The sequence below is a fragment of the Pelagibacterium mangrovi genome (assembly GCF_036662815.1).
Classification (GTDB): domain Bacteria; phylum Pseudomonadota; class Alphaproteobacteria; order Rhizobiales; family Devosiaceae; genus Pelagibacterium; species Pelagibacterium mangrovi.
Genome location: NZ_JBAFXA010000008.1, coordinates 113,107 through 170,514 on the forward strand (window position 1 = coordinate 113,107; position 57,408 = coordinate 170,514).

At 62.5% G+C, this 57,408-nt stretch carries 53 protein-coding genes (2 of these 53 cut by a window edge); 27 read left to right on the plus strand and 26 right to left on the minus strand.

Annotation, left to right across the window (positions count from 1 at the left end; all coding sequences use genetic code 11):
• Positions 1 to 250, minus strand: partial view of an FAD-dependent monooxygenase gene (locus V4T21_RS14890; protein WP_332718211.1) — the start only. The gene continues 1,394 nt to the left of window position 1, outside the view; only the first 250 of its 1,644 coding nucleotides appear in the window; it begins with the start codon at positions 248 to 250; its stop codon lies beyond the left edge, outside the window.
• 284 nt (positions 251 to 534) lie between these two features.
• On the opposite strand from V4T21_RS14890, the gene V4T21_RS14895 reads away from it, so the two are divergent.
• The 11 genes from V4T21_RS14895 (at position 535) to V4T21_RS14945 (ending at position 14,081) form a co-directional block, all read left to right on the plus strand.
• A complete protein-coding gene (locus V4T21_RS14895; RefSeq protein WP_332718213.1) occupies positions 535 to 1,254 on the plus strand; it encodes an IclR family transcriptional regulator in 720 nt (239 codons plus the stop codon).
• A 185-nt stretch (positions 1,255 to 1,439) separates the two neighbouring features.
• Complete coding sequence (locus tag V4T21_RS14900; RefSeq protein WP_332718215.1) at positions 1,440 to 2,183, plus strand: class II aldolase/adducin family protein; 744 nt, start codon at positions 1,440 to 1,442, stop codon at positions 2,181 to 2,183.
• Between the two features lies 1 nt (position 2,184).
• The gene (locus V4T21_RS14905; protein WP_332718217.1) at positions 2,185 to 3,987 is read left to right on the plus strand and encodes a thiamine pyrophosphate-binding protein; all 1,803 of its coding nucleotides are present in this window, start codon (positions 2,185 to 2,187) and stop codon (positions 3,985 to 3,987) included.
• Positions 3,988 to 4,031: 44 nt separating this feature from the next.
• A complete protein-coding gene (locus tag V4T21_RS14910) occupies positions 4,032 to 5,090 on the plus strand; it encodes a Bug family tripartite tricarboxylate transporter substrate binding protein (RefSeq protein ID WP_332718219.1) in 1,059 nt (352 codons plus the stop codon).
• Positions 5,091 to 5,115: 25 nt separating this feature from the next.
• The gene (locus tag V4T21_RS14915; protein WP_332718221.1) at positions 5,116 to 6,171 is read left to right on the plus strand and encodes a Bug family tripartite tricarboxylate transporter substrate binding protein; all 1,056 of its coding nucleotides are present in this window, start codon (positions 5,116 to 5,118) and stop codon (positions 6,169 to 6,171) included.
• Positions 6,172 to 6,321: 150 nt separating this feature from the next.
• Positions 6,322 to 7,800: an aldehyde dehydrogenase family protein gene (locus V4T21_RS14920; protein WP_332718224.1), complete on the plus strand. Its 1,479-nt coding sequence runs from the start codon at positions 6,322 to 6,324 to the stop codon at positions 7,798 to 7,800.
• Between the two features lie 22 nt (positions 7,801 to 7,822).
• Positions 7,823 to 8,887 (plus strand): AbrB family transcriptional regulator, encoded by a 1,065-nt coding sequence (locus V4T21_RS14925; protein ID WP_332718478.1) that lies wholly within the window; start codon positions 7,823 to 7,825, stop codon positions 8,885 to 8,887.
• 225 nt (positions 8,888 to 9,112) lie between these two features.
• Positions 9,113 to 10,135: a Bug family tripartite tricarboxylate transporter substrate binding protein gene (locus tag V4T21_RS14930; protein WP_332718226.1), complete on the plus strand. Its 1,023-nt coding sequence runs from the start codon at positions 9,113 to 9,115 to the stop codon at positions 10,133 to 10,135.
• 12 nt (positions 10,136 to 10,147) lie between these two features.
• Complete coding sequence (locus tag V4T21_RS14935; RefSeq protein ID WP_332718228.1) at positions 10,148 to 10,873, plus strand: class II aldolase/adducin family protein; 726 nt, start codon at positions 10,148 to 10,150, stop codon at positions 10,871 to 10,873.
• 36 nt (positions 10,874 to 10,909) lie between these two features.
• Entirely contained in the window at positions 10,910 to 12,958 is a 2,049-nt protein-coding gene (locus tag V4T21_RS14940) for a tripartite tricarboxylate transporter permease (protein WP_332718230.1), read from the plus strand.
• Between the two features lie 109 nt (positions 12,959 to 13,067).
• Positions 13,068 to 14,081 (plus strand): amidohydrolase family protein, encoded by a 1,014-nt coding sequence (locus V4T21_RS14945; RefSeq protein ID WP_332718232.1) that lies wholly within the window; start codon positions 13,068 to 13,070, stop codon positions 14,079 to 14,081.
• An 85-nt stretch (positions 14,082 to 14,166) separates the two neighbouring features.
• Here V4T21_RS14945 and V4T21_RS14950 read toward each other — a convergent pair whose 3' ends face one another.
• A complete protein-coding gene (locus V4T21_RS14950) occupies positions 14,167 to 14,694 on the minus strand; it encodes a carboxymuconolactone decarboxylase family protein (protein ID WP_332718234.1) in 528 nt (175 codons plus the stop codon).
• Complete coding sequence (locus V4T21_RS14955; RefSeq protein WP_332718236.1) at positions 14,691 to 15,110, minus strand: OsmC family protein; 420 nt, start codon at positions 15,108 to 15,110, stop codon at positions 14,691 to 14,693. Before V4T21_RS14955 ends, V4T21_RS14950 begins: the two co-directional genes overlap by 4 nt.
• A gap of 333 nt (positions 15,111 to 15,443) precedes the next feature.
• On the opposite strand from V4T21_RS14955, the gene V4T21_RS14960 reads away from it, so the two are divergent.
• Genes V4T21_RS14960 through V4T21_RS14980 form a run of 5 tightly spaced genes read left to right on the plus strand, consistent with a single transcriptional unit; the run spans position 15,444 to position 20,265 of the window.
• The gene (locus V4T21_RS14960; protein WP_332718480.1) at positions 15,444 to 16,865 is read left to right on the plus strand and encodes an ABC transporter substrate-binding protein; all 1,422 of its coding nucleotides are present in this window, start codon (positions 15,444 to 15,446) and stop codon (positions 16,863 to 16,865) included.
• A gap of 46 nt (positions 16,866 to 16,911) precedes the next feature.
• The gene (locus tag V4T21_RS14965; protein ID WP_332718239.1) at positions 16,912 to 17,862 is read left to right on the plus strand and encodes an ABC transporter permease; all 951 of its coding nucleotides are present in this window, start codon (positions 16,912 to 16,914) and stop codon (positions 17,860 to 17,862) included.
• The gene (locus V4T21_RS14970; RefSeq protein WP_332718241.1) at positions 17,859 to 18,719 is read left to right on the plus strand and encodes an ABC transporter permease; all 861 of its coding nucleotides are present in this window, start codon (positions 17,859 to 17,861) and stop codon (positions 18,717 to 18,719) included. Before V4T21_RS14965 ends, V4T21_RS14970 begins: the two co-directional genes overlap by 4 nt.
• On the plus strand, positions 18,716 to 19,525 hold the full coding sequence (locus tag V4T21_RS14975) for an ATP-binding cassette domain-containing protein (RefSeq protein ID WP_332718243.1): 810 nt from the start codon (positions 18,716 to 18,718) through the stop codon (positions 19,523 to 19,525). Before V4T21_RS14970 ends, V4T21_RS14975 begins: the two co-directional genes overlap by 4 nt.
• Complete coding sequence (locus tag V4T21_RS14980) at positions 19,522 to 20,265, plus strand: ABC transporter ATP-binding protein (RefSeq protein WP_332718246.1); 744 nt, start codon at positions 19,522 to 19,524, stop codon at positions 20,263 to 20,265. The genes V4T21_RS14975 and V4T21_RS14980 overlap by 4 nt, the downstream gene beginning before the upstream one ends.
• A 40-nt stretch (positions 20,266 to 20,305) precedes the next feature.
• Here V4T21_RS14980 and V4T21_RS14985 read toward each other — a convergent pair whose 3' ends face one another.
• Both V4T21_RS14985 and V4T21_RS14990 read right to left on the minus strand, forming a co-directional pair.
• Positions 20,306 to 20,824 carry a hypothetical protein gene (locus V4T21_RS14985; protein WP_332718247.1) on the minus strand — a complete coding sequence of 173 codons (519 nt, stop codon included), beginning with the start codon at positions 20,822 to 20,824 and terminating at the stop codon, positions 20,306 to 20,308.
• Positions 20,825 to 21,122: 298 nt separating this feature from the next.
• The gene (locus V4T21_RS14990) at positions 21,123 to 21,551 is read right to left on the minus strand and encodes a c-type cytochrome (RefSeq protein WP_332718249.1); all 429 of its coding nucleotides are present in this window, start codon (positions 21,549 to 21,551) and stop codon (positions 21,123 to 21,125) included.
• A gap of 358 nt (positions 21,552 to 21,909) precedes the next feature.
• Here V4T21_RS14990 and V4T21_RS14995 point away from each other — a divergent pair, with 358 nt between their 5' ends.
• From V4T21_RS14995 to V4T21_RS15005, 3 genes are all read left to right on the plus strand, one after another.
• A complete protein-coding gene (locus V4T21_RS14995; RefSeq protein WP_332718251.1) occupies positions 21,910 to 23,814 on the plus strand; it encodes an outer membrane protein assembly factor BamB family protein in 1,905 nt (634 codons plus the stop codon).
• Between the two features lie 173 nt (positions 23,815 to 23,987).
• Positions 23,988 to 24,854 carry a quinoprotein dehydrogenase-associated putative ABC transporter substrate-binding protein gene (locus V4T21_RS15000; RefSeq protein WP_332718253.1) on the plus strand — a complete coding sequence of 289 codons (867 nt, stop codon included), beginning with the start codon at positions 23,988 to 23,990 and terminating at the stop codon, positions 24,852 to 24,854.
• On the plus strand, positions 24,851 to 26,149 hold the full coding sequence (locus V4T21_RS15005; RefSeq protein WP_332718255.1) for an ABC transporter substrate-binding protein: 1,299 nt from the start codon (positions 24,851 to 24,853) through the stop codon (positions 26,147 to 26,149). The genes V4T21_RS15000 and V4T21_RS15005 overlap by 4 nt, the downstream gene beginning before the upstream one ends.
• A 249-nt stretch (positions 26,150 to 26,398) precedes the next feature.
• Here V4T21_RS15005 and V4T21_RS15010 read toward each other — a convergent pair whose 3' ends face one another.
• From V4T21_RS15010 to V4T21_RS15040, 7 genes are all read right to left on the minus strand, one after another.
• Positions 26,399 to 27,274, minus strand: a complete 876-nt coding sequence (locus tag V4T21_RS15010) for an ABC transporter permease (protein ID WP_332718257.1) — start codon at positions 27,272 to 27,274, stop codon at positions 26,399 to 26,401.
• A 4-nt stretch (positions 27,275 to 27,278) separates the two neighbouring features.
• Complete coding sequence (locus tag V4T21_RS15015) at positions 27,279 to 28,082, minus strand: ABC transporter ATP-binding protein (RefSeq protein WP_332718259.1); 804 nt, start codon at positions 28,080 to 28,082, stop codon at positions 27,279 to 27,281.
• A 15-nt stretch (positions 28,083 to 28,097) separates the two neighbouring features.
• A complete protein-coding gene (locus tag V4T21_RS15020) occupies positions 28,098 to 29,198 on the minus strand; it encodes a hypothetical protein (protein ID WP_332718261.1) in 1,101 nt (366 codons plus the stop codon).
• Complete coding sequence (locus tag V4T21_RS15025; protein WP_332718263.1) at positions 29,191 to 30,228, minus strand: beta-propeller fold lactonase family protein; 1,038 nt, start codon at positions 30,226 to 30,228, stop codon at positions 29,191 to 29,193. The genes V4T21_RS15020 and V4T21_RS15025 overlap by 8 nt, the downstream gene beginning before the upstream one ends.
• Before the next feature lie 28 nt (positions 30,229 to 30,256).
• Complete coding sequence (locus V4T21_RS15030) at positions 30,257 to 31,591, minus strand: ABC transporter substrate-binding protein (protein ID WP_332718265.1); 1,335 nt, start codon at positions 31,589 to 31,591, stop codon at positions 30,257 to 30,259.
• A gap of 117 nt (positions 31,592 to 31,708) precedes the next feature.
• A complete protein-coding gene (locus tag V4T21_RS15035; protein ID WP_332718267.1) occupies positions 31,709 to 33,406 on the minus strand; it encodes an SLC13 family permease in 1,698 nt (565 codons plus the stop codon).
• 65 nt (positions 33,407 to 33,471) lie between these two features.
• A complete protein-coding gene (locus tag V4T21_RS15040; protein ID WP_332718269.1) occupies positions 33,472 to 33,909 on the minus strand; it encodes an RrF2 family transcriptional regulator in 438 nt (145 codons plus the stop codon).
• A 277-nt stretch (positions 33,910 to 34,186) separates the two neighbouring features.
• On the opposite strand from V4T21_RS15040, the gene V4T21_RS15045 reads away from it, so the two are divergent.
• The 7 genes from V4T21_RS15045 (at position 34,187) to V4T21_RS15075 (ending at position 40,145) form a co-directional block, all read left to right on the plus strand.
• A complete protein-coding gene (locus V4T21_RS15045) occupies positions 34,187 to 34,339 on the plus strand; it encodes a hypothetical protein (protein WP_332718271.1) in 153 nt (50 codons plus the stop codon).
• Positions 34,340 to 34,348: 9 nt separating this feature from the next.
• A complete protein-coding gene (locus tag V4T21_RS15050; protein ID WP_332718273.1) occupies positions 34,349 to 35,716 on the plus strand; it encodes an FAD/NAD(P)-binding protein in 1,368 nt (455 codons plus the stop codon).
• Between the two features lie 79 nt (positions 35,717 to 35,795).
• Positions 35,796 to 36,248: an RrF2 family transcriptional regulator gene (locus V4T21_RS15055; RefSeq protein ID WP_332718275.1), complete on the plus strand. Its 453-nt coding sequence runs from the start codon at positions 35,796 to 35,798 to the stop codon at positions 36,246 to 36,248.
• Positions 36,249 to 36,349: 101 nt separating this feature from the next.
• Positions 36,350 to 37,378, plus strand: coding sequence for a sulfate ABC transporter substrate-binding protein (locus V4T21_RS15060; RefSeq protein ID WP_332718277.1), 1,029 nt, complete (start codon positions 36,350 to 36,352; stop codon positions 37,376 to 37,378).
• A gap of 3 nt (positions 37,379 to 37,381) precedes the next feature.
• Positions 37,382 to 38,245, plus strand: coding sequence for a sulfate ABC transporter permease subunit CysT (gene cysT / locus V4T21_RS15065; RefSeq protein WP_332718279.1), 864 nt, complete (start codon positions 37,382 to 37,384; stop codon positions 38,243 to 38,245).
• Positions 38,229 to 39,092, plus strand: coding sequence for a sulfate ABC transporter permease subunit CysW (cysW, locus tag V4T21_RS15070; protein ID WP_332718282.1), 864 nt, complete (start codon positions 38,229 to 38,231; stop codon positions 39,090 to 39,092). The genes cysT (V4T21_RS15065) and cysW (V4T21_RS15070) overlap by 17 nt, the downstream gene beginning before the upstream one ends.
• A 15-nt stretch (positions 39,093 to 39,107) precedes the next feature.
• Entirely contained in the window at positions 39,108 to 40,145 is a 1,038-nt protein-coding gene (locus tag V4T21_RS15075; protein WP_332718284.1) for a sulfate/molybdate ABC transporter ATP-binding protein, read from the plus strand.
• A 3-nt stretch (positions 40,146 to 40,148) separates the two neighbouring features.
• Here the strand turns inward: V4T21_RS15075 and cysW (V4T21_RS15080) are convergent, their stop codons facing one another.
• From cysW (V4T21_RS15080) to V4T21_RS15145, 14 genes are all read right to left on the minus strand, one after another.
• Positions 40,149 to 40,961 carry a sulfate ABC transporter permease subunit CysW gene (gene cysW / locus V4T21_RS15080; protein ID WP_332718286.1) on the minus strand — a complete coding sequence of 271 codons (813 nt, stop codon included), beginning with the start codon at positions 40,959 to 40,961 and terminating at the stop codon, positions 40,149 to 40,151.
• Positions 40,958 to 41,803, minus strand: a complete 846-nt coding sequence (gene cysT, locus V4T21_RS15085; protein ID WP_332718288.1) for a sulfate ABC transporter permease subunit CysT — start codon at positions 41,801 to 41,803, stop codon at positions 40,958 to 40,960. The genes cysW (V4T21_RS15080) and cysT (V4T21_RS15085) overlap by 4 nt, the downstream gene beginning before the upstream one ends.
• A 72-nt stretch (positions 41,804 to 41,875) precedes the next feature.
• Positions 41,876 to 42,868: a sulfate ABC transporter substrate-binding protein gene (locus V4T21_RS15090; RefSeq protein WP_332718290.1), complete on the minus strand. Its 993-nt coding sequence runs from the start codon at positions 42,866 to 42,868 to the stop codon at positions 41,876 to 41,878.
• Positions 42,869 to 43,009: 141 nt separating this feature from the next.
• Positions 43,010 to 43,615 (minus strand): histidine phosphatase family protein, encoded by a 606-nt coding sequence (locus tag V4T21_RS15095; protein ID WP_332718292.1) that lies wholly within the window; start codon positions 43,613 to 43,615, stop codon positions 43,010 to 43,012.
• A complete protein-coding gene (locus V4T21_RS15100; RefSeq protein WP_332718294.1) occupies positions 43,612 to 44,673 on the minus strand; it encodes an ABC transporter ATP-binding protein in 1,062 nt (353 codons plus the stop codon). Before V4T21_RS15100 ends, V4T21_RS15095 begins: the two co-directional genes overlap by 4 nt.
• A gap of 8 nt (positions 44,674 to 44,681) precedes the next feature.
• Complete coding sequence (locus V4T21_RS15105) at positions 44,682 to 46,424, minus strand: ABC transporter permease (protein WP_332718296.1); 1,743 nt, start codon at positions 46,422 to 46,424, stop codon at positions 44,682 to 44,684.
• A gap of 62 nt (positions 46,425 to 46,486) precedes the next feature.
• The gene (locus tag V4T21_RS15110; protein WP_332718299.1) at positions 46,487 to 47,608 is read right to left on the minus strand and encodes an ABC transporter substrate-binding protein; all 1,122 of its coding nucleotides are present in this window, start codon (positions 47,606 to 47,608) and stop codon (positions 46,487 to 46,489) included.
• Between the two features lie 146 nt (positions 47,609 to 47,754).
• Positions 47,755 to 48,597, minus strand: coding sequence for a MurR/RpiR family transcriptional regulator (locus V4T21_RS15115; protein WP_332718301.1), 843 nt, complete (start codon positions 48,595 to 48,597; stop codon positions 47,755 to 47,757).
• A gap of 87 nt (positions 48,598 to 48,684) precedes the next feature.
• Entirely contained in the window at positions 48,685 to 50,073 is a 1,389-nt protein-coding gene (locus V4T21_RS15120) for an FGGY-family carbohydrate kinase (RefSeq protein ID WP_332718303.1), read from the minus strand.
• The gene (locus V4T21_RS15125) at positions 50,070 to 51,071 is read right to left on the minus strand and encodes an ABC transporter permease (RefSeq protein WP_332718305.1); all 1,002 of its coding nucleotides are present in this window, start codon (positions 51,069 to 51,071) and stop codon (positions 50,070 to 50,072) included. The genes V4T21_RS15120 and V4T21_RS15125 overlap by 4 nt, the downstream gene beginning before the upstream one ends.
• Positions 51,068 to 52,048: an ABC transporter permease gene (locus V4T21_RS15130; protein WP_332718307.1), complete on the minus strand. Its 981-nt coding sequence runs from the start codon at positions 52,046 to 52,048 to the stop codon at positions 51,068 to 51,070. The genes V4T21_RS15125 and V4T21_RS15130 overlap by 4 nt, the downstream gene beginning before the upstream one ends.
• Before the next feature lie 2 nt (positions 52,049 to 52,050).
• Positions 52,051 to 53,535, minus strand: a complete 1,485-nt coding sequence (locus V4T21_RS15135; protein ID WP_332718309.1) for a sugar ABC transporter ATP-binding protein — start codon at positions 53,533 to 53,535, stop codon at positions 52,051 to 52,053.
• A gap of 128 nt (positions 53,536 to 53,663) precedes the next feature.
• On the minus strand, positions 53,664 to 54,662 hold the full coding sequence (gene rhaS / locus V4T21_RS15140) for a rhamnose ABC transporter substrate-binding protein (protein WP_332718311.1): 999 nt from the start codon (positions 54,660 to 54,662) through the stop codon (positions 53,664 to 53,666).
• A gap of 53 nt (positions 54,663 to 54,715) precedes the next feature.
• Positions 54,716 to 55,528 (minus strand): DeoR/GlpR family DNA-binding transcription regulator, encoded by an 813-nt coding sequence (locus V4T21_RS15145; protein WP_332718312.1) that lies wholly within the window; start codon positions 55,526 to 55,528, stop codon positions 54,716 to 54,718.
• Positions 55,529 to 55,689: 161 nt separating this feature from the next.
• On the opposite strand from V4T21_RS15145, the gene V4T21_RS15150 reads away from it, so the two are divergent.
• A protein-coding gene (locus V4T21_RS15150; RefSeq protein WP_332718313.1) for a bifunctional rhamnulose-1-phosphate aldolase/short-chain dehydrogenase crosses the window boundary here: on the plus strand, positions 55,690 to 57,408 show its 5' portion. It continues 384 nt past the right edge of the window; only the first 1,719 of its 2,103 coding nucleotides appear in the window; its start codon is at positions 55,690 to 55,692; its stop codon lies off the right edge, out of view.

The following is a 57,408-nucleotide window of genomic DNA, read 5'->3' on the forward strand; positions in this document are numbered from 1 at the left end:
CGGTCATCTTCGTGATGACGAAGACGTCCATGGGCACATCGGGATCCAGGCCCGCCTCGCGGATATGTGCCGCGACGCCGAGGCGACGATAGATCTCCATGGTACGCGCGTTGCAGCGTTCCATCTTGGGCAGAAACTCAGGGGCCTCTTTTTTCTCGATCAGGATGCAATCGATGCCTTGCTTGCCAAGATCGATCGCGAGCGTGAGCCCGACAGGACCTGCGCCCACGATGAGTACCTGAGTGTTCATATTCTCCACCCGCCCTGTTGTTTGGTTGCGAACGAAAACTAGTGGGCAGGAGTTTGGGCGTCAACAAAAAATCTAGAAAATCTCATTTTATGCGAAACGTGTGAAAAACTTTTGATGTGCATTTCGTTATTCAGGCGTTTGTCGCAATGCGCAAAAGTTGAGGGTTTCGGGATCGCAAGATATGATTGGCATGGATTCAAAACGGGATTCACCCGATCGGGGGCGGCATATGTGCGCCCCAAGCCTCACGGAAGGGAAAAGTCATCGTGCTCAGCCATGAGAGAATGCTAAGTGTGTTGGATCTTTTCGATCTTGAACATCCGGAATGGAGTTTCGACGCGATGTATGCCCGACTGGGCTTCTCGCGCTCGACGCTTTATCGCTATCTCAAAACTCTGGCCGATGCGGGATTCCTGACGACATTTCCCGGGCGGGGCTACACGCTGGGGCCGCGATTCATCGAACTCGATTATCAAATCGTCACCACCGATCCGCTCATTCACGTGGCCCGGCCGGTGATGAATGAGTTGGTCACGGGGTATTCGTGCATTTCGCTGTTGTGTCGCCGCTATCGTCAAAAAGTGCTTTGCGTGCACCAGGAGACCAGTACCAGCCAGTTTCGCTCGACCTACGAGCGCGGAAAGGCCCGGCCGCTTCTGCGTGGCGCCGCTTCGCTCGCCATATTGGCCCATTTTTCCACCTATCAGCTTACCAAGCTCTATGAGGAGCAGGTCGAGGAATTCAAGGCTGCCGGGCTTGGGGATTCGCTGCCTGCGGTGCGGGAAACCCTCAAGCGTATCCGCCAGCGCGGCTGGTTGCACACCGAAGGGCAGGTGACCAAGGGCGTAATGGGCGTTGCCGCACCTATCTTCGATGCCAAGCAGGAAATCATCGGAAGCCTTAGCCTAACCTTGCCCGAGGCTGGAATGGCCGAGGAGCGACTGGAATCGATCGGCGAGCGCGTACTGTTCTGCGCCCGGATCATTTCCAAATCTCTCGAATAGCCCGCAGAGCGGTAGCAGGGCCGCGGTTTCTATAAACCGCGTCTGCGCCCAACTTCGGATTAATTCGCATAATGTAGGATTATAATCGTTATTGGTTGACAGCTTCTGTCCCATCGCACTAGCTTGCTCGGGTCGCGGCGTTATCGCGATGCTGTGAGGTGGCTAAGGCGAGGAGGATTCTATTCGTGTCTGCGCATGACGATCTTTTGGATGATATGGTGGCGGCCAACCGCATTTTGGCTTCGCAGGGGGTATGCGACGCTTTTGGCCATATCAGCGTGCGCAATCCGGATAATCCCGATACCTATTTTCTTTCCTGCGCCAAGGCTCCCCAGCTCGTCGAACGCGAAGACATCATGGAATTCGCCTTTGACGGTACCCCCGTCGGAGGGGACACGCGCAAGCCGTTCCTCGAGCGCTTCATTCACGGCAGCCTCTATGAGGCTCGTCCCGACGTTCAGTCGGTGGTCCACAGCCACTCGCGCAGCGTCATCCCCTTTACGGTTACGCCCGCCAAGTTGCGTCCGGTTGTCCATAGCTGTGCGACGATCGGGCATGACGTGCCGGTGTGGGACGCGCAGAACCAGTTCGGCGATACCAATTTGCTGATCTCCAGCATCGACATGGGGCGCGATTTCGCCGGCGTCATGGGCGGTGGACGTAGCGCCCTGATGCGGGGGCACGGCTCGACGGTGGTCGGCGCTTCGATCCGCGAGGCGGTCTATACCGCAGTCTATCTCGAAGTGAACGCCAATCTGCAGATCCAGGCCTCGGCCTTGGGGCCCATCACCTTCCTCACCGACGGGGAGATCGACATGGTCCAATCCCGGCTCGCCGATGCAAAGCCGGGCGAAGGTTACAACCGGGCGTGGGAATATTGGTGCCGTCAGGCCGGCATCGAGCCGCGCCAGATTGGACCCGAGGGTTGAGATGGACGCCGGAACACCCGAAAAGACGCCGCTCGATACCGTGGAAAAACCGCTAGGCGTAGCCGATAACGCGCCGCGTTTCGGCTCGGACGTCATTGCCCAGACACTGCACGATCTCGATATTCCCTTTATCGCGCTCAACCCGGGCGCCAGCTTTCGCGGGTTGCACGACAGTCTGGTCAATTATCTGGGCAATGCCGATCCGAAAATACTGCTGTGCCTGCATGAGGAACACGCGGTGGCGATCGCCCATGGTTATGCCAAGGTCACGGGCAAGGCCATGGCGGCAGCCGTCCATTCCAACGTGGGGTTGATGCACGCGACCATGGCGATCTTCAACGCTTGGTGCGACCGCATGCCTGTGGTGGTTCTGGGTGCCACGGGACCTGTGGACGCCGATAAACGCCGCCCGTGGATCGACTGGATTCATACCGCCGCAGATCAAGGCGCTCTGGTGCGCAATTACGTAAAATGGGACGACCAGCCTGCCTCGCCCGCCGCCGCGCGGGAAGCATTGTTGCGAGGGGCTTGGTTGGCCGAAAGCGCGCCCAAGGGGCCGGTCTATATCAATTTCGACTCCGAAATGCAGGAAGCCGAACTGACGGGCGAAATTTCGCGCCCCGACACGTCGCGGTATGTCCAGCCGCCCCGCTCCGGAGTGGATCGCGCAACCATCGACGAGATCGCCGGGTTGGTCCAGGGCGCCAAGGCGCCGGTGGTGCTTGCCGGGCGCGTCTCGCGTGACGAGCGGGCCTGGCACGCCCGCATCGCTCTTGCCGAGGCGATGGGCGCCAAGGTGATTACCGATCTCAAGGTCGCGACTGCCTTTCCCACTACACATCCCGCCTATGCCGGCGACTTGCGCGGGAAAGGCGGGGCCGCGACGCTTGAAGCGCTCAAAGCCGCCGATGTGATCATCGCGCTCGACTGGGTCGACCTGCACGGGGCACTGACGGCCGCTTTCGGACGCGAGGGACCGAAAGGCAAGGTCATCCGTGTCGGGCTCGACCGCCACATTCACAACGGATGGTCGATGGACCATCAGGCCCATCCCCTCGCCGATCTGGTGCTCGATTGCGATCCGGACGTGTTCACGATTGCACTGGCCGATCGGCTCGGGGCTTCGGAAATTATCGCGGATGGCGATTGCCCGCCGGCGCCGGCCATCCCAAGGCAGAAGGGAGCGCTTAGCGTCGAACAGATCGCGCTCGCCCTGCGCCATGTTCTGAAAGGCGAAAAGAGCTGTCTCACCCATGTGACGCTTTCCTGGGATGGCGGCTACTGGCCGTTCGCCCACCCGCTCGATTACCTAGGTTCGGATGGAGGCGGCGGCATTGGGGCGGGGCCCGGCCATGCGGTCGGTGCGGCGCTCGGCCTGCGCCAGATCGGGTCCGAACGGATCGCTGTGGCGGTCTGCGGCGATGGCGATTTCCTAATGGGGGTGACCGCGCTGTGGACGGCGGTGCATTACGGCATTCCGCTGCTGGTCGTCGTCGCCAACAACCGCTCCTTTTTCAATGACGAAGTGCATCAGGAAAAGGTGGCGCGCATGCGCGGCCGCGAGGTCGCGAACAAATGGATCGGCATGCGCATGAGCGATCCCGAAATCGCCATCGCCGACATGGCCGCCGCCCAAGGCTGCGCCGGCTTCGGGCCGGTCACCGCGCTCGATGACCTTTCCAATACCCTTGTGGCGGCGGTCGCGGAGGTGAAGGCGGGACGCGTGGCGGTGGTCGAGGTGATCACCGACGCAAGCTATCCTGATGCGCTGATCGCCGCCCTGACCCCCGAAAAGAAGGGCTGAACGATTTTCACAAGGGCGGCGGAGGAGCCGCAGGGAGCAATGCCATGAACAAGATGCATTCCGTGCTTGCCGCGACGCGGCGCGGTTTTCTGGCCACCGGCCTCGTGCTGGCACTGGGAGGAGGGTTTGCGGCCCCCGCATCGGCCCAGGACGATGCCGCAAATTTTTTCACCGACAAGATCGTAACGATCTATGTCGGGTTTTCTCCCGGCGGAGGCTATGACGTCTATGCCCGCCTGGTCTCGGAATTCCTCGGCCGCCATATTCCCGGCAATCCCGATGTGATCGTCGAAAACATGCCGGGCGCGGGCGGGCGCATCGCGGTGCAGTATCTTTATGCCGTCGCTCCGCAGGACGGAACTTCGCTCAGCGTTCCAGTGCAATCGATGGCGCTGGACAGCCTGCTCAACGTCCTGCCCGGCGAGGTCGACGCGCGCGATTTCATCGCCATCGGCCGCATGACCACCGAATATGAGTTGGGCATGGTGTGGAATGACGTCGAGGCCGATACGCTCGAAGAGATCATGGAGACGCCGGTTACCTTCGCTTCGACCGGTGCGGGTTCGGCGTCGAGTTTCGTGCCGCTGATGCTCAACGACATGGTCGGAACTCAGTTCAACGTCATCCAGGGCTATCAAGGCGCCAATGCCGCGATGATGGCCCTTGAAACCGGAGAGGTAGAGGGGGCGATGCAAGGGATCGCCGGCATGACCGCCTCGCGGCCGGACTGGATTCCGGGCGGCGTCGTCGATGTGGTGTGGCAGCTTGGCCTGCGGCGTCACGAATTGGTGCCTGACGCGCCGGCGGTCGGCGAACTCGGCAATACCGAACTCGATCGGGCGGCCCTTCGTCTGGTTTCCGGGGCTGCCGAAATCGGCCGGGCGCTGATCACGACCCCGAACGTACCCGAAGAGCGTGTCGAGGTGCTCAGGACGGCGTTCGACGCCATGATGGCCGATCCCGATTTCAGAACCGCCGCCGAGGAGCGCAATTACCTGCTCGAGCCGATGAGTGGCGCCGAGCTCCAGACGGAGATCGCGACGCAAATGGATGTGCCCCAGGACGTCATCGACAAGGTGATGCCCTATGTGGTGGCGCAGTAACGACGACTTTCAGGGAGTGAGAACAATGATGACCAAAACGAACCGCGCTTCGCGCAGGGCCGTGCTGTTGGGCTTTACCGCCGGGCTGTGTTCCATGGTGTTACCCGTATCCGGGGCGATGGCCCAGGATGCCGTGGCCGATTTCTATAGCGGCAAGACCATCACCATCTATGTCGGTTTTGGGCCCGGCGGCGGCTATGATCTCTATGGACGGCTCGCTGCCGAATACCTCGGCCAATATATTCCGGGCAATCCCGACGTGATCGTGGAGAACATGCCGGGAGCCGGCGGACGTCTGGCGGCCCAGTATCTTTACGCCGTCGCCCCGCAGGACGGCACGGCGCTGAGCGTGGTGGTGCAGTCGGTGGCCATGGACAGCGCCACCGGCGCCATTCCAGGCAATATCAACGCCGCCGAATTCAACGCCGTCGGGCGGATGACGGCCAATTACGAACTGGGCATCACCTGGCACGATACGGGGGTGGAAACCTTCGAGGATACGTTGACGACCCCGGTCGCCTTTGCCTCGACCGGCGCCGGATCGGCTTCCGCCTTCGTGCCGCTCATGCTCAACGATCTGGAAGGCACCCAGTACAACATTATCCAGGGCTATGAGGGCGTGGCCTCGGCTCGGCTTGCGCTCGAGAGCGGTGAAGTCGATGCCATGATGGCGGGCCTTGCGGGCCTTCAGTCGTCCAACCCCGAATGGCTCGCCGATGGCATCGTCAACGTCATCTGGCAGCTTTCCACTGAACCACACCCCGATTTCCCGGAGGTGCCTGCCATCGGCCAACTCGGAGAGACCGAGGACGAACAGGCGATGTTCCGCCTTGTGGCCGGCGCGGCCGATATCGGACGTTCGCTGATCACCACGCCAGGCGTCCCGGAAGACCGGATCGAAGCTCTGCGGGCAGCCTTTGATGCCATGGCGGCCGATCCTGCTTTCATAGAAGCGGCGGCGCAACGCAATCTCGATCTCGATGTGCTTTCGGGTGCCCAGTTGCAGGATGTGATCGACAGCCAGATGAATGTCTCGGATGCAGCCGTCGAGATGACGCGGTCCTACGTGCTGGCGCAGTAATCACTTTGGGCAGCGCGCTCCCTTCGTGTGCGCTGCCGCCTATGCCGACCGGATCGATAAAGCGATCCGGCTCCCCGATTTGTTGCGTTTTCCAATTGGCGAAAGTGGCGTCCACTGGCGCTGGGTACGCTCTAGCATACGGTTTCCAATATGACTCTCGACCAGACCCGTCTTGCCGAACTGATTCCCAACCGCGCGCTGTTTTACGGTGGCAATTGGCATGCACCGATCGGGGGAGGGAGCTTCACGTCCACGGACCCTGCGACTGGAGAGGTCCTGGGCGAGGTGCCCGAGGGCGGGGCCGAGGATGCCGATGCCGCGATTGAGGCGGCACGTAAGGGCTTCGCCGTCTGGCGCAAGGTCGCGCCGCTGGAGAGGGCCAAGATTTTGCGCGAGGTGGCAAGGATCATCCGCGACAATATCGACGTGCTCTCCGCTATTGATGCCGCCGACGGTGGAAATCCGATCACCAAGGTGCGTGCCGACGTAATGCAGGGTGCAGAGCGGTTCGATTTTTTTGCCGGCCTGATCACCGAAATGAAGGGCGAAACCATTCCGAGCCGCGATGGGACGCTGACCCTGACCCGGCGTGAGCCGCTGGGCGTGGTGGCGCGGATAGTGGCCTATAACCACCCCTTCATGTTCACCGCCAGCCGGATGGCTGCCCCTCTTGCGGCAGGCAATGCGTGTATCGTCAAGCCGCCCGAACAGGCTTCGCTTTCGGGGCTGAAACTGGCCGAACTCGTCGGGCATCTGTTTCCCGCCGGCGTTTTTTCCCTGCTCACCGGCGGGCGCGAGCTGGGTGAAGCGCTGGCAAGTCACGACAAGGTTGCCATGATCGGGTTGGTGGGGAGCGTTCCCACGGGCAAGGCGGTCATGCGTTCGGCGGCGGGCAATCTCAAGCATGTCCTGCTCGAGTTGGGCGGCAAGAATGCCCTGGTCGCGTTTCCCGATGCCGATCCGGACGCGGTGGCCGAGGCGATGGTGGATGGGATGAACTTTACCTGGTGCGGCCAGAGTTGCGGCTCGACCAGCCGGGCGTTCCTGCATGCCGATATTCACGATGCCGTGCTGGAAAAACTGATCGGCAAGATCGGAAAATATCGCCCGGGCCTCCCCGGCGATCCGGCCACCAGCATGGGCTCGCTCATCAACCGTCGGCAATATGACCGGGTGATGGAATTCATCGAGTCTGCCAAGCGCGAGGGCGCGCGGCTTCTGGTCGGTGGCAAGCACCCCAACGCCCCGGAACTGGCCGAGGGATGCTTCATCGAGCCCACGGTTTTTACCGGCGTGACGCCGCAAATGCGCATCGCGCGCGAAGAGATATTCGGACCCGTCCTGTCGGTCTTTTCCTGGGAGGACGAGACGCAGGTCTTGGCAGAGGTCAATGGCCTCGATTTCGGGCTGACCTGCTCCATCTGGACCAATGATCTGGCCAAGGCCCACCGGATGGCGGCGGAAGTCGAGGCTGGTTATGTCTGGATCAACGAGGTCTCGAAGCACTTCCCCGGCGCGCCGTTCGGCGGCTACAAGCTTTCAGGTCTTGGGCGCGAGGAATCGCTGGGCGAACTGCTCGAATTCACGCAGGAAAAAACCGTACACGTCAATTTCTCCGGCCATCGCTGAACGAAGGGGACTGCCGGTGGCGATGATCGACAGCTATCGCGGGCTCGATTACCCCCGCATGGCGCTGGCTATTGGCGTGGGGATCGTGGGCGGGCTGGTCTTTAGCTGGCTGGGGACACCCATGCCCTGGATGCTCGGCCCGCTGTTCGCCTGCCTCCTTGTCTGCCTGTTCGGAATGCCTCTCGCCTCTCCCGTGGCCTTCAGGCCGCCGATGGCGGCCATGATCGGGGTGATGATGGGGGCGGGCTATTCGCCGGCCCTGATCAGTCAGATCGGGAGCTGGTGGGCCACAATTTTGGGGCTGGTTGCCTTCATGGCCGTGGCCGGAACGGTGTGCGTCTCCTATTTCCGCTTCGTCGCGCGCTACGATTTTCCCACTGCCTATTTCGCCGGAATGCCCGGCGGGTTGGTGGAAATGGTGCTGATGGGCGAAAACAGCGGTGCGGACATGCGGCGCGTGGCGCTGGTGCATGCTTCGCGCATCGTCTTTACAGTTTTTTCCATTCCCTTCATCGTCCAATGGGTTGAAGGCACTTCCATAGCGCGCAATACGGCGCAGAACGTTTCCATGTTCGAGATGGACGCCGCTGCCTATTTCTGGCTGGTTCTGACCCTTGTCGGCGGGTTGTTGATCGGCCGTTACGTGAAACTTCCCTCGCGCTATCTCATGGGGCCGCTGCTCGTCAGTGTCGCGGTTCATATCACGGGGCTTTCAACCTTCAAGCCGCCCTGGGAACTGGTCGTTCTCGCGCAACTCGTGCTGGGCACGGTGATCGGGTGCCGTTTCGCGGGCAGCCGAACACTGGAACTGTTGCACATTCTTCTCGTGTCGCTGGGTTCATCGGTGTTGATGATCGGGTTGAGCGTGATGTTTGCATGGGGGGTATCGCACCTCACCCAGTACACGCTCACCGAATTGCTGCTGGCCTATTCGCCCGGCGGGTTGGCCGAGATGGGACTGCTGGCGCTTGCCCTCCAACTGGAGGTGGCACTGGTCTCCACGCACCATATCCTGCGCATCCTGCTGGTGGTGGCCGGAGCTTCTTTTCTTATGCCATTATTCGGGATTGGTAAGCCGAAGTCATAGCGCTCCGGCGTGTTCCGTAGCCATCTATTCGCCACGCGGTCCCTAATTTTTAGCGCCTATGCGAACCTTCTCTCGTGAAGTCACTGTTTCCTTTCCTGTTTTTCAATTTCTCATATTAAGGGATTTTTCTATATTTTCTCTTGACGCGACCTTCGGGTTGAGCCCTACTGTGCGCCGAACTTCGCACTGGCATGCGCGGAGCAATCGAGGAGGAGGAATGTGAGCATGTTCCACACGAACGGCAGAGCCCTGGGGCTTGCGTTTGCCGCACTTCTGGTAAGCGGCCCGGCTCTCGCGCAGGATAGCGTTGAGGAATTCTATCGCGGCAAGACGATCGACATGATCATCGGCTACTCGCCCGGCGGTGGGTATGACCAATATGCCCGCTTGGTGGCGCGCCATTTGGGTGAGTACATTCCGGGCAATCCCGAGATCGTGCCGCGCAACATGCCCGGCGCTTCGAGCCGGCTGGCGGCAGGATATATCTATAACGTCGCACCCCAGGACGGCACCGTGATCGGTACTGCGGACCAGTCGCTGGCGGTGGCCCAGGCGATGGGCGAACCGCTTGAACTTGATGCCAGCCAGTTCGGCTATGTCGGCAGTCCGGCCATGGAAAACAACGTGCTGATCACGTGGCACGAGTCCAACGTAGCGACTGTCGATGACGCCAAACAAACCCCTATCGCCATCGGCGCAACCGGCGGGTCGACCTCATCGCAATATCCCTCGATCATGAATTCGCTTTTGGGAACCCAATTCGAGATCATTACCGGCTATCCGGGCGGTAACGACATCAACTTCGCCATGGAATCGGGGGAAGTGGACGGCAGGGGTAGCGTCAATTGGGCGTCGCTCAAGCCGCTGGGTTGGTACGAAGAGGGACAGATCAACGTGCTGGTCCAGATCGGGCTGCAGCGGGAACCCGACCTGCCCGACGTCCCGCTGCTCTACGAGCTGGCCGAAAACCAAGAGGACGAACAGCTTCTGCGTATGCTTTCGGCTCCCACGGCGATGGGGCGACCGATCTTCAGCACGCCCAACGTGCCTCAGGAACGACTGCAGGCGCTGCGCGATGCTTTCGACCAGATGGTTGTCGATCCCGCCTTCATCGAGGCAGCGGCGAATGAAGGCCTGTCGGTTATCCCAGTCTCGGGTGCCGAGCTTCAGCAAACCGCAGAGGAAATCATCTCCACCCCGCCCGACGTTGCCGCAAGACTCGCCGAGTTCATTGGCGTGGCACAATAGGGGCGGGAAGATATGAGCCAGAACAGCAATTCGGCGCTAGCCGAACAGATCGCCGCCGCCACCCGCATGCTCGTCATGGAGGGAATCCTCGACTACAGCGGTCACATCGCCGCGCGGATACCGGGGACCGATCATTTCATGATCCAATCGGCCTCCGATTCGCGTGCCGAACTCGAGCCGGGCCGTATTCTTACCGTCGATATGGAAGGCAACGTTATCGAGGGTGATCTCAAGCCGCCCCTCGAACTCGCCCTGCACCTCGAAATCCTCAAGGCGCGGCCAGATATCGGAGCGGTGCTCCATTGTCACATGGAGCTGGCCATCGCCTTTACGCTCATGAAAGGCGTCGAGCTCAAGCCGATGCGGGCGAAGGCGGTGCGCTGGGCCAGCGGCATCCCGACCCATCCCGACCCAAGCCTCATTCGGACCACCGAGCAGGGACAGGCGCTGGCGCGTACGCTCGATCGGCACCATGCGGCGCTTATCAGATCGCATGGGATGGTGTTGGTCGCCGAATCCGTTCCCGGCCTTTTCGTGGACGCAGTGCATTTTTTGGAAAACGCGAAACAGCAGATGATGGTGTTGCAGGCGGGGCAGGAGGCTTTGCCGCTCACCGAGGAGGAAATTGCGATGATTTCGGGTCCACGCGACTTCCATGTCGCCAAGCTCTGGAACTTCTACGTCCGGCAGGCCAAGGCCCGCAGCCTGGTTCCCGAGCCCTGGAGCGCCGGCCTCTAAGCCGGGCCCCTGTGGATGCAATAGGATAGTTCAATTATGGATATCAGCGTACTGGGTGCAGCATCGGACGCCCTCGTGGCGTTGGCGGACCCGTTCCGCCTGATGATGCTGGGCTGCGGCGTGTTGCTGGGATTGTTTCTCGGCATCGTGCCCGGTATTGGCGGTCTGGCGGGCATGGCTCTGCTGCTGCCGTTTACCTTCACCATGGATTCCTACGCCGCCTTCGCCATGCTGCTCGGCATGTCGGCGGTCACGGGAACCAGCGATACCATTCCTGCCGTGCTGTTCGGCGTGCCGGGCTCTGCCGGAGCCCAGGCCACCGTTATGGACGGCAGCCCGATGGCCAAGAAAGGCGAGGCCGGGCGGGCATTGAGCGCTGCCTACACAGCATCGCTGATCGGCGGCCTTGTCGGTGCGCTGATCCTTGCGCTGACGATCCCGGTGCTGCGGCCCGTTATGCTTCACGTGGGTTCGCCCGAGCTGCTGGGCTTTTCCGTCTTCGGTATCGCCATGGTGGCGGTGCTTTCAGGAACCGCGCCGCTCCGTGGCCTCGTTGCAGCGGGTCTTGGTATCCTGCTTTCGATGATCGGCGCCGATCCGCAAACCGGAACGCTGCGCTATACGATGGGCAGTTTCTATCTCTGGGATGGGTTGCCCATCGTGCCGCTCGTCCTTGGCCTGTTCGCGCTGCCCGAACTTGCCGACCTCGCCATCAAGAAGATGGCCATCACCGACAAATCCAAGCATGACGTGCGCACCGGCATGAAGACCGGTTTCATGGATGCCATAAAGAACTGGTGGCTCGTCGTTCGCGGCGGCGCGCTTGGCGCCGGTGTCGGCGCGGTTCCGGGCCTGGGCTCCTCGGTGGTCGACTGGATTGCCTATGGTTGGGCGTCCCAGACGGTGAAGGGCGCGGACAAAACCTTTGGCAAGGGTGACGTGCGCGGTGTGATTGCGCCGGAATCGGCCAATAACGCCATCACCGCCGGCGCACTGGTGCCCACGATTGCCTTTGGCGTTCCGGGTTCGGCGTCCATGGCCATCCTGCTCTCGGTGTTCCTCATCCACGGTCTCGTTCCGGGACCTGAAATGCTGACCACCAATTTGTCCATCAGCTATTCGATGGTCTGGTCAATCGCCATCGCTAATATTCTGGGCGCCGGCATCTGCTTCCTGTTCTCGGGCCAATTGGCCAAGATCGCGACGCTGCGTTACACGTTGATCCTGCCCGCCGTACTGGTGTTCGTCTATGTCGGCGCCTTCCAGTCGTCGCGCAATTGGGGTGACCTATATGCGCTGCTGGGCTTTGCGGTGCTCGGCTGGATCATGAAGCAACTGAAATGGCCGCGCCCGCCGCTGATGCTCGGGTTCGTCCTCGGCGCGTTGATCGAACGCTACATGTTCATCTCGACCACCCGCTATGGCTTCGATTGGCTGACGCGTCCGCTGGTCGTGATCCTGCTCGCTGGCTCCGCATTGCTCCTGGTCGGACCGTTCTACAAGCAGTTCAAGCGCTTTGGCGGGGCCAAAGGCATTGCCAGCTATCTCGGGCGCCCGCAGTTTCGGGTTGGCGATCTGTTCTATGTCGCGTTGATCGCGATCGTGGGTTACGCGCTTGTCCAGGCCATGTCCTGGCCGTGGGGCGCCAAGGTCGGTCCGATCGCAGTGGGTGTCGCAACGATCGGGTTTTGTACCATAAGCCTTGTCAACATCGTGTTCTCCCGCTCGATCATGGAAGCCCGCGAAGCGGCCGGAGAGGTGCCCGAGGGCATGTTCATGGATACCTCGGTCGATCACAGCGAGATCGGCATCCGCACTGTGCTGCTACGGTCGGCGATCTTCTTCGGCTATCTGGTATTGTTCATCGCTCTGATGGCAACGATTGGCCTTATTCCCACCATCCCGATCTTCGTCGCTCTCTACATGTGGTTCGAAGGCAGGGAAAAGTGGACCCAGATTCTGGGGCAGGCCGTGGTGCTCACTCTGTTCGTTTACTTCGTCTTCGACCAGTTGCTGCGCATTCCGTGGCCGCAGACCCTGATCGGTCAGTGGTTCCCGGCGCTGACCGTCATCCCCACGGTCTAGACGGGAGCGGGTTTTCCCGCTCCCCAAACTACAATCCCTCAATTGGCGCCGGCCCGTGGTTTGGCCGGACGGATCGGCGCTGCCAAATTTCCAAGAAAGCGAGCTTCAGATGCAGTATATCGATGCCTTCAACCACTTCTTCCCCAAGCCGCTCTGGGAGAAGATTCAGACGTTCGAGGGGGCCGGCAAGAACATCGGCAAGCGCATGCAGAACATCCCCTGCATCTTCGATCTCGATGAGCGCTTTTCGGTGATGGACCGGTTCGAGAACTACCGCCAGATCGTGAGCCTGGGGATGCCTCCCATCGAGGCGATGGGCGGACCCGATGCAACCCCCGAGCTGGCGCGGCTGGGCAATGAGGGCTTCGCCGAACTCTGCGCCAAATATCCCGAACGGTTCCCCGGCTACCTCGCCGCGCTGCCCATGAACAATCCGCAAGAGGCGGTCAAAGAGCTCGAGCGCGTGTTCTCGGCCAATGACGGTGCGGTGGGCGTACAGATCCACACCAATGTCAACGGCGCGCCGCTCGACGACGAGCAGTTCTTCGGTATTTTCGAAACTGCCCAGAAGTTCGACCGCCCGGTCTTCCTGCATCCCTCGCGCGGCGAGGAGATGCCCGACTACCTCACCGAAGACAAATCGCGCTATGAAATCTGGTGGACCTTCGGTTGGCCCTACGAGACCAGCGCGGCCATGGCGCGCATCGTGCTTTCTGGCATGATGGACAAATTGCCCAATCTCAAAATCCTCGCCCACCATCTGGGGGCCATGGTGCCCTATTTCGAAGGCCGCGTCGGGCCGGGGCAGGACCAGCTCGGCAAACGTACATCGACCGAGGATCTGAGCCACGTCCTCGGAAATTTGAAGAAACGCCCCTTCGATTACTTCAAGGATTTCTATGCCGACACCGCCGTGTTCGGTTCGCGCGCCGCGACAGTGTGCGGACTGGAATTCTACGGCGCCGACAAGGTGCTGTTTGCTTCCGACAGCCCCTTCGATCCCGAAAAGGGTCCCGGCTATATCCGCGACACCATTGCGGTGCTTAACTCCCTCGATCTGCCGCAGGACGACATGGAAAAGATCTGCTTTAGGAACGCCCAGAAGCTGTTCAGGATCGAATAGGAGGCAATGAGTCTGACGGGAAGCCGGCAGCGATGCCGGCTTCTTTTTAATCGGGCGGACGAGAGTGATCGTCGCCCTTTGCGTTTTACCCGATGAATGCGGAGAGTTCGGCGTCGGGCTCGGTTCCGACAGCGTCCATGAAGGCGTTGGTCGCCATCATGATACCCGCCAGGGCGGTGAGATCGACCAGGGTTCTCGGTGGTAGCGCCTGCAAGAGCTCTCTCCATACCGAGCTTGGGATGGCCTTAGCATCGGCGGCGAAGGCCTTGCCAAAGGCTTCGATGGTGCCGAGGTCGATTGCGATTGTCGGGGTTGCATCGGTGGAAAGACCTGCCAATCCCCGGCGCATGAAGGCCATGCCGACCGTGTTGTCCATCTGCGCGCTTATCGCGAAACAGAGCGTCAGGATGGCGCGGTCGCCGATCGCGGGGGCGAGCTCGTCGCGTAGCGCGAACCATTCGCCATAGACCCTGAGCGCCACGGGGGAGTGCAAAAGCGTGCGCTTCATGTTGGTCATGCGGCCGCGCAGGCGCATTTCCTCATCATGGGCCGCTTTCTGCTCGGGCGTGGCGTCGCTAAGATCGAGTTGGTCGATATAGGGTTTGCCGCTCATTGCCGTTCGACGTCCACGATATCGGCGCCGCGCTCGATGGTGTTGCCCACTGTGCACACGGCGTGGGATTCGGTGATGAGCCGTTGACGCTCCTCGTCGGTGAAATCGCCCTTGATGTCGAAATCGCAGGCGAATTGCGCGACCCTCGATGGCGCGCCTTCGCCCTTGGTGTGCGTCACATCGACCGAAACACTTTCCAGTCGGTCCTGCCAGCCGAATTTGCGCGCGGCGATGCGGGCGCTCAGGACGAGGCATCCGGCAAGGGCGGCGTCCATCAATTCGAGCGGGGTCATGCCCTCGTCCTTGGCCATGGCGGCCAGCGCCATGCGCGCGCCCGAATGGGCCTGAACTTCTCCCCGACCTTCTTTATCGAGATGGGCGGAAACGGTGGTGGGGCGGGTGGTGATGGTAACCATGATCTCTCGCTTCGCTCTTTTTTGCCGGGCCAAGTGCTATTCATTTAAGCAATTGCTGGGGGCAATCACAGCCCATGGGTAAAAATCGCGTGTCGATCCGGGAACAGGCCGGGCAGGAATGCCATTGCCGAATTGGTTGGAAATACGCAAAGATTGTCGTTCTCGTGCCGATGAAGCGATTGGCGCGGCGGGCTAGATATGAAGACCATTGGCGCCGGGCTTTTGGCCCGCGCTGGCAGACAAGGAGCTGGATGCATGTCTCATTTCGTTTCACATTGGCGCGTCGCGGCACTCTCGGGAGCCGCCGTGCTCGCGCTGGCGGTGGCCGCGCCCATGGCGTTCGCCCAGGATGCCAATGCCGTCATCCGCATCGGCTCGCTCTATGAGCCGCAAAACCTCGACAACACCGCCGGCGCCGGGCAGGGGGTCACCGAGGCGTTCAACGGCAATGTCTATGAGGGGCTGTTCAGGCTGGCTGATAGCGGAGAGGTCGAGGACGTTCTGGTCGAGGATTATCAGATCAGCGAAGACGGCCTCACCTATACCTTCACCCTGCGCGAGGGTGTCACCTTCCATTCGGGCGATCCGCTGACCGCAGCCGACGTCAAATATTCGATCGAGCGCGTGACAGCGCCGGAATCGCAAAGCTCGCGCCGCAACTCGCTTGCGACGATCGAAAGCATCGAAGCGCCCGACGATCTGACGGTCGTCATCACGCTCAGCGAGCGCTCGATCTCGCTGCCCTACAATCTGAGCTATGTCTGGATCGTCAACGACGCGGCGACCGAATTGACCTCGTCCGCCGACGGCACCGGGCCCTACCAGCTAGAGGATTGGCGGCGCGGCACCTCGCTGACGCTGACGCCCTATGCCGACTATTGGGGTGAAGCCCCGAGCAATGGCGGCGTGGTCTTTACCTATTTCACCGAGGCGACCGCCCAGAACAACGCGCTTCTGACCGGTGCCATCGACATCATTCCCTCGGTGCAGAGCCCCGATTCCCTGGCACTGTTCGACGGCAATCCCGAGTTTACCGTCACCGAAGGGGCTTCCACCACCAAGGAATTGCTGGCCTATAACGACCGTGTCGAGCCGTTCGACAACGTCCAGGTACGCAAGGCGCTGGCGCGGGCCATCGACAAGGAACGCCTGCTGGCCTCGATCTGGGGCGAATACGGCACGCTGATCGGCTCGTTCGTGCCGCCCACCGACCCTTGGTATGTCGATCTGACCGATGTCGATCCCTACGATCCCGAAAGCGCCCGCCAGCTTCTCGCAGAGGCCGGTTATGGCGAGGGGTTCAGCTTCACGCTCGATACGCCCAATTACGATCCGCATCCGCTGGTGGCCCAGTTCGTCCAGAACGCGCTGGCGGAAATCGGGGTGACCGTCGATATCAACATCATCACCGCCAATGAGTGGTACACCAAGATCTATCAGGCCCAGGATTTCGAGGCGACGCTGCAAGAGCACGTCAATCACCGCGATATCGTCTTTTACGGCAATCCCGATTTCTACTGGGGCTATGATAATCCCGAGGTGATCGAGCTGATCGCGTCGGCCGAGGCGAGCGAAACTGTCGATCAGCAGGTCGAAAGACTGACCGAAGCCAACCGGTTGATCGCCGAGGACGCGGCCAGCAACTGGCTTTATCTCTATCCGCAGATCGTGGTATCGAGCGCCAGTGTCAGCGGGTATCCGGTCAACGGGCTGAATTCGCAGTTCTTTGCCTACGACATCGAAAAGAGCCAATAGTCTCTAGCTGACCGGCGGAAAGGAGCGCGACATTCTCGTCTATCTTTTGCGCCGGTCGCTGATCCTTTTGATTTCGCTGGTGATCGCTGCCGCAGTGCTGTTCATCTTGCTGCGGCTCTTGCCGGGCGATCCGGCGAGCGCCTTGATTTCGGTCGGGGCCGATCCCGAGCAGATCGCCGCTGCCCGCCGTCAGGTGGGCTCGGACCTGCCGTTGTTCGAGCAATTCGTCCACTTTGTTTCTAGCCTCGCGCGGTTCGATCTGGGGACATCCTTTGTCAGCCGCACCTCGGTCGCCGCCGAGATCGCAGCCCGTCTGGCCGTCACCGTGCCCTTGACGCTGATGGCCTTCGCGCTTGCCGTGGTGATCGCCGTGCCGCTTGGGATCGTGGCGGCGGTGAGGGCCGACAAATGGTATGGCGCCGCGATTTCGGTGGTGTCCCAGCTCGGCATTGCCATTCCGGTGTTCTGGGTGGGCATCCTGCTGGTGGCGGTTTTTGCCGTCAATTTCCGGATATTTCCCTCTGGCGGTTTTCCCTCGACCGGATGGTCCGATCCGGCAGCGACTCTGCGCGCGCTGGCGCTGCCTACGTTTACGATCGCCATCGTCATGTCGGCCTCGCTGCTGCGCTATGTCCGCTCCGCCACTCAGGACGTTCTCGACAGCGACTATCTGCGCACGGCCCGCGCGCTGGGGTCTGGCTTTGCCGAGGCGCTGGTGAGACACGGGCTGCGCAACGGCGCGGTGCCGGTGGTTTCGATCCTGGGGATCGAATTGGCGACGACGTTTCTCGGCGCCGTGGTGGTGGAGCGGGTATTCACCCTGCCAGGGCTCGGTTCGATGCTTTTGCTTGGTGTTGAACAGCGTGATTACCCCAATGTTCAGGGCGTGTTGCTGATTTCGACGCTCATCGTGCTTCTCGTCGGGTTCGTTGCCGATATCGTCCAGCGACTGATCGACCCAAGGCTGCGTCGCTCGAAAAGAGGAGCGGGCCAATGAGCGTCCTGGGAATGGAGGGCCGAACCGGCGCGCGCAGTCGGTCGCGCCTGCCCCTGACGCTGATCGTCGGGCTGGTTCTGGTCGGCATCCATGTGGCCCTGGCGCTTTTGACGCTGTTCTGGACGCCCTATGGGCCCAATGACATGGCGGGCATGCGGCTCGAGGGGCCATCGCTGGCCCATTGGGCGGGCACCGATCGGCTGGGGCGGGATTTGTTCACCCACATCATGATCGGGTCGCGCATCGCCATTCAGGTGGGGGCGGGGGCCGTGGCGATCGGCGCGGCCATCGGGGTGACGCTGGGCATCCTCGCTGCCTTCGCGACCCGGACGCTCGACGACGCGCTGGCGGCGGCGCTCGATATCCTGATCGCGTTTCCCACTTTGCTGCTCGCCATGCTGGTGGTGGCGGCGAGCGACGGGGCCAGCCTTGGAGCGGCGATCGTAGCGCTGGGGATCGCCATTTCGGCCATCGTCGCCCGGCTCACCCGCATTCTCGCCAAGCGGGTATTGGAGATGGATTACATCACGGCGGCCCGAACGTCGGGCACGTCCTGGCTGGCGATCGTCTTCATCCATCTCCTGCCCAACATCTGGCCTACGCTGCTGGTCAATTTCGCGCTGCAGTTCGGGCTGGCGGTGATCGCCGAAGCTTCGCTCTCCTATCTCGGCCTCGGCGCGCCGCCGCCGAATGCGTCCTGGGGGCGGCTGCTCCAGGAGGCGCAGGGCACTGTTTACACCGCGCCCTTCGGGGCGGTCGCGCCCGGCATCGCGCTGGTCATCCTCGTCATCGGCATGAACCTTCTCGCCGACGGACTGCGCGATTTCGCCGATCCGACGCGGAGGCGCAATCCATGAACCCCGTTCTCCAGATCGATGGCCTCACCATCTCGGCGGGCGATCAAAAGCTCGTTTCCGATCTCGACCTCGCGATAGAGGCCGGCGAACGCTGGGGGGTGATCGGGGAATCGGGTTCGGGCAAATCGCTCACCGCGCTGGCCAGCATCGGGCTTCTGCCCGCAGGGCTGTCCCAGAGCGGTTCGGTGATGCTCGACGGCCAGCCGCTTCACGAGCTTTCCGAGCGCGACCGGACCCGGTTGCGAGGACAGGCGGCTTCGGTGGTCTTTCAGGAACCCCTGACCGCTCTCGACCCGCTCATGCGCCTGGGCAGGCAGACCGCCGAACCGGTGGTTCGCCGGCTGCGGCGCGAGGGAAAGACAGCGGACCGGAAGGCAGTGGACGCTGAAGTGATGAGCCTTTTCGAACGCGTGGCGCTCCCCGAGCCTGCGCGTATCGCCCGGTCCTACCCGTTCGAAATCTCCGGCGGCCAGCGCCAGCGCGTGGCGATCGCCATGGCGCTGGCCTGCCGGCCCAAGCTTTTGATCGCCGACGAGCCCACGACAGCGCTCGACGTGACGACGCAAGCCGAGGTGCTGGCCCTTCTCAAGGAATTGGTGACCGACATGTCCATGGCGCTGCTGTTCATCAGCCACGACCTCGCCGTGGTCAATTCCATTGCCGAACGGATCGTCGTCATGCGCCAGGGCGTCATCGTCGAGCGCGGCGAGGCTGGCGCTGTTCTGGCCGCGCCGCAGCACGATTACACCCAATCGCTCGTCGCGGCCGCCGCGGCCTTCGAAGACGCACTGGCGGGGCAATCATGAACCTGCTCGCCCTCGATAACGTCAATTTCGGCTACGAGAAAACCCAGCAAGTGCTGCATGACGTATCCTTTTCCGTCCGCAAGGGCATCAATGTCGGTCTGGTGGGCGAATCGGGGTCAGGGAAATCGACCATCCTCCGGCTGTTGTTGGGGCTCGGTGCCGCCGACTCGGGCTCAATCACCTTTTCGGGCGAACCGCTCGACCCGCGCGACCGAAATTTCATGCGCCGCTATCGCAAATCGGTGCAGCCAGTGTTTCAGGACCCCTATTCGTCCCTCGATCCGCGACAGCGCATCGACAGGATCATCGCCGAACCCTTGCGGTCGCTGAGGATCGAAGGCGATCGCGGCGCGGCAATCGCCGCCGCGCTGGAGGCCGTGGGCCTGCCGCCCGACGCCGCGCAACGCTATCCGCATGCGTTTTCCGGCGGACAGCGCCAGCGAATCGCCATCGCACGGGCAATCGTTTCGGGGCCGCAGGTGCTTTTGGCCGACGAGGCAGTGAGCGCGCTCGATCTTTCGACCCGCGTGCGCATCGTCGATCTGCTCAAGACCCTCTCGGCTTCGCTGACCGTGCTGCTGGTTTCGCACGACCTCGGCGTGGTCGCTGCCCTTTGCGAGGAGATCGTCATCCTCGAAAAGGGCAGGGTGATCGAAGCGGGCCGGACGCGCGACGTGCTCGCCAATCCCCGCCATCCCTATACGCAAAAATTGCTCTCCAGCGTGCCGAGGTTGCGCTGAGCAAGGCCGGCGCCGCTCGCGGCGTCGACCCGACGCATGGCTATTGCGGAGCGGCAGCGCCCTCGGCCGGAGCTTCGCTATCAGATTGGGCATCCGATTCGGTGTCATCGACAAAGATCGTCAGCGCCCCATCGCCCTGGACCCAGAGCGCGGCAACGTCCTCGGCGGTATATCCCTGGGCCTCGAGGGCCGCAGAAATATGGGTGTTGGCTTCGATAGCGGCCCGAATGTCGGACATGTCGCCGGTTTCATCGGTAACGCCGGTCGTATATTCATCGGCGTTCTGGGCGGCCGTTTCATCGTCGAGCGATGACAGCGGCACGATTTCGATTTCCGTATCGGCCGTAACCGCCTCGAGGTCGGCGTCGGCCATGCCTTGCAGCGCCGCGTTCAGATCATCATAGGTGAATGCGCCGGTTTCGGTGTCGCCGGCATCGGCGTTTGCGTCTTCGGCGCTGGTTTCATTTTCCGGCGTCGCGCCGGCATCCTGCGCCTGCGCCGCAAACGGCAGGGAAAGGGCAAGGATTGAGCTGAGTGCAAGACCAGAGAGCCTATTCATCGGATGTCCTCCGTTGGGGTTCGGGTTCGTCCCACGTGGAGGTCAAACGCGCGCCTTGTCGGCTGGTTGCAGTCGGAGGCGACGCCAACCCATGCCCGGCACAACCGCCCAAAGGACGGCCATCGGCTCTGCTGCAAGAAAGACAAATGAGTAAAAAATGCGTCGCGGGGATATTGCGCTGAACGCAAAAACAACAAGGAGCGCCCTACAGGCGCTCCTCAAATTATCATTCAAATGACGGGGAAGGTCGGCGCAAGGCGACCATCCCCCCGTTCGCAACAGGACCCTTTGAGGGCCTTTATTCGGCGTCCTCGGCGGGATCGGCCGGCGGAACGCTGCGGCGCATTTCGACCGAGCGCGGCAGGATGATGCCGTAATCGTTCTCCCAGGAATTCCGGATATAGGTCGAAACCGCTGCGATCTGCTGGTCGGAAAGCGACGAGTCGAAGGCGGGCATGCCGTGGTCCATGGCCCCGAACAGGATCTGGTAGATCACTGCCGACCGGCTCTGGACGACGCTGCTGCCAACCAGGGCCGGACCGCCGCCGCCTTGACCTTCCGCGCCGTGACATGCGGCACAATAGTTTCCGTAAACCGTCGCACCTTCTTCCATGAGCAGGTTGAGCGACGCTTCATCATTGGCCAACTCCTGCGCCACGGCGGAACCCGCCGACAGCAGGCCCGCCGCAACGAGCGTGGCCAATCCGATTCCAAACTGCTTTTTCAATTCACTCCTCCTTGGGGTAGTCCAGGCAAGCTCTCGAAAGCTCGTCGCACTAAGTTGATGAAGACTGTCAACAAATCGATTCGCTATCGATGGTTAGCGCGCCGTTTACTTTCAGAAACTCGTTCCTACCGTCCTAATCTTAATCGGATGCTTCCGCAACTGTCATTTTGATGCTTCTCGTACTTGAATGTGGGGCGCGGTTCTGCAAGATTGGGTCCGGAGGCAATTTCCCCCTCACGTCCTCACGCAATCTCCCGACAGAGACTATCGGATGCGTGAGAAGGGTTGCCGCTGCGATACCGTTGGGAGGACTATAATGGTTATCCGTAAGTTAGGATGGCTGAGGACATATCTGTCCTTGGCATCGATTGTCGTCTTGGGGGCCGCATCTGCGGTTGCCAACGAGGACGTAATGGCGCTGTCGGCCGATCCGGCCAACAACGTGATGCCCAATATCAACTATTCGGGCCAGAACTACAGCGAACTCGATCAGATCAATCTCGACAACGTCGACGATCTCGCCGTCGAGTGGACCTTCCAGCTCGGTGTTTCGGACGAAGCGCAGGCGCCCCCGTTGGTGGTCGGCGATACGATGTATGTCATCACGCCCAAGCCCAACCGCGTCTATGCGCTCGACCTTAACGAGCAGGGCGCCATCAAGTGGGAATTCCGCGCCGACGCCGATAACCTCGATCAGGTTATCCCGGTTGCCTGCTGTGGTGCCCAGACCCGCGGCATGAACTATGCCGAAGGCAAGATCTTCTTCCAGTCGCTGGGCGGCCACGTCTATGCGCTGGATGCCGAAAGCGGCGATCTGATCTGGGATGTCCAGGTCACCGATATCGACAACGCCGAAACCATGGTCGGCAACGGGCTGATCGTCGACAACCTCTACATCACCGGCATGGCCGGCGGTGAATATGGCGTTCGCGGCTATGTTGCCGCTCACGACATCGAAACCGGCGAAGAAGCCTGGCGTTTCTATTCGATGGGCCCCAACGAAGAAGTCGGCATCACCGATCGCTTCCAGCCCTTCTATGATTTCGACAAGATCGAGAACCCGGCCGAAGCGTCCTGGTTCGAAGACAGCTGGCAGCAGGGCGGCGGTTCGACCTGGGGTTACTTTACCTATGACCCCGACCTGAACCTCTTCTACTACGCCACCGGCAACTGCGGCCCGTGGAACGCCGACTATCGTCGTCCGTGGGGCGAGGTCGATTTCGACGAGAACGGCGTGCTTCAGTCCTATCGCTCCAACTATTGCGCTTCGATGATGGCTCGCGACGCCACGACGGGCGAACTTGTCTGGGCCTACAATCTGACCCCCCAGGATCAGTGGGACCTTGACGAGCCCAACGTGCCGGTGCTTGCCGATATCGAAATCAATGGCGAAGAACGCAAGACGATCATTCGCGCTGCCCGTAACGGCTATTTCTATGTCTGGGATCGCGAGACTGGCGAGGTCATCAACGACCCCTGGCCGTTCGTTTACCAGAACATCTTCTCGGGCTACGATGCAGAACAGGGCAGCGTTGGGTACAACATCGAAGCGATGCTGTTCACCGATGCGGAAGATCGTATGCGCTACACCGAAGCGGGTGCGCTGACCGACGAACAGATCGCGATGAACGAAGAGGAAGCCGAGCTTTACGGCGAGGCCGACGGACCCACGGGTACTGAAGCGGTGATCTGCCCGACCATCGCCGCCCGTAACTGGGAAAACGATGCCTATTCGCCCCAGACTGGCCTGCTCTACACTTCGGTTCAGTTCGGTTGCCGCCAGATGCGCGTCACCGAAGGCGAGTACAGCTATCCGGCGACCGAGACCTATACGCTGTATCAGTGGGCGGGTGAAAAGTTCTGGCTCGACCGCGAAGGCAATGAGACCGACGTCAAGAACCAGCTCCAGGCCAACGACCCGGTGACCGGCGAGACGGTCTGGTCGGTTGACTACATCCAGCCGACCCAGGACCCGATCCTGGCCACGGCGGGCGGCCTGCTGCTGCTCGGTGGTGACGACAAGGGCGTCTTCCGGGCCATCAACGCCGAAAACGGTGAAACCGTCTGGGAATTCCGCACGGGCCTCCAGTCCTCGGCCTCCCCGGTGAGCTTCACCGGTCCTGATGGCGACCAGCGCATCGCGTTCGTGGCTTCGGCCCGTGCCGGTGGCGTGCTCGAAGTTGCCGCCGACGCCGATCCCGATGCTGTCAACCGCTATCAGCGCGAAGGCAGCACGCTCTACGTCTTCAAACTCAACGATTAAGTCGTGACGGGCATGAGCCCGGTTGTTTGAAGCCCAAGACCTCGCCCGGCGCGCCACCGCTCGCCGGGCGATTTTGTAGGATTTGGCCCAAACAGGGATAAAATGACGGCCGCATCCGGCCGCGCCGGCTTTGAGCCCTTCCTCTTGCCACTGAAAGAAGTCCGAGAAGCGTCATGAACACTTTAACCCAGCGCCCCGCGCGCAGCCCCGTCGGCCAGGCGGTCGCCGCCCTGGGCCTCGCTGCATTCCTCTTCGCCGGACAGGGGGCTGCGGCGCCCGCCGCGGCAGCTTGGGAAATGCGCGTCTGCGCCGACCCCGATTACCTGCCGCAGTCCAATCGGGACGGCGAAGGCTATGAAAACAAGATCGTCGAAATCCTTGCCGACGAATTGGGCGCCGAGCTCACCTATCAATGGTGGACTCTGGCCCCCAGCATGGTCACCGAGCAACTCCGCGAGGGCAATTGCGACATGATGATCGGCGTTCCCGACGGCGGCGACGGCGTCATCGCGACCATTGCCTATTACCGCAGCCCCTATGCTTTCGTTTATCGCGAGGACGAGGATTACGATATCGCCACGTTCGACGATGAAATCCTGACCCAGCTTCAGCTCGGCACCACCTCGGAAGGGACCAGTTCTCACCTTGCCCTGGCCCGGCGCGGCATGCTTGACAGGATTACCGTCAGTTCCGAATTCGCCGGCACCAACACCGGCGCCCGCTTCGCCGGACTCATCGACGCGGTTGCCGCGGGCGATATCGATGTCGCGGTGCCCTGGGGCCCCGTTGCAGGATATTACGCGGCGCGGCAGGACCCGCCGCTCAAGGTGGTGCCGGTCCCCGAATTCGATATCCCGTTCACCCCTATGTATCATTCCATCGTTATCGCCCTGCGTCTGGGTGACGAGGAATACCGGGACCTTCTCGATGGCGCCATCGCCCGGCGCTGGGACGACATCTACGCCGTGCTGGCCGAGTATAACGTTCCCACGCTCCCTCTGCCTCGTCCTTCGCTTTCCATCCGGGAGCCGCAACAATGACCACGATCAACCGGCGCAATTTCCTGGCCGGCGCCACCGCGCTCGCCACGGCGGGCCTTGCCGCGCCAGCCCTTGCCCAGACCAATGTTCCCCCCGCCATCCGCGTCGGCACGGTCTTTCCGGCCAAAACCGGCACGTCCTTCATCCAGGCGTCGATCAACGACTTCATCGGCAATGCCGCCCGTTTCGGCGCGCTGCTCGCCGACACCCAGCTCGGAACGGCGGTGAGCGCAGAGGGCTCGCGCCTCGATATATTGCTCTCCACCTCGCCCACGGTCGACGCGGCGATAAGGGCCGGCGAGCGCCTGGTTGAAACGGGCGATATCTGCGCGCTGGTCGGTGGCGTGGGCGAAGGGCAGGCCGAAGTCCTCGCCGAAATCGCGGCCCGGGCGCAGGTTCCGTTCTTCAATATCGGGGAAACCTCGGACGCGTTCCGGCGGGATGCGGCCAGCCCGTATCTCTTCCATGTCGAAGCCAGCGACGCCATGTATCTCGACGCCATGGGGCTACTGGCCGCCGAGCAGGGTTACGCCAATTGGGCCGTCATTTCCGACACCGACTCTCGCGGCGCGGCCCTGGCTGCTCGCGTGGAACGTGCCGCCGAAAAGGCGGGGTGCACGATTGCCGGAACGATCATGGTGCCGCCGGGCCTGCCGGTCTATTTCGCCGAGATCGACGAACTTGCAGCGATCGAAGCGGACGTGATCTTCGTTCTCGTCGATTATCAGGACCAGTTCCCGCTCATGGTGCAGATGGAAGAGGCCGGCATGACCACGCCGGTCCTGGCCTTCCCCCACACCATCACCCAGACGCGCGATTTCATCGCTGCCTCCCGCAGCCGCCTGCCCGTTCTCAACCCGCGTCACCGGGTGGCGCTTTGGGACACCACCAACACCGAGCCCGGTGCCGAGGAGTTCAACCTGCAGGTGCGGGCGCGTTACGCCGAACCGGCCGATCCCACGGCCTGGGCTGCCTACCACGCCATCAAGATCGTCGCCGATACGGTGCTGGCCACCGGCTCGACCGAGGCCGATGCGATGATCGCGCATCTGGAAAGCCCACAAACCACCTTCGATGTGGCCAAGGGGCCCGGCGTATCCTTCCGGCCCTGGGACCATCAGCTCCGCCAGCCGCTGGCCGTGCTCGAAGTCGACGATGAAATCGTCTGGCGCCATCTCCAGCTCGCGAGCCGCATCGACGTCGCGCGCTATACGGGCAGCCTGCCTGCGGGCGAGCCGGGTGAGGATGTTGCGCAATGGCTCGATACGCTGGGCGACGGGCCGGACGAGGCTTGAGGTAGCGGCGAGGAGATCTCGAGCGCTGTAGCCCCTCACCCCAGCCCTCTCCCCTGAGGGGAGAGGGAGAAATTGGGGCCGCGTCTTGAGCCAGGTTCCTCGTCGTTGTCGGGTGTGGAAAGGCATTGTGGGTCCTCGGGTCGAGCCCGAGGACGGCGAGGGGCTGCTGCTGGATTCCGGGAATAGATCCCGCAATGACAGGGGATGGGAGCGGCGCCCCGCGGTTTCCTTTGTTTAGGCCCGCCGTCTCTACCGACGCCTGCGGAGCATGCGTTTGACCGACCATGCGGCCCAGACGGTCATTATCGGCGCCAGGCCGAAGGTGACGGTCAGGTCGGCCCAGAGCGGCAATTGCTCGAAATCGAGGAGGACGAAGCGAAGGAGGTCGAGCTGGTAGCTCACTGGGTTGATATAGACCAGAACCTGAATCCACACCGGCAATTGCACCAGCCAGCCGCCGCCGATGGCGAAGATGCCGAGTTGGCGCAACTCGTCACGCAGATGGGCGGGAATATCGAGAAAACCCACGCCGCCGATCACCCCGCGCAGCGGGAAGATCGAGCCAGAGAGGAAATAGAGCGGCTGGATGATGCCGTTCGAGATCGACCCGAAGCCCTCGAACGTCTTGAGGCGTGAGGCGATGACGATGCCGCCGGCGGTGATCGACATGCCCATGAAGAACATGATGACGAGGGCCGAAGCGAGCCCCTGCGGGGTGACGCGCATGTCGAGGAAGGGGATGAACAGCAGCGGGATCGCGCCCTGGATAACCGCGATGGTCGCGCCGCCCAGGACCTTGCCTAGAGTCACCGAAAGCATCGGGGCAGGAGAAACGATAACGCTGCGCAGCAGCCCCACCTCCCTGTCCCAAACCAGCGATACCGCGCATTGGAGTGAGCTGAACAGGATATTGAGCGTTACGACGCCGGGCAGGATATATTGGGCATAGGAATAGCCCTCGATCTCGCGCAGGGCCGCGCCCAGCCCGAAGCCGAGAATGACCAGCCAGAGAATGGTTCGCGAAATGCCGCCGAAAATCTGCGAGCGATCGCGCAAATAGCGCAGCATCTCGCGCCGCCACATGATGGCGATGACATCGAAATCCAGACCCAGTATTTTCGCCATGGAGTTACCGCGTGTGCTCGCCGCCGCGCTTGGCGAAATCGACCAGAAGGTCGCGTCCCGTGGCGCTCTCGTCGAACAATTGTTTGCCCGTGAGGGCGATGAAAACGTCTTCCAGCGTCGCATCGGGGCCGCCCCCATGCGCGTTGATCAGGTCCCGGGGCGCATCCACGGCCACCATCCGGCCCTGATCGATGATCCCGACCCTGTCGCACATTTCCGCTTCCGCCAGATTGTGCGTGGTCATCAGCACGGTCATGCCCCGCTCGCGCAGACTGGCGATCCGCTCCCAAAGGTGCCGGCGGCCTTGCGGGTCGAGCCCGATAGTGGGTTCGTCCAGCAGCAGGATGCGCGGGGCATGCATCAGCGCTCGCGCCAGTTCGAGCCGCCGCTTCATGCCGCCGGAAAAACTGCGCACCGGCTTGCGCCCGGCATTGGTGAGCGAAGCCCATTCGATGGCCCGCTCGACCGCCGAGGCGCGTTCCCCGCGCGGCAGGGAATAAAGAACTGCGTGAATTTGGAGGTTTTCCGCCGCCGTCAGCCGGTCGTCGAGCGCCGGGTCCTGAAACACCACGCCCAGCATCCGCCGCACTTGCGCGGTTTCGGAAACCGCGTCATGGCCCATGATGGATATGCTGCCCGCGCTCGGATGGGTCACGGTCATGAGCATGTTGAGCAGCGTCGTCTTGCCGGCGCCATTGGGGCCGAGAAGGGCGAAGAACTCGCCCTCCTCAATGGTCAGGGAAAGCTGATCGACGGCATTGTGGTCGCCATAGCGGTACTGAGCACCCTTGATTTCAATGGCCGCCACTTATGCTTGCTCCGATCAGCCGCCGAACGCGCCCTGGATGTTGGTCAGCGCGGTCTGCAGCTCGCCGCAGGCTTCGGCGCCCGAGAGGGTGACGTCGTCATCGTCGTCATCATCGTCCGCCGGGGCACCGGCCTCGTCATCGTCGTCGTCATCGCCGGCGCCGATCAATATGCCGAACATGTCGGAAGCGGTCTCTTCGTCCTCGGGGACAAAGAGGCTCGCAACGCCCGCCAACTCGCCGTCATAGAGGTCGTAGAGCGCGTAGAACGTTTCGCGCGCCACGGCTTCATCCTCGTCATAGACGGTGCACGCCTCGCCGGCGAGGGTCACCAGATGCCCGGAAAGCCGCGCCGCGTCACGTCCCGGATAGAGATTGGCATCAACGACCGTTTCGATGATCCCGCCCAGACGCTGAGCCGGGGCTTCGGCTTCTTCCGGATTCCAGCCGGCGACCGATTCCGGCGGCTCGGCCTGGGGATAGAGCGCGTCGAGCGCTTCGATCATCTCCGCGACGTCTCCAGCCTGCTGCTCGGAAGCATCGGCCTCGATCTCACCCCAGAGCGCCTTGACGCGCTGCAGGGAAACCCAGCCATTGGGATATTCCCAGGGCTCGTTGCCTTCGGCCGCTTCTTCATAACCCTCGGCCACGCCTTCCTCGGCAAGCAGAAGCTGGATCATGATGCCGCCCGTAAAGGCAGGTGTGCCGCGCAGATCCTGGGGGATCACGACGTCATAGGCCTGGGCCAGAAGCGCGCGCGCTTCTTCTACCGCAGCGGACGTATCCTCGCCCTCTTCGGCGGCTTCGGCCACCGCCTGGAGTGCAGCGCGCAGGTTTTGCGCCAGCTCCGCATCGGCGGCGGCCAGCGTGCCTTCGAACCGCTCCAGGGCGCCACCGGTGACGCCTTCGATGGTTTCGACCAGTTCGTCGTCATAGGGGGCGTCGAAAGTGGACGCGAGATCGAGCCGCAGCCCGATCGATTCGAGCCCATAGGCCTGGCTCAGCGCGATGGTGTTGTCGAAGAACGGATCGCCCAAATACTGGGCGAAGCCGGCGGACGGCAACATGGCGACGGACAGTGCGATGGCACTGATGGAAAGGTAAAAGCGCTTAGTCATTGGACGGCACCAGCCCGATTTCGACCGAGTGAGCACCGCGGCCCACCGGGATGTTGTTGATGACGGAGAGGCTTTCGGTATCGATCACCGAGACGCTGTCGGAGAGCCCGTTGGCGGTGAAGACCCGGCTGCCATCGGGGGTGATGGCGATGCCCCAGGGACGGCGGCCCATCTGCTCGCTGATGGTTTCGACCACTTCATTGGTCGCCGTGTCGATCACATAGACCGAGCTCGTGCCGCCGCCGGCGACATAGAGCCGGCTGCCATCGGGCGCGACGGCGATTTCGACGGGGCGGGAATCGAGCCCCAGATCGATGGTGGCGACCACCGTATGGTTTTCGGTTTCGATCACCGAAATCGTCCCGCCGATTTCGGCGGTGACATAGGCGAAGGCCCCGTCGTTGGAGAATTCGACGACGCGCGGACGGTTGCCCACCATCACGTGCTTTACGGCTTCCATGGCCTGGGTATCGATCACCGTCACCGTGTGGGTCGCTTCCGCAGTCACATAGACCCAGCGCCCGTCGGGGCTGACGGCGACGCCTTCGGCTTCGATGCCCACGCGGAATTCGCCCAGCTTCTCGCCGGTTTCCGCGTCATAGCCCGCGCCCAGCGCCAGCGCTTCGAGCGAAGCCCATACCTGGGTCCCGTCCGGGCTCACCGCGAGACGTTCGGGATTGCCGCCGGCGTTGATCTCGTTGACGATCTCGTTGGTGCCGACATCGACAATGGCGATAGCGTCTTCCGGCGTCTGGCGTTCGGGATAGAAATCGCTCACCGAAATGTAGATTTTCGACCCGTCGGGGCTCACCGCCATGCCGCGCGGACGGACTTCGCCGGCCCGGTCGGAAATTACTATGGTTTCGACGACCTCTTCGCTTGCCGAATCGATAACCGACACGTCGGCGCTGAATTCGTTGGCGACATAGACCCTGTATGTCTCTTCCTGGGCCATGCCCACGGCCGGCAGGGCAACGCCGGCAATGCCGGCCAGCGCCACTGCGCGCAACATACGCGTTATCGAATGCATAAGGGACCTCCTCATTGTTGTAACGTCCTTAGAACTGGCAGCGGCTTTGCGCTTCCAGATCGCCCAATTGATCCAGCCGCTCGACCGGATCGGTGCCGGGCATGTAGATGGCGGGCAATTCGCCCACCAATTGTCCCACCAGCCGGGGTTCGGTGGCATCGGGGTCGATATCGACGAGATAGAGCGGCTGGCGCATCTGATGGTCCCAGGGCCGGAACGACGTGCCGATCCCCTTCCAGACGTCGAACACCGAATTGGGGGCGGTCAAATGCGCGAAAACGCTTTCCGCCTCGGTCGAGCTGGTGAACATCGCGGCCTCGAAGAACGCCTTGACCGCTTGATAGGTGGCCCAGGCGGCCTGTTCCATCGGCTCGTTCCAGCGCTGCATGTAGCGCGCGTTGAGTTCGCGTGCGCCATAGGCGTCCAGCGTCGGCTCCCACGCCGTGGCGCGCATGCCCGAGCCCAGATTGGGCGCCGCTTCGCTTGACTGGATGAAGAATTCGCGCGTTTGCGCGGCCGGATCGGGAAAGCCGGTGGCCATCAGGTCCAGCCCGGCGTCTTCGAGCGCGGCGAGGGCGCTCAACTGATCCTGCGGCGGCACCAGCAGGACGACGAGATCGGCGCCCGAGTTCTGGATGGCGGCGACGGTATCGGCGTCGAGCGCGCCGCCCGATGTCATCGTCGCCGTGCCTGTTTCGCGCGCTCCGAAATGGCGCTCGCCCAGCCCCCAGAGCAGCCTTTCGTGCTGGGCCTGGGCCTGGTCGGTGTCGCCGACGACAGTGAACCAGTTGCGGAAGCCTGCGCGCACATACCAGCCGGCCAGCGCGTCCAGATACATTGCCGCGCTGGGCGACATATGGAAGGTCGAGGCGTTGCACATCTCGTTGCGCAAGGCATCGTCGGAAGAAAGCAGGTTGATGAAGGGAACGCCGCGTTCGCCGGCCCATTCGCTGAGCAGCCGGGCTTCCTCATCGTTAAAGCCGCCCGCCAGCGCGAAGACCTGATCGGTGTCCAGCAGCTCTTCGGCCGCCGCCACGACGTCCTGGCCCTGCGCTTCGTGCTGGACGACGGCGAAATCGAACCCGAACATGCTGGCGTTGAAGGCAAATTCCTCCTCGGCCATGATCGCGCCCTGTTCGGCCGAGCGGGCCACGGGCGCCATCAATGCATCCACATCGGCGACCGGTGGCCGGATGACACCGATATGGACCGGGCCTTCAAGCTCCTGGGCCGTCACGGCCTGGGGCGCCACGACCAGCATCAAACCCAGCGCCAGCGCGCCCCATGATCGGGCGTGACGGTTCGGGGCGGGGGTATCGGAAGCCGGTCCTGCCATCGCGCAGGATTGAGACAGCGCATGCATGATCGTTCTCGATGTCGACCGCAGGCGAGGTGGCCCGCTGCGACGTCCTCCATTTTTAGGTCCTCACTGTCTTGGTACGAAACAAGGTGGTCAATTGCAACCGCAATCGGCCCATTTTCAATTGAAGAACAAGGGAATGAGGATCACCGACAGAAGCGCCGAAATGACGACCAGCGGCCAGCCAAGCCGGGCGTAGTCGATGAACCGGTAGCCGGCTATGCCCATCACCAGCGTGTTGTTGTGATGGCCGATGGGCGTGAGGAAATCGAGCGATGCGCCCACCGTTATGGCGATGATGATCGGGGTTGCCGGCAATCCGTACTGATCGGCCAGCGCCACCCCAATGGGGGCCAGCGCCACCACGGTGGTAGGGTTGTTAACGAAGGGGGTGAGGACGATCGCAAACCCCAGCATGATCGCAACGATTGCCAAAAGATCGGCGCCGGGCAAAAGACCTGCGGCCATTTCGGCCAGCGCTCCGGCTGCTCCTGTGGTGGCGACGGCGTTGCCCAGCGGGATCATCGCGCCGAGGAGAACGATGATCGGCCAGTTGAGGCCTTCGAGGCCCCTGCGCAGCGAGAGGTGGCCGCTGACCGCCAGTGCGAGGACCACCGCGCCGAACGCTATGGAGGGATCGATGGCGAACAGTGCCGCCGCGCCCACCCCCAGGCCGAAGATTGCAATTGGGAACAGGCTCGATCTTGCCTTCCGGACCGCCGGCGCGAGCTGGAGCAGCCCGCCTTCGGCGCATTCGCGCGCGATGATTTCGGGATCGCCTTCGAGGACCACGATATCGCCTACCGACAGACGGACATCGGCCAACCGGCCTTCGATCCGCCGGGGCGTTATCCCCGCCGCGATGACGGTTGCGTCCGCGTCGGCGAAGGCCACGAGGTCTTCGACCGCAGAACCCACATAGATGCTTTCGGGCAGAACCACCGCTTCCATGCGCGCGGTATCCGCAGGTTCGCCAAAGGCGCCGAGCGCGGAAAGGGCGTCGCGCGGACCCTCGACGACAAGCGTGTCGCCGACAAGGATTTCCCTGTCATCGCGGCCGAAGACGAAATTGCCGGCACGGACCTGATTGTGGATGACGATATTGTGTCGGTCCGCGGCCTCGCGTGCCGATAGGCCCGCCATCGGTGATTTCGGGATGACCGTCAACTCGGTGACGTAATTGCGGCCGTGGGGGATGCCGGACCCTTCGGTGTTGGTGCGGTCGCCGCGAGGGGTCGCCAGCCAGAGATAGGCCAGCCCGGCAAGCGTCAGCGGCACGCCCACCAGGCTGAGTTCGAAAAAGCCCAGCGGTTCCGCCCGCACCTCACCGACCGCGACGGCGCCCAGAAGGTTGGATGGCGTACCCACCACCGAGCACAGGCCACCCAGAAGGGTTGCGAACGAGAGCGGCATCAGCATTTTTTCGAGCGGCACGCCCTGCCGCTCGCAGAGCGAGATCGCCAGCGGCACCATGAGCGCCAGGGCCCCGATATTGTTCATGAAGACCGAAAGTAGCGCCCCCATGGCGCAGAGGCCAACGACCAATTGCCTGTCGTCGACGAGAACGCCCGAGAGCCGCGCCGCGGCGGTATCGAGGAGCGACGAGCGCTTGAGCACATCGACGATCAGCAGGATTTCGATGACGGTGATGACGACCGGGCTCGAAAAGCCGGAAAAGATCGTTTCGATGGGCACCAGCCCAAGCAGGGTGCCGATCGCAAGCCCGCCCAGCGCAACAAGTTCGAGCCGCCTGACGGTGGCGAAGGCAACCATCATGCCCGCCAAAAGCACGAAAATGGCGACCTGTTCGAAACCCATGCGCACTCCCGGCTGGCCCAGCGGATCATGAAAACCGCATTTGGCCGGGCTGCGCAACCGCTGTTTCAGGAGACGGGCGGCGCCTCGCGAGGGATGGCGATGGCATCGGCAATTGTCGTTTGGTCGAGCACCTGCCGCGTCTGCATGGCGACTTTCGCAAACACCCGCCGCGTTTCGCAGCGCGTCTCGTCGGCGCAATCGGCGCATTTGCGATAGGCGGTGATCGAAAGGCAGGGGAGCGGCGCGATCGGGCCGTCGATCATGCGGATGATTTCGCCATAGGAAATCTTTTCGGCCGGCTTGAGCAGCACATAACCGCCGCCCTTGCCCCGGCGGCTGTCGAGAATGCCCTTGTTCTTGAGATCGAGCAGGATCTGCTCGAGAAACTTCTTGGGGATGCGCTGGTCCTGGGCGATCTCGCCGATAACGAGAGGCTTTCCCTGCGGCGCGCGGGCCAGCGCGAAAAGCGCGCGCAGGGCATATTTGGCTTTTCGTGAAATCATCTATCCCAGCGGAACGCGTCCCCTCTCTCCCCGGCAATTCGCCGGAGTGCCCCCATCTCTTGCCAGATTATACTAGACTAACTAGATAGAGTATAGCAGGATCGGGATGGGCAGGCGACACCGAGCCGCCCACCGGACCGATTGCGAGAGGATGCGCAATGACCCAGGTATATCGAAAAAGCCGCTGAAGCGGCGGGGCTTTCCAACCAAGAACAATGATTTTGCCCGCAGCTTCATGCGGACGGCAACGCTTGTGTTTTCGACAGGGAGAACAGCCATGATTCGACGATGTCTGGCCAATTTTCGCCAGTTCCTGTTTATCGCCGCCTTTGCGGCTTCGCTTGCAACACTGCTGGCGGTGACCATCTCCCCCGCATCGACCGAGGCCCCGGCGCGGACCGTTTCCGCCAGCCTCTCGGCCGGGCAGTAGGAGGGAGCGATGACCGTCCAGTCACTCCATCAGATTTCCATCGTCATCGTCGGGGGCGGGGCGAGCGGGGTTTTGCTCGCGGCCCATCTGCTCTCCGATCCGGCGGCCCATGTGCGGGTAACGCTGATCGAGAAATCGGACCGGGTGGGCCATGGCATGGCCTATTCCACCGAAAACCCCGATCATGTGCTCAACGTCCCGGCCAAGGGCATGAGCGCCTTTCCCGACGATCCGGATCATTTCTTCCGCTGGCTTCACGCCCTCGACCCTTCGGTCACGCCCGATACCTTCCCGCCCCGAGCGCGCTACGGCCATTACCTCTCCCAGCTTCTGGCCGGGCTCGATGAGGGCGCCGACCGCCAGCGGCTCTATATCGTAAACGCCCGCTGCGAGGCGATCGAGGAAACAGCGCGCGGCGTCGAGGTCAGGCTGGACGACGGCAGTTCGCTCGTCGCCCACGCCGCCGTTCTCGCTGTAGGGCACGAAGAGCGGCAGGTGCGCGGGCACGATCTGGCGGTGAGGGCCGGCAGCCAGGCCGACACCCCCATCGATCCTTACGCGCGGGTGCTGGTTCTGGGCTCTGGCCTGAGCATGGTCGATGCCTGGCTGACGCTTGCCGGGCGGCATCATAAAGGCCCCATTCTCGTGGTGTCCCGCCACGGTCGGCTGCCGCGCGAACACGCGCCCTCCACCCCCATTGCTCTCGATGAAGCCGATATTGCCTTCGGCACCTCGATGTCGGCTTTCGTGCGCTGGTTCCGTCGCCTCGTTCGCGATGCCGTCGCGGCGGGCGGGGACTGGCGCGATGCCGTGGATGGGCTGCGGCCCTTCACCCAGAAGATCTGGCAGAGCTGGTCGGTGGCCACGCGCCGGCGGTTCCTGACCCATGTGCGCCCGCTCTGGAACATCCACCGCCATCGCCTGCCGCCCGATCTCTTCGCCCGCCTCCGGGCGGCCGCCGAGAGCAGCCAGTTGACGCTGATCGCCGGCGAATATCTGGGCGTCGAGCGCGAACCCGAGGGCAAGGACGTGGTTGCCACCATCAGGCGGCGCGGACTGACCGAGACCGAGGAGTTGCAGGTTGCCCGCGTCTATGATTGCGGTGGCGTTTCGGTCAATATCTTCCAGAGCTCCAATCCGCTGATCCAGCGCCTCGTCGCCTCGGGGCGGGTTCGGCCCGATCCGCTGAGGATCGGACTGGAGGTTACCTCTGATTGCGCCGTTGTCGATGCTGAGGGCCATGCCAGCCGCAGGATATTCGCTGTCGGCCCGCTGACGCGCAGCCAGTTCTTCGAAATCGAGTCCGTGCCCGAAATCCGCGTGCAGGCAGCCGAACTGGCTCGCCGGCTCGTCCGGCACGTTCCTGCGAGACTATGACGCGCAGGCTGAGGGACCGGGACGTTGTTCCTCCCGCCCGATCGCTGTATGGGTGCGGCCGTTCCCGATTGGCCGCACCATGATTTCGCAGAAAGCCCGCTACGCCTTCCGTGCCCTCATCGCCCTGGCGCGCCGTGGCGAGGGCGAAGCCATCCAGATCGGCGAAATCTCGCGCAGCGAAGGAATCCCGCAGAAATTTCTCGAACAGATTCTGCTCGATCTCAAGCGGGCCGGGCTCGTCATGAGCCGGCGCGGCAAGGATGGCGGCTATATGCTGATCAAGCCGGCCGGTGAAATATTTTTCGGAGAGGTGCTGCGGCTGGTTGACGGTCCTATCGCGCCACTGCCCTGCTTGAGCAAAATCGCCTACCGAAGGTGCGTTGATTGTAAAAGCGAAACAAATTGCGAAGTGCGCAAGGTGTTCGCCCGGGTCGCAGATGCCACCAGAATGGTGCTGGATAACACCTCCATCGCCGATGCGATAAACGGAAATATTGAAGATATTACAATCGATTACAAGAAAATGGCGTAACCGCTTCCACCGCGCGGAAGCCTTCGCCGACCCCCTCCTGGCGCTCAGTTGACAATCTCTACCTACTAGATAGGGTTTTGGTTGTCGATCAAACCAGGAGGGTGACGACAATGAACCTCAAACGCACTTTGGCGCTGACGGCTCTGGCCGGATCGCTACTGCTGGTGGGAGGCGTGACCGCGCACGCCCAGCAGACCCTCATCAACGTTTCCTACGACCCCACCCGCGAGCTTTACCGCGAGTATAACGAGGCCTTTTCGGCCTGGTGGCAGGAGCAGGGCAACGAGCCCGTCACTATCCAGGTGACCCATGGCGGCTCGGGTTCTCAAGCCCGCACGGTTATCGACGGGCTCGACGCCGACGTGGTGACCCTGGCGCTGGAAGCCGATATCAACGCCATCGCCGAACAGTCCGGCAAGATTGCCCCCGACTGGCGCGGCACGCTGGACAACAACAACGCCCCCTACACCTCGACAATCGTTTTCCTTGTCCGCAAGGGCAATCCCAAGAACCTCACCGATTGGGGCGATTTGGTCGCCGATGACGTCGAGGTGATCACCCCCAATCCCAAGACCTCGGGCGGCGCCCGCTGGAACCTGCTGGCTGCATGGGCCTGGGCCGACCGCGAATTTGAAGGCGATGAGGAGCAGATTCGCCAGTTCGTGGGCGACCTCTACCGCAACGTTCCCGTGCTCGACAGCGGCGCGCGCGGTTCGACCACCACCTTCGTCCAGCGCGGCATCGGCGACGTTCTGCTCGCTTGGGAAAACGAGGCCTTCCTCGCCATCGAAGAGCTGGGACCCGACGCCTTCGATATCGTGGTGCCCTCGATCTCGATCCTGGCCGAACCTCCGGTCGCCATCGTCGACGAGGTCGTGGATGCCAAGGGCACGCGCGAGCTGGCCACGGCCTATCTGCAATATCTTTATTCCGACGTCGGCCAGACGCTGGCGGCACAGAACTATTATCGCCCGTCCAATCCCGACCTCGTGACCGACCCGACCCTGCTCGAGCGGTTCCCCGAAGTCGAGCTGGCCAGCATCGACGATTTCGGCGGCTGGGCCGAAGTGCAGCCGGAGTTTTTCGGAGATGGCGGCATCTTCGACCAGATCTACCAGCCGGCGCAGTAGCCTATGAGCGCCATCACCTCCCTTAGGGGCCGGTGGCGATGGAAACATCCGAGCGTCATCCCGGGTTTCGGGCTGACGCTCGGATTCACCATCGTGTATCTGAGCCTCATCGTGCTCATCCCCCTGGCCGGCGTCGGCTGGCGCTCCGCCGCGCTCGGCTGGGATGAGTTCTGGCGCATCGCCACCGACGCCCGCGTCGTAGGCGCCCTGCGCACCAGCTTCTGGACCGCTGGGATCGCCGCCCTCGTCAATGCCGTCTTCGGCGTTCTCGTCGCCTGGGTCCTCGTGCGCTATGATTTCCCCGGCCGCCGCATCGTGGATGCGGCCGTCGATCTGCCCTTCGCCCTGCCCACCGCCGTGGCCGGCATCGCGCTCACCGCGCTTTATGCCCCCAATGGTTGGATCGGGCAGCTCTTCGCCCCCTTGGGCTTCCGCATCGCCTATACCCCGATCGGCATCGTCATCGCGCTGATCTTCATCGGCCTGCCTTTTGTGGTGCGCACAGTGCAGCCGGTGCTCGAGGATTTCGACTCCGAGGTCGAGGAGGCGGCGGCAACCCTGGGCGCAAGCCGCTTCCAGACCATTTTCAGGATCATCCTGCCCGCGCTTTTTCCCGCCATCCTCACCGGGTTCGCGCTGGCCTTCGGGCGGGCGGTGGGCGAATACGGCTCGGTGATCTTCATCGCCGGCAATATCCCCTACGTCTCGGAGATCGCGCCGCTGCTGATCGTCATGCGGCTCGAAGAGTTCAACTATCCGGCCGCCACCGCCATTGGCGCGGTGATGCTGATCTTTGCCTTCATCGTGCTGTTCGCCATCAACCTCATCCAGGCCTGGAGCCGCAGGAGGTATGGCCATGGCGCGTGATCACGGTTTTCGAAGCCCCAAGACGGAGTCTCGCGCCGTCAAATGGTCGGCCATCGCCATTGCCGGCCTGTTCCTGGCGCTGGTTCTCTTCATCCCGCTGGCGGCGGTTTTCATCGAAGCCTTCCGGCTCGGTTGGGGCGCGGCGTGGGAGGCCATCGTCCAGCCCGACGCCCTGGCGGCCATCCGCCTGACGCTGCTGGTTGCCGCCATCGCCGTTCCGCTCAACCTCGTCTTCGGTGTGGCCGCCGCATGGGCCATCGCCAAATATGAGTTCAAGGGCAAGGCGTTCCTTACCACCCTGATCGATCTGCCCTTTTCGGTCTCCCCGGTGATCGCGGGTCTGGTCTATGTGCTGCTGTTCGGCTCGGGCAGCTTTTTGGGCCCGATCTTCAATTCGGCGGGGTTGCAGATCCTCTTTGCGGTCCCCGGCGTGGTCCTTGCCACGATCTTCGTCACCTTCCCCTTCGTCGCCCGCGAGCTGATCCCGCTCATGGAGGACCAGGGGACGGGCGATGAGGAAGCGGCGCTGTCTTTGGGCGCCAATGGCTGGCAGACCTTCTGGCGCGTAACGCTCCCCAATATCAAAAGGGGCCTGCTCTATGGCGTGCTGCTCTGCAACGCCCGCGCCATGGGTGAGTTCGGCGCCGTTTCGGTCGTTTCGGGCCGCCTGCGCGGCGAAACGGTAACGATGCCGCTTCACATCGAAATCCTCTATAACGAATACAATTTCGCCGCCGCGTTTGCAGTGGCGGGACTTCTGGCGCTGCTTGCGCTGGTGACCCTGGTTCTCAAGGCCCTGCTTGAGCGTGTATATGGTCGCGACCATGCGACCGGCGTCCGTTACTGATCGGGAAAGGCATTTATGGAAGTCAAAGTCAAAAACGTGCGCAAGGAATTCGACAAATTCCCGGCCCTGCACGACGTCTCTCTCGACATCCAATCGGGCGAACTGATCGCGCTTTTAGGCCCATCGGGCTCGGGCAAGACGACGCTGCTGCGCCTGATCGCCGGGCTCGATTTCCCCACCGAAGGGGCGATCTATTTCGGCGAGGAGGACGCCTCCAAAAAGAGCGTTCAGGATCGCAATGTGGGGTTCGTCTTCCAGCATTACGCGCTGTTCCGGCACATGACCGTTCTCGAAAATGTCGGCTTCGGTCTCAAAGTCCGCACCGGCAAGGATAAGTGGGCCAAAAAGGATATCGAGGCCCGCGCGCGCGAATTGCTCGAATTCGTCCAGCTCAAGGGGTTCGAGAAGCGCTATCCCAACCAGCTTTCGGGCGGTCAGCGTCAGCGCGTGGCCCTGGCCCGTGCGCTGGCCATCGAGCCCAAGGTGCTGCTGCTCGACGAGCCGTTCGGCGCGCTCGACGCCCAGGTGCGCAAGGAATTGCGCCGCTGGCTGCGCGAGGTCCACGATTCCACCGGTCACACCACGGTGTTCGTGACCCACGATCAGGAAGAGGCGCTCGAACTCGCCGACCGCGTCGTGGTGATGAGCCAGGGGCGGATCGAACAGGTGGGCGAGCCCGACGAGGTTTACGACACCCCCAATTCGGCGGCCGTCTATTCCTTCATCGGGGAATCCTCGCGCCTGCCCGTCAGCATCGAGCACGGCCAGCTCTATTTCGCCGACCGTCCGCTCGGGCTCGATTCCAAGGGCGTCGCCGACGGCAATGGCGAATTGTTCTTCCGTCCGCACGACGTCGATGTCGTCGAAGGCGGCGAGACGGCCATCGTGGGCACGGTCGCAACCAGCCGCCGCACGGCCGGCGTTCGCCAGGTCGAACTCGAAGTGGGAGGCGCCAAGGAAAAGGTCGAGATCGAAATCCCCGTCGATCACCCGGCAACCACCAAATCGCGCATCGCCTTCAAGCCCAAGCGCTGGAGCGTATTTCCAGCCTGAGGTTTAGTGCGCGCCGCTGCGCCATTCCAGGAGCGATTTCAGCACGATTGTCACCACCGCGAGCAGCGCCAGAAGCGTTGCCGCGGCAAAGGCGCCGGTGATGTTGAAATCGTTGAAGAGTTGGGAAATCTGCAAGGGCAGGGTGTTGGTCTGCCCCCGGATCGAGCCTGAAACCACCGATACGGCTCCAAATTCCCCCATCACCCGCGCATTGGTGAGGATCGCGCCATAGAGCAGCGCCCAGCGGATGTTGGGCAGCGTCACATGCATGAACATCTGCCGCCCGTTCGCCCCCAGCGACAGCGCGGCCTCTTCATCCTCGGTGCCCTGCTGGGCCATGAGCGGGATCAGCTCGCGCGCCACGAACGGGGCGGTGACGAAGAGGCTGACGAGGAAGATCGCGAACACGGTGAACATGATCGGCATACCCGCCGCCTGCAGCGAGGGACCGAGCAGCCCTTGCCCGCCATAGAGAAACAGATAGGCGACGCCGGCGACGATCGGGCTGATGGAAAACGGCAGCTCGATGATGGTGACCAGAAGCTGGCGCCCCACGAACCGGTGCCGCGTCACCAGCCAGGCGACCGCGATGCCGAAGACGATGTTGATGGGCACGACCACCAGCGCGGCCAGCACCGTCAGCCACACCGCATGCAGCGTATTGGGCTCGAATATATTGCCGATATAGGCGCCAAGGCCCTCACGGAAAGCAAAGGCAAAGATCAGGGCGAGCGGCACGACCAGCGTCAGCGCGGCGAGCCCGAAGGCCAACCCGATTAGCACGGTTTCGGCACGGGAAGGGCGGCGGGCGCTCATCGGCTTTTCTCCGCATAGCGCAATTGCCAGCCTTGCAGGAGGTTGGTCGAGAGCATGGTGACGAAGGACACGACCAGCAGAACCGTGGCGAGCGCGGCGGCGGCGGGGTAATTGTATTCATCGAGCCGGATGACGATCAGCAGCGAAACGATCTCGGTCATTCCGGGAATATTGCCGGCGATGAACACCACCGCCCCGTATTCCCCCAGTGAGCGCGCGAAGGACAGCACGCATCCGGTGAGAAAGGCCGGCAGGATGGCAGGCCACACGACGCGGGTAAAAACCTGGAAGTCCGATGCCCCAAGACTGCGTGCAGCTTCCTCGAATTCGGGTTCGAGCTGTTCGAGCACCGGCTGGATGGCGCGCACGACGAAGGGAATGGAGGTGAACGTCATGGCGACGATGATGCCGATCTGGGTGTAGTTGACGTATAATCCCAGCGGCTCCAGCACCGCGCCATACCACCCGTCGGGGGAAAACAGCGTCACCAGCGTCAGGCCCGCCACGGCGGTCGGCAACGCGAAGGGCAAATCGACCAGTGCATCGAGCGCCTTGCGGCCGGCAAAGCGATATCGGACGATCACCCAGGCCAGCAACAGCCCCAGCCCGGCATTGATCACCGTCGCCAGGGCCGCCGACGATATCGTGATCCAATAGGCCGAAAGCGCCCGCTGCGAGGTCGTGATGCGGATAAATTCGTCGAACCCCAGGCTCGCCGATTTGAACAGCATGGCGGCGATCGGCAGGGCGATGATGATCGTCGCATAGGTGAGCGCAATACCCAGCGACAGCCCGAAGCCCGGCAATATGGATCTGCGATAAAGGCGCGCTGCTATGGCCAAGGGTGCCCTCAAATGCTTGCGGCGGCATGGGGTTTCCCCCACGCCGCACGATGGTGATTGGTCGGTCAGTCGTTATTGATTGACGAAAACCTGGTCGAGCAGCCCACCCTCGGCGAAGTGCTCTTCAGAGACCCGATCCCAGCCGCCGAATTCCTCTTCGATGGTCACCAGCCGCAATTCGGGGAAGGTGTCGGCGTATTCGGCGGCCACCGCTTCGTCGTGAACGCGGTTGAAATTCTGCGCCAGAATTTCCTGGCCCTGGGTCGAATAGAGGAATTCGATATAGGCTTGGGCGATATCGGCCGATCCGCGCGCCTCGGCCACCCGGTCGACGACCGCCACGGGGAATTCAGCCAGAACGCTGACGCTGGGCACCACAACCTCGAATTGGTCGGCGCCGAGCTGGTTGACGATGGCGAGAGCCTCGGCCTCGAAAGTGATCAGCGCATCGCCCAGCCGCCGCTCGACAAAGGCCGTCGTCGCGCCGCGCCCGCCGGTTTCGAACACGGGCACATTGCCGAAGAAGGTGGTGAGAAATTCGCCGACCTGCGCTTCATCATCGCCAAACGCTTCATTGGCATAGGCACGGGCCGCCAGATAGGTGTATCGCCCGTTCCCCGAGGTTTTGGGATTGGGAAAGATCACCTGCACGTCATCGCGCACCAGATCGTCCCAATCCTCGATCCCCTTGGGGTTGCCGGCGCGCACCAGAAAGGCCGGGGGCGAATAATAGGGCGATGCGTTGTTGGGAAATTCGCTCTGCCAATCTTCCGAAACGAACCCGTTCTGGGCCAGAACGTCGACGTCGGTCACCTGGTTGAACGTGACGAAATCGGCCTGCAACCCCTCCAGAATGGCGCGGGCCTGGGTGGACGAGCCGGCATGGGACTGGTTGATGGTGAGCGTCGTTCCCGTCTGCTCGGCGTAATAGGGAATGAAGGCTTCGTTGACCGCTGCGTAGAGTTCGCGGGCGATATCGTAGGAAACGTTCAAAATATCGGTCGGCTGCGCCGCCGTCGGCGTCGCGGTGGCGGCCAATGCCAGCGCCAGAATGAGTTTTTTCACCAATGCCTCCATGGCTTGCAATTGATGCCAGTGTAGGGATCGGCCTTTGCGCGGGCGATGCGCGCTTGCGGATGCATGCCCCAAAATAGCGCCCGCCGGTGGCATGGATTTCTTCTGGTGCCGGAAGAACGGGAATCCCTCTCAATCGGGCGCGTCGAGAACCGGCCCGAGGGGGGAATAGTTGAACAGTTCGAGCCGCATGGTCCCCGAACCGGCAGGGCGCTCGGCAAGGATGGTGAGGCTTGCCGGACCTACCGGGATGATCCGCTTGGGCGGCAGATCGATCAGGCTTTCCAGTAGCGCCCGGATCACCCCGCCGTGGCAGACGACAAGCAACCGCTCGCTGGTCTGTAGCGCCTCGGCCACGCACTCGGTCGTGCGCGCGACGAAATCGGACCATTTTTCGCCATTGGGAGGTGTGTGCGTGCCGGCCCGCCACCCCTGATAGGCGGCGCTCTCCTGCGTTCGGATGTCCTCGATGGCGCGTCCGGTCCAATCGCCGACATTGATTTCGCGCAGCTCGGTGCGGCACTCGGCATCGGCAATGCCCAATAGCCCGGCCGTGTCATGCGCGCGTTCGAGGTCCGAGCAGATCGTCCGGTCGGGCAAAAGTCCCTCGATCACCGGCTTCAGCGCCTCGGCCTGGCTGCGGCCCTTGGGCGAGAGAGCGATATCGGCCTGTCCTTGCAAGCGGCGATCCGCGTTCCATTCCGATTCTCCATGCCGCACGATCATCAGCCGCTTCATGCCATAATCTCCCCTTGGGGCGTAAAGAGCGCCGCCGGTGTCTCCGGCAGCGTGAAATAAACAGTGTCGCCGGGGGCAAATTTCGGCGCCGTGTCGACAACGGCGGTAAGCCGCATTTCGCCCCGCGTGCCGGTCACCATCACCCGCCCGGCGACCGGGCTGGCCTCGGCAAAATCGAGCGCCAGGGTGCGCGGACCTTCGGTGGAGGCAATGCCGAGCGTTTCGGGCCTGAACATCGCCTGCGCGGGGCCGGAAAGGGAGAAGGTGGCGGGCAGAACAGTGCCGGCGAAGGAAATGCCGCCCTCGGCGGGCGTCACCGGGATCAGATTGGCTGGCGGCGTGCCCACGAATGTCGCAACGAACGCGGTTTTGGGGTTGGCCACCAATTCCTCGGGCGTGCCGAACTGCTCGACCTCTCCATCTTTCAGCACCGCCACATGGGTCGCCATGGTCATGGCTTCCACCTGATCGTGGGTCACATAGATCGATGTCGCCCCCGTCGCGCGATGCACGCGCAGCAATTCGGTGCGCATCTCCACCCGCAGCTTGGCGTCGAGATTGGAAAGCGGTTCGTCGAACAGCAAAATCCCCGGCTTGGGCGCGATCATGCGCGCGATCGCCACGCGCTGTTGCTGTCCGCCCGAAATTTCGTTGGGGTAACGTGCCGCCAGCTTTTCGATGCCCAGCAGCGTGAGCACTTCGGCAACCCGCGCCTTGCGTTCGGGGGCGGGCAGTTTGGAGACCTTGAGTGGCCATTCCACATTTCCCGCTACCGTCATATGCGGCCAGAGCGCGTAGGATTGGAACACCAGCCCCGTATCGCGTTCGGCCGGTTCGATGGTCCAGTTTTTCTCGCCATCCGAAACCGTATTGCCCTCGAAGGTGATGGTGCCGGCGGTAGGTGTTTCAAGCCCCGCCAGCATGCGCAGCATTGTCGATTTTCCACAGCCGGACGGCCCGACGAGCACGAGAAACGAGCCCTTTGGTACCGAGAGACTTATCGATTTCACGGCATCGAAATCGCCGAAACTCTTGGTGAGGTTTGAGATTGCAATCATGGCGGGGCCTAGTTCTTGAGCCAGGGCTGCGACTTGGCCTGCAGGCGATTGGCCAGCAGCGTCGCGGCGATGGAGATGATGAGGATAACGACGGTGATCGCGTTGGCGAACTGGGTGAACCCTTCGGACGCATAGCGATAGGCGAGCACCGAAAGCACCGGCGTGGTGGGCGTGAACAACAGGACGACGAGCGAAAGGTCGCGCATGATTTTAACGAAGATGATCAGCGCCCCCGCCGCCAACCCCCGGCTGGCCAAGGGCACGGTGATGGCGGTCATGCGCCGGAAGAACCCGGCTCCCGTGAGCCTCGCGCTTTCGTCAAGATCGCCCGAAACCTGCTGGATCACCGCGCGGCCCGTCTGCACCGAAAACGGCACCAGATACGCGGTGCCGGCGATCACCAGCAGGGCGAATGTTCCATAGAGCGCCGGGAATGGCCCGATGGGCGCACCGAACAGCGCGATATAGGCCGCGCCGAACGCGATGCCGGGCACCAGAAGCGGCAGGAAGGACAATTGGTTGATGGTTCCCGCGAGGAACCCCTTGCGATAGCGGGCAAGGGTGAAGGCGATCATCAGCCCGAGCACCGATCCGGTCACCGCGACGACGACACCCAGTGCAAGCGTAGTGGTGGTCGCCGAAACGATGAAGGGGTTGTGGACCACGCCCGCCTGTCCCTGCGCGATAGACGGTGTCGAAACACCCATCCAGTAATGCAGCGACCAGTTGGAAAACAGCGCCGACGAACTGGGAGCCAGCGAGGACGCGATGAGGATCACCACCGGCACGATCGTGGTCAAAAGGCAAATGACCGCGGCGGCTGCAAACAGCGGATATTTCGCCCCGCCGAGCGTAAACCGCTTGGCGCGACCGCCCTTGCCGGTGATGGTTGCAAACGAGCGGCGGCCCGAAATGATCTTGTTGCCGAACCAGAGGAAAAACGCAGATACCGCGATCAAAAGGATGGCGATGACATAGCCGCGCGCCGTCTGGCCGATCTCGATCATCCCAAATAACCGCGTCGCCATGGTCTGCATGCGGACCGGCAGGCCGAGGAGCGCCGGGGCCGCGAAATTGGAGACCGCGCCCGCAAAGGTCAGCGACGCACCCGAAACGATGGCCGGCAGCGCCACGGGCAGGATGATGCCCATGAAAATCCTGCCACGCTTTGCCCCGGTCATCTGCGCGGCTTCCACGAGATCTGAATTGATCGTCGCGAGCGCTGCCGCGATCACTGTGAAGGCCAGGGAATAATAATGGGCGGTGAGCACGATAAGCGTGGGCACCATGCCCCAGCTCAGCCAATCGGGTATCGAAAGCCCCAGTCCTTCCAGAAAGCCGGTCTGCCCACCGACGCGCCCGTTACGAAACAGCGATCCCCAGGCGAGCGCCGTTGCAAAGCTCGGGATCATGAACGGCAGCGTCGCCAGAAGCCCGATGGTGCGGCGGAAGGGGATGTCGGTCATCACCACCAGCCAGGCCAGAAACCCGCCGATCAAAACGCAACCCGTCGCGACCCCGAAGCCCAGGATCATCGTATTGCCCAGTGGCACCCAGAGCAGGTTCCGCGAAAGCGGGCTGATGACGACATCGCTCCACGCCGTGATGGTTCCCGGCAGCAGCGTTTCGATGAGGATGCGCAGCAGCGGCCCGGCGATCAGGATGCCGACGGCGGCGAGAACGCAAAGCTTGAGCACAAGCCCTTGAGGGACCGCAAGGCGTCGGCGGGGGGTGGTGGTTGCAATGGCCATGAATTTCGTCCGGAGAGCCAGAAAAACCCCGGCGACCAGCGGCCGCCGGGAGGATGCGGAGATTATTGCAGCATCAAGATGAGATCTGCGATCTCCTGGCGGATCTCGGCGGTTGCCGTCGGATCGATGCTCCAGGCGATGAAGTCTTCGAGCGGCACGGCATCGGGATGGCTCACGATGTCGGTGCGGGTGGCGTAATCGCCGGCCACGTAGAACGGGGCAAAGCCCTCGCCGCCGGTCTCGCTGTCGTCACCCATCAGGAAATCGATGGCGAGACGCGCCGCAGCCGGATGCTCGGTGTTTGTGGACAGCGCAAGCAGGGCGGGGAAGATGATGCCGTTGGACGGCGCAACTTCATTGGCGACCTGGAGGGCCCAACCTTCGTCCTCATTGTCGCGGCGATCGGAATAGGAGGTGAAGCCGATGGGCGGATTGGGCTGGCCGACGGAACCGATGGCGGCGTTGACGTCATCGGTCGAGGACACCAGCACGACATCATTGGCGAAAAGATCGGCGATGAACTGCATGCCGGCATTTTCATTGCCCGCATCGAGTTCGATCGGGGCGCCGAATTCGGCTTCGTAGGCCTGGGCCATTTCGTCCGAACGCAGGACGATTTCGACCATCAGATCGAGATAATCGCCGCGCTGCAGCGGATCGACCATGATCACGCGGCCGGTCCAATCCTCGGTGGTCAAATCCCAGAGATTGTCGACCGGGGCGCCATCGGGGTGGGTTTCTTCATTATACATCAGCACCTTGGTGGAAAGACGCTGGGAGAGCAGGGGGCTCTTGAATTCGTCTTCGAGCAGGTCCGCGACGCGCGGCGGCACATAGCCTTCGATCAGCCCGGCTTCCAGCAGCTCGGTCAGAACGACCGGTGCATCGGAGATGTAGACGACGTCAGCCGAAGCGATGCCGGCCTGAGCTTCAGCCTGAAGGCGCGCGATCTGCTCGGTCGAGCTTGCGTCATACCCGACCATGTCGATGCCGGGATAAGCGGCTTCAAACGCTGCTTCCACGGCAGCGATGCGGCTGGTGAAGGAATAAACGGTAACTGTGCCTTCTTCCTGAGCGAGCGGAAGAAGCTCCTCGGCCGTCATGGCGTCGAGGTCCTGGGCAAAGGCGGGAGCGGCCAGAAAACCCGCCAGGGCAGTCGTGGCCAGAAGAGACTTAAGGGTCATTGCGAAAAATCCTCCAATGGGTGGAGCCAGTCAGCGCTGGCTCGCGTTAATGCACATGAGTTTGCAACAACGGTGTGACATGCAAGTTAGCTTGCAGAATTGTTGCGCGTCATATCGGCGGCCCTCCTTGCCGCCGTATTCAGCCCCTATCGGGACTCGAATTCGTTGATCAGTTCTCCCAGCGTTTCCAGTCGCTCCAGCGCCTTGGCCTGATCCTTCTGCGCCATGGTCAAAACCAGCGCATTGGTGATCGCCATCGGTACGGTCAGTGTCTGGAAACTGTCGTTGGACCCCGAGCGTGGAGCGGACAACAGCATTTCGGGCGCTGGGGTCAGCGCCGGGCCCAGCGAACCCGAAATGGCGATCGACATCGCCCCCACCGCCCGCGCACGTTCGACCAGCGCCGCATAATGGCGGGGCTGCCGCCGGAACGCGAAGGCGACGAGCGCATCCTCGTCGCCCATGCGCAGCACCTGCTCGGCAAGGTCGCGGCTGTCGCCTGAGAGGATTTCCACATCCAGCCCCATGCGCAGCAACCGCTTTTCGAGCATTACTCCGAGCGTCACCGCATTGCCGCGCGCAAAGATGAACACCCGCCGTGCCCGGATCAGCACTTCGGCTGCCTGCGCGATCCGCTGTGCATCGACATAGCGCGGCAGATTGCCCAGCGCCTCGATCTCGCGCGCGATCAACTCGGAGAGCAAATCCCCGCCCTGCGCCGCCTCCAGCGTATTGCGGACCCGCAGCGCCGGATCGGTCTTGACGATGAATTCGTCCCGGATCGCATCGCGAAACCCGGCATAACTCTCGAACCCGAGCTTTTTGGCCAGCCGCGATGCGGTGGCTTCATGCACCCCGATTCGCTGTGCTAGGCTTGATGCCGTGCCCAGCGCCACGTCGCGCGGCTTGGCGATGATCTCGCGCACCAGCTTGTGCTCCGCCGGTGTGAGATTTTCGGCCACCGATTGGACGCGTTCGAGAATGGACATGGTTCCTCCTGTCCGTTCTCATATTGTAGTGCATGTGGATTTGCAAGAATTATAATTTATGCAAGCTAACTTGCATTTTGGTTCTTTTCACACCGCACCCACCCTGCCCACCAACCGCCGCCAATCCCGCGCATATCTGGCCAGCGCCCCGACGTCAGCCGGCCCAGCGGCCACCGCTTCATACCCTCCGCCGGGCTTTGCCCCGGCACCCACCGCCAGCAACGCGGCCCCGATGCTCGTGCCGGTCGCGTTTCGTCCATCGGCCAGCACTGTCCGTTCCGTCGCCGCGCCCAGCATCGTCAGATAATCCCGGTTCCGCGCGAACGGCCCCTCGACGATGATTTCCCCTTCCGCTCCGGTCAGCGCCAGGCATTCGGCCGTCATCAGCGCCAGATAGAACGAGATCACGGCATGCCGCGTCCCCGCATCCGCCGCCTCGACCCCGCCGGTCCACTGCGCTTCCCGGCCGGGAAACGGCCCCGATCCCCGCTGCACGGTCGGCAGCAACATCAGCCCCTTTTCCAGCACCGCCGCTATCGTTTCCGGATCGCTGGGCTCGGTCCCGTCCCCCGTCAGCGTCGAATATTCCCGCCCGCCCATGAACCGCGCGGAGGGTACGGTGCGCCCCAGCGCGTCGATATTGGCAAGGCAATCGCGCTCAGCGTCCAGCGTCTCGATCCTGCCGCCGGGCGAAGCGACCACCACCCATGTTCCGGTCGAGACCACCGAAAACGGTGGCGTCCGCTCCAGCACATGGGGAAGGAGGGAGGCGTTTGAATCGTGAATGCCACAATGAACGGGCGTGCCCGCCGCCAGCCCCGTGCGCGCGACCACATCGGAGCATACCGCCCCCAGCGCATCGAACGCCGACCGGATCGGTGGCAGCCTCTCGCCTATCCCCATCGCCTCGACCAGCGATGAAAACGCGCCCCGCTTGAAATCCCAAAGCCCCGTATGGCACCCCAGCGATGTCAATTCCGACGCGGCCACGCCGGTCAGCCGCCAGGCCCAATATTGCGGGTAGGTGAGTATCGTCCGCGTCCGCGCGAATTCGTCCGGCCAGCGGCGTTTCAGCCAATAAAGCTGCGCCCCGAGGTTAAGCCCCATGGCGAGCTTGGGCGTCAGCGTTACCGAAAAGGGTGGGCAGAGCGCGTCATACTCTTCCCGCACGGCGTCCGGCCCGTCGCATTCATAGTCGAGCACCGGCAGCACCAGCTCGCCCGCCGCATCGACCAGCGCGGCCGTCGCGCCATGCGTGGTGATCGAAAGCGCATCGATCCGATGCTCCCGGTTGAGTTCCTCCATCGCCCCGAGCAGGAATTCCCAGATGCCTTCGATATCGAAATGGGGGTAGGGCGGTCCGTCCAGCACCCGATTGGGCCGCGTCCGCACCGCCATTTCGGCCATTGTGCCGGTATCGACCACGGCGAATTTGGCGTTGGTCTTGCCGATGTCGATGACACCGACATGTTTCATCGGCGCGCCAGCCGGGTCTGGATGCGGCCAATGATGATCGGCATGGCGATGACGGTGATCAGCATCGCCCCGATGACGATCGACATCACGATCCCCGGCACGTTGAGCAGCCCCAGCCCGAAGGTCACAAGCCCCATCACGCACGCCGCGATCACCACGCCCAATATGCTGCCCGATCCTCCAAGGATCGAAACCCCGCCCAGAACCACGATGGTCACCACCTCGAGTTCCCACGCCTGGGCGATCGAAGGCCGGGTGGACCCGAGGCGCGAGGTCAGAAGGATCGCCGCCATCCCCGACATCACCCCAGTCAAAAGAAACAGGATGAATTTGATCCGCCGCACCCTGATGCCGGAAAACTGCGCCGCCATCGGATTGTTGCCGATGGCAAACACCGAGCGCCCGAAGCTCGTCCTATGCAGCAGCACGCTGAACAGCACCGCCATCACCAGAAACAGCACAAGCTCGAACGAGATCACCCAATAGACATAGCCCTGCCCGAAATAGGAAAAGCCGGGCGGATATCCTGTGAACGCCTGATCCCCGAGCACGATATAGGAGATGCCTCGGAAGAGACTCATCGTTCCGATGGTGACGACGATGGATGGCAGCTTCAGCCCCGCCACCAGTGCCCCATTGACCGCCCCGCACAGCAATCCCGTGCCCAGCCCGATGGCGATCAGCAGCGGCACGTCCGCCCCCATCTGCGCCGCCGCGCCCATGGCGGTCGAGGCGAGCGCGAGAATGCCGGCCACCGAGAGGTCGATTTCGCCCGAAATGATCACCATCGCCATGGCCAAGGCAATGATGGCGCGTTCGGTGAAATTGAACGTCGCGTCCGAAATGCTCCAGGGCGTGAGGAAATAGGGTGTCGCGAAACTGTTGAAAATGAACACCGCGACCGCCACGAGCAGCAGCAGGAATTCCCAGCTCTTGAGCGCCCCCATCCAGCGGTTTTCCAGCCGGTCGGGAATGGCGCGCGGATTGGCGGTCGTCATGGGTTTACTTCCGCTTTTTTGAGGATGATCCGCCCCTTCTTGCGCTCGGCGCGGGCGTTGAAGATCACCGCGATGACGATAACCGCCCCAGAGATCGCCATCTGCGCAAAGGGCGAAATGTTGATCACCGGCAGTGCGTTGGCAACGATCCCCAAGAACAACGCCCCCAGCACCGCCCCCACTGCCGTACCGATGCCTCCGGCAATGGAAATCCCCCCGATAACGCAGGCGGCGATGACGTTGAGTTCGAACCCGCTGGCGATCTCGGTATAGGCCACCGAATAGCGCGCCACCCACAGATACCCGGCAAGCCCGGCCACCATGCCTGAAATCATGAAGGCAAAGAACTGCGTCCGCCCCACGTCGATCCCCGCATACACCGAGGCTGTGGGATTGACCCCCACCGCGTAGATGTTGCGCCCCAGCTTCGTCCGGCTCATCAGCACTATAAAGGCGCAGATCATGATGATCGCGAACCAGGAAAATCCGGGTAGTCCGAGGAAGGTCATGCGCGGCAGTGCTTTGAACGCGTCGGTCATTTGGTGTGCGTTGACCCATTGCCCCTGCGAAAGCAGGAAGATCGAGCCGCGGAATATGGTCATCGTCCCCAGCGTCACGACGATCGAGGGGATGCCCAGCTTCCACACCAGCGCCCCGTTGAACGCCCCGAACGCCGCTCCGCAGCCAATGGCGGCAACGATCAGCAGCGGCACCGGCAGGCCGGGAAAAGCCGCGTTGAGCAGCGCCACGATCATTCCACACAGCGCCAGATTGGCGGCGATGGAAAGGTCGATGCAGCGGGTGAGGATCACCACCATCTGCCCCAAAGCGAGGATGAACAGGATCGCCGTGTCGTCGAACACCCGCGCCAGATTGCGCGGCGCGATAAAGGGTGGGTAGCGCAGCGTGATCAACCCGATCAGCACCACGATAGCGCCCAAAAGAATGAATTCGCGATGTTTCGATAGCGCCGCCATATTCAGTGCTCCTCGATCCCCGCCGCGCGGCGCACCAGCGTTTCCGCATCGAGCGAGGCGCGCTCGAATTCGCCGGCGATCAACCCCTCGCGCATGACGATCACCCGGTCGGACATGCCCATGATTTCGGGCAGCTCGGAGGAAACCATGATGACGGACAGCCCTTCGGCCGCCAATTCGCTCATGAACGCATGCACGGCGGCTTTCGAGCCGATATCGATGCCCTTGGTGGGTTCGTCCAGGATGATCACCTTGGGGCGGGTCGCCAGCCATTTGGCGATCACCACCTTCTGCTGATTGCCGCCCGAAAGCGTCCCCACTTCCTGGCTCAGCGACGCGGCGCGCAGATCTAGGCGTTCCGAATATTGCCGCGCCAGCGCAAATTCGCGCGCCATGTCGAGAAAGCCCGCCCGCGAGGTTTTCTTCAGCGACGGCAGCGAAACGTTTTGCACGATCGGCAAGCCTGTCACCGCGCCCTGCCGCCCGCGTTCCTCGGGAACATAGACGATGCCCTTTTCAATGGCGTCGGCCTCCGAGCGTGCCAGCGCCGGCTTGCCCTCCAGCGTCACCGTCCCCTTGGAAACGCGCGTCGCCCCGAACAGCGCCTGCATCAGTTCCGAACGCCCGGCGCCCACCAGCCCGTAAAACCCAAGTATCTCTCCGTGCCGCAACGAAAAGCTTATGGAATCGAATTCGGTGGGGTGCGACAGACCTTCAACCTCGAGCACCGGCTCCCCGATCGTCACATCCTGCTTGGGAAACGCCTGATCCACCGAGCGGCCCACCATCATGCGCACCAATTCGCGCTGATCGGTCTCCTCCATCCGCCCCGCGCCGATCATCTTGCCGTCGCGAAACACCGTATAGCGGTCGGCGATCCTGAAAATTTCATCGAATTTATGCGAGATGAAAAGGATTGCCTTGCCGTCCTGTTTGAGCAGGTCGATCAGGACGAACAGCTCCTCGATTTCCTTGTGCGACAGCGCGGCGGTCGGCTCGTCCATGATGACGATCTGCGCCTCGATCGACATGGCCCGCGCCACGGCCACCAGATGCTTGTTGGCAATGGAAAGGTCTTTCAGCCGCGCCTTCGGATCGATCGGCGCGCCCATGGATTTCAAAATGTCGGCGGCCTCGGCGCGCAGCGTTTTCCAGTCGACCAGCCCCAACCGCGTGCGCGGCGCGTGACCGAGAAAAATGTTCTCGGCCACCGAAAGCTCGTCGAACAGCACGGTCTCCTGATGGATCGCCGTGATGCCATGTTCGAGCGCGGAATGCGCGGAAGCAAAATGCACCTTCTGGCCGTGGAGCACGATCTCCCCGGCATCGGGTTGGTAGATGCCGGTCAGGATCTTGACCAGCGTCGATTTCCCCGCCCCGTTTTCCCCCACCAAAGCGGTGACCTGGCCCGGATAGAGCTCAAGCGAAATGTCCTCGAGCGCTTTGACGCCCGGAAAGCTTTTCGAAATGCCGGTCATTGTCAGCATCGCAATTGCCTCCGCGCCGAGCGGGGCAAATTGAGGAGCGGCGGTCATCGTCGCAAAGCCTCGCCATTTGGGAAGAGGGGCGCTGCCCGGCGGTTGTTCGCCGGACAGCGTTGCTTACGAGCGGACGATCAGAAGATGTCCTTGAACTCGTCGATATTGCTGGCATCGTAGATGAACGGCTCGGACATGCCCGCTTCGAGATTGTCGTCGAGCGTGATTTCGCCGACCCGACCGATCGAGATGGTCGAACCCGGCTCGGCCGTCGCGTTTCCGCTCGCCAATTCATTGGCGATGTAAGCGGCCGAATAGCCCAGGTCGACGGGGTTCCAGATAGCAAATTCCGTCGTCGCGCCGGATTCGATAGCCCCGGCCATTTCCGACGGCAATCCCAGCCCGGTTACATGCACCTGACCGATCATCCCGGCGTCTTCCACGGCGCGCGAGGCGGCGAGAATACCCACGGTTGTCGGCGCCACGATCACCTTGACGTTGGGCATCGATTGCAAAATGCCCTGCGCCTCGCGATAGGATTTGTCGGCCAGATCGTCGCCATAGACGGTGGTGACCAGATTGAGCCCCGGGAAGTCGCCCATCTGCGCTTCCATCTCCTCGATCCAGATGTTCTGGTTGGTTGAGGTTGTCGTCGCCGAAAGAATGGCGAAATCGCTCTCGCCCTCGGGCATGTGCGCCTCGACCAGCTGGAGATTCATCCGCCCGATCAATTCGTTGGACGAAGGATTGAGATGCATCTGCCGCCCTTCGGGCGCAACGCCCGAATCCCAGGAGATGACCGTGATCCCGCGTTCCATGGCGCGCTGCAGCGCCGGCACCACGGCATCGGGGTCATTGGCCGAAATGGCAATGGCATCCACATTCTGGGCGATCAGCGTGTTGATCACCTCGATCTGGCCTTCGGCGGTGGTCGAGGTGGGGCCGGTATAGATGATTTCGACGTCCCCGATTTCCTCGGCCGCTTCCTCGGCGCCGCGTGCGGCGGCTTCGAAAAAGCCGTTGCCGAGCGATTTGGCGACCAGCGCGATGCGCGTCTGGGCCTGTGCCGGCATGGCGACCGCCATCATGGCGGCGGCCATCGCCGTCGTTGCAAGAAGTGTTTTAACCAAGCTCATGAAATCCTCCCTCGAGCCTTATGGTTGATTTTCTCAACGTGGGCCGCCGCTCCTCAGGCGACCGACGAAGCTTCCTCCGTAGCTGACCGCTCCCCGGCATCGGCGATGATGAGTTTGATGCCGTGATCCTCGAGCATCTGGCGATCCTGATCGCTAATGCCGCGGTCCGTGATGATTGTCGAAATCCTTTCGAGCGGGCACAGGATCAGGCTCGAGCGCTGCCGGAACTTGGTGGAATCGGCCAGCACCACCAATTCGTCGGCCTGCCCGATCAGCTTCATCTCCGCCTGTATCAGCAGCGGATCGGCCTCGGTCAGCCCGTGCCGTCCCAGGCCCTGCGCGCCCATGAACATGCGCTTGGCATAAAAATGCCGCGTCACATCGCTTTCGAAGGGCGAAAGGATGATGTTCTGCTCGCGATAGATCGTGCCCCCCGGCACCACCACCGAATTCTTCGAATGGCCCAGCAGATGGCTGGCGATGGGGAAGGAATTGGTCAGAACCTGCATCCGCCGCGCGATCAGGTGGAATACCATCTGGTAGGTGGTCGTCCCGCCATTGATGATGATCGAATCCCCATCCGCGCAAAGATCGACCGCCGCCTTGGCGATGGCGCGTTTCAGATGTGCGTTGATCGATTCATTGACCGAGAACGGCCGCCCCACCAGCCCCGCCTGCGTCGGCGGATTGAGCGCTTCGGCTCCTCCGCGCACGCGCCTGAGCTTGCCCTGCACATGCAGCGCCGCGATGTCGCGCCTGATGGTCGCCTCGGAGGTGTCGGTCAGATCGACGAGTTCGCCCACGGTCGCAACCGGCTGCGCCTGCACGGCGGACAGAATGACCTTGTGGCGTTCGCGTTCGTGCATGTCCGGCACTCCTCCCTTAGTCGTATGCCATCATCAAAAACGATCACTGTCAATCATCATATTGCATTGGTGATTGATTATGATCGTTTCTGATTGACTTTGCTTCTCGGCCATGTGGATATGAGGCCAAAAGACCAAGCCGGTTTCTGGGGAGGAACACCATGACCGCTTCCGCCGCGTCCGCGCGCATCGCCAATCTGTGGGATGATGCCAAAGCCGCTCCGATGACCGAGCCCGAGCGCTTGGTCTATCGCTCCAACCTTCTGGGTTCGGACAAGCGCGTCACCAATTACGGCGGCGGCAACACGTCCTCGAAAATCTTCGAAACCGATCCGCTGACCGGTGAAAAAGTGGAAGTGCTCTGGGTGAAGGGCTCGGGCGGCGATGTCGGCACCATCAAGCTCGATGGCTTTTCCACCCTCTATATGGACAAGCTCCGGGCGCTGAAGGGCCTCTATCGCGGGCTCGAACATGAAGACGAGATGGTCGGTTATCTCCCCCACGCCACCTTCAACCTCAACCCGCGCGCCGCCTCGATCGACACCCCTTTGCACGCCTATGTGCCCAAACCCTTCGTCGATCATATGCACCCCGACGCCATCATTGCCATCGCCGCGTCCGCCGATTCCAGGGCGTTGACGGCGGAGATTTTCGGCGACGAGATCGGCTGGCTCCCCTGGAAGCGCCCCGGCTTCGAGCTTGGCCTGTGGCTCGAAAAATTCTGCCTCGAAAACCCGGACGCCAAGGGCGTCATCCTCGAATCCCACGGCCTGTTCACCTGGGGCGATACGCCCAGGGCGTGCTACGAACAAACCATCGCCACCATCAACAAGGCCATCGATTGGCTGGACGCCAAAACCGCTTCCGTCCCGGCCTTCGGCGGCGAAAAAATCTCTTCGCTCCCCGCAGATGAACGCCGCGCCATCGCCGCCCGCCTCATGCCCGCCATCCGTGGCATGATCTCGGCCGACAGCCATAAGGTCGGCCATTTCGACGATGGCGATGCCGTGCTGGCCTTCGTCAACTCAGCCGATCTCGAACCGCTCGCCGCGCTCGGCACCTCGTGCCCCGATCATTTCCTGCGCACCAAGATCCGCCCGCTGGTGATCGGGTTTGACCCCGCCAATTCCGATATCGATGCTGTCCTTGCCGATCTTCCGGCCGCGCTCGAAGCTTACCGCGCCGATTACGCCGCCTATTTCGAGCGCTGCAAACGCGCCGATTCCCCAGCCATGCGCGACCCCAACGCCGTGGTTTATCTGGTTCCGGGTGTCGGCATGTTCACCTTCGCCAAGGACAAGGCGACGGCGCGGATCTCCGGCGAGTTCTACGTCAACGCCATCAACGTCATGCGCGGGTCTTCCACCGTCTCGACCTATCGCGGCCTTCCCGAACAGGAGGCTTTCGATATCGAATACTGGCTTTTGGAAGAAGCAAAGCTCCAGCGCATGCCCAAGCCGAAATCGCTTGCCGGTCAGGTCGCGCTGGTGACAGGCGGGGCAGGGGGCATCGGCAAAGCCACCGCCGCGCGGCTTCTGCGCGAAGGCGCTTGCGTGGTGCTCGCCGATATCGACGAGGCCAATCTCCAATCGGCGCAGGATGAGCTTGCCTCCGCGTTTGGCGCCGATGTCGTGCGTTCGACCAGGCTCGACGTCACCTCCGAAGATGCGGTGATCGCCGGTTTCGCCGATGCCGCCGTCCAATTCGGCGGTGTCGATATCCTCGTCTCCAACGCCGGCCTCGCCTCCTCGGCCCCCATCGAGGAAACATCGCTGGCGCTTTGGAACCGCAACATGGATATCCTTTCCACCGGCTATTTCCTCGTCTCCCGCGAAGCGTTCAAGCTGTTCCGCGCCCAGAAGATCGGCGGCAAAATCGTC

Bases quoted from the DNA above. Each gene is read 5' to 3' on its own strand.
- rhaS (WP_332718311.1), bottom strand. From the start codon at position 54,662: ATGAGCTTGGTTAAAACACTTCTTGCAACGACGGCGATGGCCGCCGCC.
- V4T21_RS15120 (WP_332718303.1), bottom strand. From the start codon at position 50,073: ATGAAACATGTCGGTGTCATCGACATCGGCAAGACCAACGCCAAATTC.
- cysW (WP_332718286.1), bottom strand. From the start codon at position 40,961: ATGAGCGCCCGCCGCCCTTCCCGTGCCGAAACCGTGCTAATCGGGTTG.
- V4T21_RS15100 (WP_332718294.1), bottom strand. From the start codon at position 44,673: ATGATTGCAATCTCAAACCTCACCAAGAGTTTCGGCGATTTCGATGCC.
- V4T21_RS14980 (WP_332718246.1), top strand. From the start codon at position 19,522: ATGAACCTGCTCGCCCTCGATAACGTCAATTTCGGCTACGAGAAAACC.
- V4T21_RS14950 (WP_332718234.1), bottom strand. From the start codon at position 14,694: ATGAGCGGCAAACCCTATATCGACCAACTCGATCTTAGCGACGCCACG.
- V4T21_RS15110 (WP_332718299.1), bottom strand. From the start codon at position 47,608: ATGACCCTTAAGTCTCTTCTGGCCACGACTGCCCTGGCGGGTTTTCTG.
- V4T21_RS14905 (WP_332718217.1), top strand. From the start codon at position 2,185: ATGGACGCCGGAACACCCGAAAAGACGCCGCTCGATACCGTGGAAAAA.
- V4T21_RS15020 (WP_332718261.1), bottom strand. From the start codon at position 29,198: ATGACTAAGCGCTTTTACCTTTCCATCAGTGCCATCGCACTGTCCGTC.
- V4T21_RS15115 (WP_332718301.1), bottom strand. From the start codon at position 48,597: ATGTCCATTCTCGAACGCGTCCAATCGGTGGCCGAAAATCTCACACCG.
- V4T21_RS15030 (WP_332718265.1), bottom strand. From the start codon at position 31,591: ATGCATGCGCTGTCTCAATCCTGCGCGATGGCAGGACCGGCTTCCGAT.
- V4T21_RS15075 (WP_332718284.1), top strand. From the start codon at position 39,108: ATGGAAGTCAAAGTCAAAAACGTGCGCAAGGAATTCGACAAATTCCCG.
- V4T21_RS14970 (WP_332718241.1), top strand. From the start codon at position 17,859: ATGAGCGTCCTGGGAATGGAGGGCCGAACCGGCGCGCGCAGTCGGTCG.
- V4T21_RS15010 (WP_332718257.1), bottom strand. From the start codon at position 27,274: ATGGCGAAAATACTGGGTCTGGATTTCGATGTCATCGCCATCATGTGG.
- V4T21_RS15040 (WP_332718269.1), bottom strand. From the start codon at position 33,909: ATGATTTCACGAAAAGCCAAATATGCCCTGCGCGCGCTTTTCGCGCTG.
- V4T21_RS15145 (WP_332718312.1), bottom strand. From the start codon at position 55,528: ATGCACGAACGCGAACGCCACAAGGTCATTCTGTCCGCCGTGCAGGCG.
- V4T21_RS14895 (WP_332718213.1), top strand. From the start codon at position 535: ATGCTAAGTGTGTTGGATCTTTTCGATCTTGAACATCCGGAATGGAGT.
- V4T21_RS15130 (WP_332718307.1), bottom strand. From the start codon at position 52,048: ATGGCGGCGCTATCGAAACATCGCGAATTCATTCTTTTGGGCGCTATC.
- V4T21_RS14930 (WP_332718226.1), top strand. From the start codon at position 9,113: ATGTTCCACACGAACGGCAGAGCCCTGGGGCTTGCGTTTGCCGCACTT.
- V4T21_RS14985 (WP_332718247.1), bottom strand. From the start codon at position 20,824: ATGAATAGGCTCTCTGGTCTTGCACTCAGCTCAATCCTTGCCCTTTCC.
- V4T21_RS15005 (WP_332718255.1), top strand. From the start codon at position 24,851: ATGACCACGATCAACCGGCGCAATTTCCTGGCCGGCGCCACCGCGCTC.
- V4T21_RS14940 (WP_332718230.1), top strand. From the start codon at position 10,910: ATGGATATCAGCGTACTGGGTGCAGCATCGGACGCCCTCGTGGCGTTG.
- cysW (WP_332718282.1), top strand. From the start codon at position 38,229: ATGGCCATGGCGCGTGATCACGGTTTTCGAAGCCCCAAGACGGAGTCT.
- V4T21_RS15135 (WP_332718309.1), bottom strand. From the start codon at position 53,535: ATGCTGACAATGACCGGCATTTCGAAAAGCTTTCCGGGCGTCAAAGCG.
- V4T21_RS14960 (WP_332718480.1), top strand. From the start codon at position 15,444: ATGGCGTTCGCCCAGGATGCCAATGCCGTCATCCGCATCGGCTCGCTC.
- V4T21_RS15125 (WP_332718305.1), bottom strand. From the start codon at position 51,071: ATGACGACCGCCAATCCGCGCGCCATTCCCGACCGGCTGGAAAACCGC.
- V4T21_RS14975 (WP_332718243.1), top strand. From the start codon at position 18,716: ATGAACCCCGTTCTCCAGATCGATGGCCTCACCATCTCGGCGGGCGAT.
- V4T21_RS15025 (WP_332718263.1), bottom strand. From the start codon at position 30,228: ATGCATTCGATAACGCGTATGTTGCGCGCAGTGGCGCTGGCCGGCATT.
- V4T21_RS15055 (WP_332718275.1), top strand. From the start codon at position 35,796: ATGATTTCGCAGAAAGCCCGCTACGCCTTCCGTGCCCTCATCGCCCTG.
- V4T21_RS14945 (WP_332718232.1), top strand. From the start codon at position 13,068: ATGCAGTATATCGATGCCTTCAACCACTTCTTCCCCAAGCCGCTCTGG.
- V4T21_RS14935 (WP_332718228.1), top strand. From the start codon at position 10,148: ATGAGCCAGAACAGCAATTCGGCGCTAGCCGAACAGATCGCCGCCGCC.
- V4T21_RS14915 (WP_332718221.1), top strand. From the start codon at position 5,116: ATGATGACCAAAACGAACCGCGCTTCGCGCAGGGCCGTGCTGTTGGGC.
- V4T21_RS15000 (WP_332718253.1), top strand. From the start codon at position 23,988: ATGAACACTTTAACCCAGCGCCCCGCGCGCAGCCCCGTCGGCCAGGCG.
- cysT (WP_332718279.1), top strand. From the start codon at position 37,382: ATGAGCGCCATCACCTCCCTTAGGGGCCGGTGGCGATGGAAACATCCG.
- V4T21_RS15045 (WP_332718271.1), top strand. From the start codon at position 34,187: ATGATTCGACGATGTCTGGCCAATTTTCGCCAGTTCCTGTTTATCGCC.
- V4T21_RS14925 (WP_332718478.1), top strand. From the start codon at position 7,823: ATGATCGACAGCTATCGCGGGCTCGATTACCCCCGCATGGCGCTGGCT.
- V4T21_RS14920 (WP_332718224.1), top strand. From the start codon at position 6,322: ATGACTCTCGACCAGACCCGTCTTGCCGAACTGATTCCCAACCGCGCG.
- V4T21_RS15035 (WP_332718267.1), bottom strand. From the start codon at position 33,406: ATGGGTTTCGAACAGGTCGCCATTTTCGTGCTTTTGGCGGGCATGATG.
- V4T21_RS14910 (WP_332718219.1), top strand. From the start codon at position 4,032: ATGAACAAGATGCATTCCGTGCTTGCCGCGACGCGGCGCGGTTTTCTG.
- V4T21_RS15105 (WP_332718296.1), bottom strand. From the start codon at position 46,424: ATGGCCATTGCAACCACCACCCCCCGCCGACGCCTTGCGGTCCCTCAA.
- V4T21_RS15095 (WP_332718292.1), bottom strand. From the start codon at position 43,615: ATGAAGCGGCTGATGATCGTGCGGCATGGAGAATCGGAATGGAACGCG.
- V4T21_RS15050 (WP_332718273.1), top strand. From the start codon at position 34,349: ATGACCGTCCAGTCACTCCATCAGATTTCCATCGTCATCGTCGGGGGC.
- V4T21_RS14955 (WP_332718236.1), bottom strand. From the start codon at position 15,110: ATGGTTACCATCACCACCCGCCCCACCACCGTTTCCGCCCATCTCGAT.